This window comes from Luteococcus sp. H91 (assembly GCF_038433135.1).
Classification (GTDB): Bacteria; Actinomycetota; Actinomycetes; order Propionibacteriales; family Propionibacteriaceae; genus Luteococcus.
Genome location: NZ_JBCDMV010000002.1, coordinates 169,627 through 225,674 on the forward strand (window position 1 = coordinate 169,627; position 56,048 = coordinate 225,674).

49 protein-coding genes, 1 tRNA gene and 1 other RNA gene (2 of these 51 only partly in view) are annotated in these 56,048 nt (G+C 68.6%); 34 read left to right on the forward strand and 17 right to left on the reverse strand.

Going from position 1 to position 56,048, the window contains the following annotated elements:
* Positions 1-795, reverse strand: the 5' portion of a protein-coding gene (locus tag AAEX57_RS01505; RefSeq protein ID WP_342090466.1) for an amino acid permease. It extends 639 nt beyond the left edge of the window; the window shows 795 of its 1,434 coding nt (coding positions 1-795); its start codon is at positions 793-795; its stop codon lies off the left edge, out of view.
* Between the two features lie 158 nt (positions 796-953).
* Between AAEX57_RS01505 and ffs the strand changes: the two genes are divergently transcribed.
* Positions 954-1,050, forward strand: an RNA gene (gene ffs / locus AAEX57_RS01510) — signal recognition particle sRNA small type.
* Positions 1,051-1,116: 66 nt separating this feature from the next.
* On the opposite strand, the gene AAEX57_RS01515 is transcribed toward ffs, so the two are convergent.
* The gene (locus tag AAEX57_RS01515; RefSeq protein WP_342090467.1) at positions 1,117-2,694 is read right to left on the reverse strand and encodes an ABC transporter permease; all 1,578 of its coding nucleotides are present in this window, start codon (positions 2,692-2,694) and stop codon (positions 1,117-1,119) included.
* Positions 2,691-3,611, reverse strand: a complete 921-nt coding sequence (locus AAEX57_RS01520) for an ABC transporter ATP-binding protein (RefSeq protein ID WP_342090468.1) — start codon at positions 3,609-3,611, stop codon at positions 2,691-2,693. Before AAEX57_RS01520 ends, AAEX57_RS01515 begins: the two co-directional genes overlap by 4 nt.
* Before the next feature lie 79 nt (positions 3,612-3,690).
* On the opposite strand from AAEX57_RS01520, the gene AAEX57_RS01525 reads away from it, so the two are divergent.
* Complete coding sequence (locus AAEX57_RS01525; protein WP_342090469.1) at positions 3,691-4,272, forward strand: TetR/AcrR family transcriptional regulator; 582 nt, start codon at positions 3,691-3,693, stop codon at positions 4,270-4,272.
* A 98-nt stretch (positions 4,273-4,370) separates the two neighbouring features.
* On the opposite strand, the gene AAEX57_RS01530 is transcribed toward AAEX57_RS01525, so the two are convergent.
* Complete coding sequence (locus AAEX57_RS01530) at positions 4,371-4,946, reverse strand: DUF5655 domain-containing protein (protein WP_342090470.1); 576 nt, start codon at positions 4,944-4,946, stop codon at positions 4,371-4,373.
* On the opposite strand from AAEX57_RS01530, the gene AAEX57_RS01535 reads away from it, so the two are divergent.
* The 5 genes from AAEX57_RS01535 to AAEX57_RS01555 all read left to right on the forward strand — a co-directional run bounded on the left by AAEX57_RS01535 (position 4,945) and on the right by AAEX57_RS01555 (position 11,158).
* Positions 4,945-7,779: a DNA polymerase III subunit gamma and tau gene (locus AAEX57_RS01535; RefSeq protein ID WP_342090471.1), complete on the forward strand. Its 2,835-nt coding sequence runs from the start codon at positions 4,945-4,947 to the stop codon at positions 7,777-7,779. The two genes, AAEX57_RS01530 and AAEX57_RS01535, sit on opposite strands and share 2 nt — an antisense overlap.
* 69 nt (positions 7,780-7,848) lie before the next feature.
* Entirely contained in the window at positions 7,849-9,015 is a 1,167-nt protein-coding gene (locus AAEX57_RS01540) for a glycerate kinase family protein (RefSeq protein ID WP_342090472.1), read from the forward strand.
* 95 nt (positions 9,016-9,110) lie between these two features.
* A complete protein-coding gene (locus AAEX57_RS01545) occupies positions 9,111-9,428 on the forward strand; it encodes a YbaB/EbfC family nucleoid-associated protein (protein ID WP_342090473.1) in 318 nt (105 codons plus the stop codon).
* Between the two features lie 133 nt (positions 9,429-9,561).
* Positions 9,562-10,185 (forward strand): recombination mediator RecR, encoded by a 624-nt coding sequence (gene recR / locus AAEX57_RS01550; protein WP_342090474.1) that lies wholly within the window; start codon positions 9,562-9,564, stop codon positions 10,183-10,185.
* Between the two features lie 154 nt (positions 10,186-10,339).
* The gene (locus AAEX57_RS01555) at positions 10,340-11,158 is read left to right on the forward strand and encodes an HAD family hydrolase (RefSeq protein ID WP_342090475.1); all 819 of its coding nucleotides are present in this window, start codon (positions 10,340-10,342) and stop codon (positions 11,156-11,158) included.
* Between the two features lie 33 nt (positions 11,159-11,191).
* Here the strand turns inward: AAEX57_RS01555 and coaE are convergent, their stop codons facing one another.
* Together coaE and aztD are read right to left on the reverse strand one after the other, a co-directional pair.
* On the reverse strand, positions 11,192-13,555 hold the full coding sequence (gene coaE, locus AAEX57_RS01560; RefSeq protein ID WP_342090476.1) for a dephospho-CoA kinase: 2,364 nt from the start codon (positions 13,553-13,555) through the stop codon (positions 11,192-11,194).
* 215 nt (positions 13,556-13,770) lie between these two features.
* Positions 13,771-14,877, reverse strand: coding sequence for a zinc metallochaperone AztD (gene aztD, locus AAEX57_RS01565; RefSeq protein ID WP_342090477.1), 1,107 nt, complete (start codon positions 14,875-14,877; stop codon positions 13,771-13,773).
* Between the two features lie 240 nt (positions 14,878-15,117).
* On the opposite strand from aztD, the gene AAEX57_RS01570 reads away from it, so the two are divergent.
* The 11 genes from AAEX57_RS01570 (at position 15,118) to AAEX57_RS01620 (ending at position 28,211) form a co-directional block, all read left to right on the forward strand.
* Positions 15,118-15,693: a PadR family transcriptional regulator gene (locus tag AAEX57_RS01570; protein ID WP_342090478.1), complete on the forward strand. Its 576-nt coding sequence runs from the start codon at positions 15,118-15,120 to the stop codon at positions 15,691-15,693.
* Position 15,694: 1 nt separating this feature from the next.
* Positions 15,695-16,435, forward strand: coding sequence for an ABC transporter ATP-binding protein (locus AAEX57_RS01575; protein ID WP_342090479.1), 741 nt, complete (start codon positions 15,695-15,697; stop codon positions 16,433-16,435).
* A complete protein-coding gene (locus AAEX57_RS01580; RefSeq protein WP_342090480.1) occupies positions 16,435-18,873 on the forward strand; it encodes an FtsX-like permease family protein in 2,439 nt (812 codons plus the stop codon). The genes AAEX57_RS01575 and AAEX57_RS01580 overlap by 1 nt, the downstream gene beginning before the upstream one ends.
* A 14-nt stretch (positions 18,874-18,887) precedes the next feature.
* Positions 18,888-19,538 carry a CDP-alcohol phosphatidyltransferase family protein gene (locus AAEX57_RS01585; protein ID WP_342090481.1) on the forward strand — a complete coding sequence of 217 codons (651 nt, stop codon included), beginning with the start codon at positions 18,888-18,890 and terminating at the stop codon, positions 19,536-19,538.
* Positions 19,535-19,999, forward strand: coding sequence for a hypothetical protein (locus AAEX57_RS01590; RefSeq protein ID WP_342090482.1), 465 nt, complete (start codon positions 19,535-19,537; stop codon positions 19,997-19,999). The genes AAEX57_RS01585 and AAEX57_RS01590 overlap by 4 nt, the downstream gene beginning before the upstream one ends.
* Before the next feature lie 118 nt (positions 20,000-20,117).
* Positions 20,118-21,317 carry an MFS transporter gene (locus AAEX57_RS01595; RefSeq protein WP_342090483.1) on the forward strand — a complete coding sequence of 400 codons (1,200 nt, stop codon included), beginning with the start codon at positions 20,118-20,120 and terminating at the stop codon, positions 21,315-21,317.
* A 396-nt stretch (positions 21,318-21,713) separates the two neighbouring features.
* Entirely contained in the window at positions 21,714-24,896 is a 3,183-nt protein-coding gene (ileS, locus tag AAEX57_RS01600) for an isoleucine--tRNA ligase (protein WP_342090484.1), read from the forward strand.
* Between the two features lie 186 nt (positions 24,897-25,082).
* Entirely contained in the window at positions 25,083-26,366 is a 1,284-nt protein-coding gene (locus tag AAEX57_RS01605; protein ID WP_342090485.1) for an FG-GAP repeat domain-containing protein, read from the forward strand.
* 154 nt (positions 26,367-26,520) lie between these two features.
* Positions 26,521-27,552, forward strand: a complete 1,032-nt coding sequence (locus AAEX57_RS01610) for a Gfo/Idh/MocA family protein (protein WP_342090486.1) — start codon at positions 26,521-26,523, stop codon at positions 27,550-27,552.
* Between the two features lie 2 nt (positions 27,553-27,554).
* Positions 27,555-27,860, forward strand: coding sequence for a GNAT family N-acetyltransferase (locus AAEX57_RS01615; protein WP_342090487.1), 306 nt, complete (start codon positions 27,555-27,557; stop codon positions 27,858-27,860).
* A gap of 72 nt (positions 27,861-27,932) precedes the next feature.
* On the forward strand, positions 27,933-28,211 hold the full coding sequence (locus tag AAEX57_RS01620; RefSeq protein WP_342090488.1) for a GNAT family N-acetyltransferase: 279 nt from the start codon (positions 27,933-27,935) through the stop codon (positions 28,209-28,211).
* Between the two features lie 103 nt (positions 28,212-28,314).
* Here AAEX57_RS01620 and AAEX57_RS01625 read toward each other — a convergent pair whose 3' ends face one another.
* Positions 28,315-28,770: a DUF1707 SHOCT-like domain-containing protein gene (locus AAEX57_RS01625; protein WP_342090489.1), complete on the reverse strand. Its 456-nt coding sequence runs from the start codon at positions 28,768-28,770 to the stop codon at positions 28,315-28,317.
* 152 nt (positions 28,771-28,922) lie between these two features.
* Between AAEX57_RS01625 and AAEX57_RS01630 the strand changes: the two genes are divergently transcribed.
* Positions 28,923-30,188 (forward strand): aspartate kinase, encoded by a 1,266-nt coding sequence (locus tag AAEX57_RS01630; RefSeq protein WP_342090490.1) that lies wholly within the window; start codon positions 28,923-28,925, stop codon positions 30,186-30,188.
* Between the two features lie 29 nt (positions 30,189-30,217).
* Positions 30,218-31,888, forward strand: a complete 1,671-nt coding sequence (gene murJ / locus AAEX57_RS01635; protein WP_342090491.1) for a murein biosynthesis integral membrane protein MurJ — start codon at positions 30,218-30,220, stop codon at positions 31,886-31,888.
* Between the two features lie 461 nt (positions 31,889-32,349).
* On the opposite strand, the gene AAEX57_RS01640 is transcribed toward murJ, so the two are convergent.
* From AAEX57_RS01640 to AAEX57_RS01650, 3 genes are all read right to left on the reverse strand, one after another.
* Positions 32,350-32,426, reverse strand: a tRNA-Pro gene (locus AAEX57_RS01640).
* Between the two features lie 78 nt (positions 32,427-32,504).
* Positions 32,505-33,425, reverse strand: a complete 921-nt coding sequence (locus AAEX57_RS01645; RefSeq protein ID WP_342090492.1) for a metallophosphoesterase — start codon at positions 33,423-33,425, stop codon at positions 32,505-32,507.
* Positions 33,422-36,208 (reverse strand): transglycosylase domain-containing protein, encoded by a 2,787-nt coding sequence (locus tag AAEX57_RS01650; RefSeq protein WP_342090493.1) that lies wholly within the window; start codon positions 36,206-36,208, stop codon positions 33,422-33,424. Before AAEX57_RS01650 ends, AAEX57_RS01645 begins: the two co-directional genes overlap by 4 nt.
* Before the next feature lie 202 nt (positions 36,209-36,410).
* On the opposite strand from AAEX57_RS01650, the gene AAEX57_RS01655 reads away from it, so the two are divergent.
* Positions 36,411-36,755: a WhiB family transcriptional regulator gene (locus tag AAEX57_RS01655; RefSeq protein ID WP_342090494.1), complete on the forward strand. Its 345-nt coding sequence runs from the start codon at positions 36,411-36,413 to the stop codon at positions 36,753-36,755.
* 80 nt (positions 36,756-36,835) lie between these two features.
* Here the strand turns inward: AAEX57_RS01655 and AAEX57_RS01660 are convergent, their stop codons facing one another.
* The 3 genes from AAEX57_RS01660 to AAEX57_RS01670 all read right to left on the reverse strand — a co-directional run bounded on the left by AAEX57_RS01660 (position 36,836) and on the right by AAEX57_RS01670 (position 38,384).
* Positions 36,836-37,294 carry a RidA family protein gene (locus AAEX57_RS01660; RefSeq protein ID WP_342090495.1) on the reverse strand — a complete coding sequence of 153 codons (459 nt, stop codon included), beginning with the start codon at positions 37,292-37,294 and terminating at the stop codon, positions 36,836-36,838.
* A complete protein-coding gene (locus AAEX57_RS01665; RefSeq protein WP_342090496.1) occupies positions 37,294-37,458 on the reverse strand; it encodes a DUF4177 domain-containing protein in 165 nt (54 codons plus the stop codon). Before AAEX57_RS01665 ends, AAEX57_RS01660 begins: the two co-directional genes overlap by 1 nt.
* A gap of 197 nt (positions 37,459-37,655) precedes the next feature.
* A complete protein-coding gene (locus tag AAEX57_RS01670) occupies positions 37,656-38,384 on the reverse strand; it encodes a Crp/Fnr family transcriptional regulator (protein WP_342090497.1) in 729 nt (242 codons plus the stop codon).
* A gap of 125 nt (positions 38,385-38,509) precedes the next feature.
* Here AAEX57_RS01670 and nth point away from each other — a divergent pair, with 125 nt between their 5' ends.
* Genes nth through AAEX57_RS01690 form a run of 4 tightly spaced genes read left to right on the forward strand, consistent with a single transcriptional unit; the run spans position 38,510 to position 42,334 of the window.
* Positions 38,510-39,211: an endonuclease III gene (nth, locus tag AAEX57_RS01675; protein ID WP_342090498.1), complete on the forward strand. Its 702-nt coding sequence runs from the start codon at positions 38,510-38,512 to the stop codon at positions 39,209-39,211.
* Positions 39,208-39,837: a TlpA family protein disulfide reductase gene (locus tag AAEX57_RS01680; protein ID WP_342090499.1), complete on the forward strand. Its 630-nt coding sequence runs from the start codon at positions 39,208-39,210 to the stop codon at positions 39,835-39,837. Before nth ends, AAEX57_RS01680 begins: the two co-directional genes overlap by 4 nt.
* On the forward strand, positions 39,834-40,571 hold the full coding sequence (locus AAEX57_RS01685; RefSeq protein ID WP_342090500.1) for an NUDIX hydrolase: 738 nt from the start codon (positions 39,834-39,836) through the stop codon (positions 40,569-40,571). Before AAEX57_RS01680 ends, AAEX57_RS01685 begins: the two co-directional genes overlap by 4 nt.
* A gap of 50 nt (positions 40,572-40,621) precedes the next feature.
* Complete coding sequence (locus tag AAEX57_RS01690) at positions 40,622-42,334, forward strand: glycoside hydrolase family 13 protein (RefSeq protein ID WP_342090501.1); 1,713 nt, start codon at positions 40,622-40,624, stop codon at positions 42,332-42,334.
* Positions 42,335-42,477: 143 nt separating this feature from the next.
* Here AAEX57_RS01690 and AAEX57_RS01695 read toward each other — a convergent pair whose 3' ends face one another.
* The 3 genes from AAEX57_RS01695 to AAEX57_RS01705 all read right to left on the reverse strand — a co-directional run bounded on the left by AAEX57_RS01695 (position 42,478) and on the right by AAEX57_RS01705 (position 45,173).
* Positions 42,478-43,017 carry a phage holin family protein gene (locus tag AAEX57_RS01695; protein WP_342090502.1) on the reverse strand — a complete coding sequence of 180 codons (540 nt, stop codon included), beginning with the start codon at positions 43,015-43,017 and terminating at the stop codon, positions 42,478-42,480.
* A gap of 75 nt (positions 43,018-43,092) precedes the next feature.
* Complete coding sequence (gene nhaA / locus AAEX57_RS01700; RefSeq protein WP_342090503.1) at positions 43,093-44,304, reverse strand: Na+/H+ antiporter NhaA; 1,212 nt, start codon at positions 44,302-44,304, stop codon at positions 43,093-43,095.
* Between the two features lie 116 nt (positions 44,305-44,420).
* A complete protein-coding gene (locus AAEX57_RS01705) occupies positions 44,421-45,173 on the reverse strand; it encodes a class I SAM-dependent methyltransferase (protein ID WP_342090504.1) in 753 nt (250 codons plus the stop codon).
* A 135-nt stretch (positions 45,174-45,308) separates the two neighbouring features.
* Here AAEX57_RS01705 and ssd point away from each other — a divergent pair, with 135 nt between their 5' ends.
* From ssd to AAEX57_RS01745, 8 genes are all read left to right on the forward strand, one after another.
* Complete coding sequence (ssd, locus tag AAEX57_RS01710) at positions 45,309-46,439, forward strand: septum site-determining protein Ssd (RefSeq protein WP_342090505.1); 1,131 nt, start codon at positions 45,309-45,311, stop codon at positions 46,437-46,439.
* A gap of 86 nt (positions 46,440-46,525) precedes the next feature.
* Positions 46,526-47,638, forward strand: coding sequence for a TadA family conjugal transfer-associated ATPase (locus tag AAEX57_RS01715; protein ID WP_342090547.1), 1,113 nt, complete (start codon positions 46,526-46,528; stop codon positions 47,636-47,638).
* Entirely contained in the window at positions 47,635-48,459 is an 825-nt protein-coding gene (locus AAEX57_RS01720) for a type II secretion system F family protein (protein ID WP_342090506.1), read from the forward strand. The genes AAEX57_RS01715 and AAEX57_RS01720 overlap by 4 nt, the downstream gene beginning before the upstream one ends.
* 1 nt (position 48,460) lies before the next feature.
* Complete coding sequence (locus tag AAEX57_RS01725) at positions 48,461-49,201, forward strand: type II secretion system F family protein (protein ID WP_342090507.1); 741 nt, start codon at positions 48,461-48,463, stop codon at positions 49,199-49,201.
* A 338-nt stretch (positions 49,202-49,539) separates the two neighbouring features.
* The gene (locus AAEX57_RS01730) at positions 49,540-49,824 is read left to right on the forward strand and encodes a DUF4244 domain-containing protein (protein ID WP_342097735.1); all 285 of its coding nucleotides are present in this window, start codon (positions 49,540-49,542) and stop codon (positions 49,822-49,824) included.
* Positions 49,825-49,892: 68 nt separating this feature from the next.
* Positions 49,893-50,258: a TadE family type IV pilus minor pilin gene (locus AAEX57_RS01735; protein WP_342090536.1), complete on the forward strand. Its 366-nt coding sequence runs from the start codon at positions 49,893-49,895 to the stop codon at positions 50,256-50,258.
* A 62-nt stretch (positions 50,259-50,320) separates the two neighbouring features.
* The gene (locus AAEX57_RS01740) at positions 50,321-50,731 is read left to right on the forward strand and encodes an Rv3654c family TadE-like protein (RefSeq protein WP_342090537.1); all 411 of its coding nucleotides are present in this window, start codon (positions 50,321-50,323) and stop codon (positions 50,729-50,731) included.
* A 78-nt stretch (positions 50,732-50,809) separates the two neighbouring features.
* A complete protein-coding gene (locus AAEX57_RS01745; protein ID WP_342090538.1) occupies positions 50,810-51,976 on the forward strand; it encodes an AAA family ATPase in 1,167 nt (388 codons plus the stop codon).
* Positions 51,977-52,136: 160 nt separating this feature from the next.
* On the opposite strand, the gene AAEX57_RS01750 is transcribed toward AAEX57_RS01745, so the two are convergent.
* The gene (locus AAEX57_RS01750; protein ID WP_342090539.1) at positions 52,137-54,410 is read right to left on the reverse strand and encodes a DEAD/DEAH box helicase; all 2,274 of its coding nucleotides are present in this window, start codon (positions 54,408-54,410) and stop codon (positions 52,137-52,139) included.
* 253 nt (positions 54,411-54,663) lie between these two features.
* On the opposite strand from AAEX57_RS01750, the gene AAEX57_RS01755 reads away from it, so the two are divergent.
* Positions 54,664-56,048: the 5' portion of a DUF7059 domain-containing protein gene (locus AAEX57_RS01755; RefSeq protein WP_342090540.1), read on the forward strand. It continues 118 nt past the right edge of the window; the window shows 1,385 of its 1,503 coding nt (coding positions 1-1,385); it begins with the start codon at positions 54,664-54,666; its stop codon lies beyond the right edge, outside the window.

Sequence of the window (56,048 nt, forward strand, 5' to 3'; positions counted from 1 at the left end):
CGGGGTCACCATCATGATGGCCAGCAGCGCGAAGACGTAGAAGAAGATCACCCGCACCGGGATGGAGTTGATCGCCTTGGGCAGGGTCTTCTCCGGGTCCTTGGCCTCGGCCGACGTCGTGCCCACCAGCTCGATCCCGACGAAGGCGAACACGGCAATCTGGAAGGCCGCGAAGAAGCCCTTGACGCCGGTGGGGAAGAAGCCGCCATGGCTCCACAGGTTGCTGACGGCGGCGGTCTGGCCATTGGGCGCCTCGAAGTGGGTCACCACCATGAACAGCGCGGCGACGATGAGGACCACGATCGCGATGATCTTGATCAAGGCGAACCAGAACTCCAGCTCGCCGAAGAGCTTCACGGTGAGCAGGTTGAGCCCCAGCAGGCCGATCATCACGGCGGCTGCCAGGGCGACGGACAGTGGCTTGTTGTGCACCCAGTAGTCCCAGTAGCCGCTGATCGCCACCAGGTCTGCCATGCCGGTGACCACCCAGCACAGCCAGTAGGTCCAACCGGAGAAGAAGCCGGCCCAGGGCCCGAGCATGTCGGCGCTGAAATCCTGGAAGCTCTTGTACTCCAGGTTGAACAGCAGCAGTTCGCCCATGGCGCGCATCACGAAGAAGAGCATCACGCCGATGATCAGGTAGACCAGTACCAGCGACGGCCCGGCGGCGTGCACGGTCTTGCCAGAACCCATGAACAGGCCGGTTCCGATGGCGCCACCGATCGCGATCAGCTGGATGTGGCGGTTGCTGAGGCTGCGTTGCAGGTGACCTTCTTGCGGTGCGGGCTCGCTCATCGGCGGCTCCCTTCCAGGAATGCGGAGCCGGGCCCGTCGGCCCAGCGGTCAAACGCTAGTGGGCGTTTGCCGCAGCGGGAGGGTGATTCCAGCCAGCGACCCTCCACCCGTCGCGCATCGACGATTGGTCCCGGCGTGAGGCTGGCGCTAAAGTAGACCCAAGGTCCCCGCGCGGTGGTACCTCGCCCAACTCCCCCAGGGTCGAAAGACAGCAAGGGTAAGTGAGCTCTTCCAGGTGCGCGGGGGCCCCTTTACGTTTCCGGCGGGCGTGAGCAGCCCCCGAGAGGCTCGGGGATCGTCTTTGGATTGGCTGCTCAGAGGTCAGCCGCGGAGCAGATCGCGTCGCTGGTAGCCGGCCAGGCCCACGCCAAGCCCCAACACGCAACCCACTGCCAGAATCCAGATGGCCGTCGCATTGGCTGACTCAACGGGTAGCTGCCCCACCCAGTGCAGGGGCGAGAGGTCCCGGGCCCACTCCGGCAGGCGCAGCGGCTCGCCGAGCAGGCCCACCACCAAGGCCCACGCGACGGGTAGCCAGACCGCTGCCCGCCATCGCGGTACGGCGGCCACCAACAGCGCACCCAGGGCCACCAGCGCCAGGCAGGGCGCGAGCAGCTCCACGCCGGCCCGGGTCGCATCGTCCAGAGAGGCGCGGGAATCCATCACCTGCCACTGGGTCAACCCCAGCGCCGCGGAGGATCCGAGCAGGGTGACGGCCGTAGCTGCCAGTCCCAGACCGGTGAAGGCCAGCCACCACCGGCTTCGGGGCGGGCGGCCGGCGGCCAGCAGCCCCGTCCGGGCCGAGGCCTCCTCCGTGCCCAAGCGCAGGACCACATTCAGCCCGGCCGAGGTTGCCATCAGGGAGCAGCACAGCAGGCCCATCACGGTGGACAGGTGGCGGGCATCGCCGCCGAAGGCCTGGGCCAGGCTGGGATTGGCCTGGACGGCATCGACGAATTCCTGGGACATGGCACCGATCGCGCCCGACCAGACCAGCGTCCCCAGCAGCCAGCCCAGCAGGCCGCCCCCGCACAATCGCCAGGCCAGACCCCACGGGCTGGCCAGCGCAGCCCTGGCCGTCGCGCTCCCCAGGCGCTGCGGGAACATGCCCGAACCCAGATCCCGTCGGGCACAGACCAGCGCGGCCAATCCCACCCCGGCAAGTGACTTCACCACGAAGGCGATCACGGGCCACCACTGCCACCGTCCCCACGGATGGGCCTCCGCCACCCAGCCCAGCGGGCTCAGCCAGGTCAGCCGGAGATCGAGCCCGTCCACCACGGCCCGGCCCAGGAAGAAGACCAGGATCGCGACCAGCCCGGCCGAGGTGGCGGTCCGGGAACTGGAGGCTACTTGGGCCAGCACCAGCCCGAGGGTGCTGAAGCCGATCCCGGACAGGCCCAGAATCAGCAGGTAGCGCGCGCTCCCGCTCAGCGGGAAGTCCTGCGCAGCCAGTCCCGCGACTCCCAGACCGCCGAAGAGCAGCCAGGCCAGCGCGCAGGAGAGGGCCGCCGCCAGGGGAACCGCGGTTCGGGCGATCCGGCCGGAGGTGACCAGCTCCAGAATCCCCGAATCCTCCAGCCGTCGGGTCAGCCGGACGGCCATCAGCAGCCCGATCAGCGGGATGGCCAACTGCCCCATGAAACCCACCTCATAGGCGGCGATGCCGCCCAGCGTGTCCAGGTCATGGCCGCGCCCGTTAAAGGCGGCCGCGGCGGGGGATGCGCCCATCGTCTCTCGGTAGACGGCCCGCTGCTCCGCCGCCGGATAGAGTTTCGCGATGCCGCCAGCGACCGCGCAGACCAGCCCGGCGAGCAGCACCGGCGCCACCAGCAGCAGGCCGCGGGTGGTTCGCCACTGCAGCCGCACCAGCTGCCAGATCCCCGTCGCGCTGGTCATTGCTGCTCCTTGCCATAGTGCTGCCAGAACAGCTCGTCCAGGCTGGCGGGTGTGACGGTCAGGGTGGTCGGCCGTTCGCTCGTCAGGGTCTCCACCACGTCGACGACGGATTCCGGGCGGACGCTCAGGCTGAGGTGCAGCCCGTCGCGGCTGGTCTCACGGTGCGTGACCCCAGCCAGCGCGGCGCGGGCGGGCAGCGGGGAGCTCAGTCCGGCCTCGATCCGGACCAGGGCTCCGGCGCGAAGGGCGTCCAGCGTGTCGGTGACCACGGTCTGGCCAGCGCGGATGATGGTCACCCGGTCGCACAGCTTCTCCACCTCGGCCATGATGTGGCTGCTCAACAGCACGGTGCGGCCCTCGTCGGCGATCTCCCCGATGGTCTGGATGAAGCGCTCCTCCATCACCGGATCCAGCCCGGAGGTCGGCTCATCCAGCAGGAGCAGCTCCGCCCGGGTGGCCAGGGCGGCGATCAACGCGACCTTCTGCCGGTTCCCCTTGGAGTAGGTGGCGGCCTTGCGTCGCGGATCCAGCTCGAACCGATCGATCAGTTCCGCGCGTCGGGTGGGATCGAGGCTGCCCTGCAGCCGGCCGATCAGGTCGATGCACTCGCCGCCGCTCAGGCTGGGCCACAGCGCGGTGTCGCCCGGCACGTAGGCGAGCCTGCCGTGCAGGTCGGACGCCTCGCGCCACGGGTCCCGACCGAAGAGGGTGAGGTTGCCGCCGTCCAGTCTCAGCTGGCCCAGGATCGCGCGGATGGTGGTGGACTTCCCGGCGCCATTCGGGCCGAGGAATCCGTGCACTTGGCCCCGGGAGACCGTCAGGTCCAAACCGTCGAGGGCGCGGACCCGGCCGAAGGACTTCGTGATCCCCCGGGCATCGATTAGCAAGTGGCTGTCATGTGAGAGTGACTTTCTCATGGCTCAAGGGTAGACCAAGGTGGGAGTCACTGTCAGGATTTGATGTGGACGGATCAGGTGAGCGACGAGAGGAAGCTGGATGCCGGGGCTGCGGGAACGCAAGAAGGCCGCGACCATGCGGGCGGTGCAGCAGCAGGCCGTGGCGCTCTTTCGGGAGCGTGGCTTCGACGCGGTCACTGTCGAGCAGGTGGCCGAGGCCGCGGAGGTGTCGCCGTCGACGATCTACCGCTACTTCGGCACCAAGGAGGGCCTGGTTCTGCACGACCAGTACGACGACGTCATCCTTGAGGTTCTGGAGCAGCGGCTGGCCGCGGGAGTGCCCTTCTTGCGGGCAGTGTCCGACGCGCTTGCCGCCATCGGTGAGGGGCACTTTGCCGATGACCTCGAGGAAACCGTCTTCCGGATGGACCTGTGGCTGCAGCACCGCGGCGTTCAGGCTGCGGCTGGGGTCTACCTGGTCGAGGTGACGGAACGCGTGGCCGAACTGCTGGACGGGGCCGGGATCGGAACCAGGGCAGAGGCGCGCTTCGTGGCAGCCGCCACCATCAACGGGTTCATCGCGGCCATCCGTAGTTGGTACGAGGACGGTGCGGTGCGCCCGGCCGAGGAGTATGTCCGCGAGGGGTTGGCTGCCTTGGGGCGGTTGCTCGTCGAGTCGTGACCGGAACAATGCCCCTCGACAGGCTCAAGGATCGTGGTCGGTTCCCTGCCCGGAGCAACGTCACCACGGTGGCCGAGCCTGTCGAGGTCCCTGGCGGCTCAGCCGTTCTGCTCGTAGGCGGTTGCCAGAAACTCTCTAGCCCGGACGACGGCCGCCTGCGGCTCGGTTTCCGCATCGAAGCGCAGCCAGTGGGTGGCCTGGGCGAACCCCTTCGCGGGCTCGAGGCCGTCTGGGGCCTCGGTGAAACGGAGGCCCAGCCGCACGGTCAGCCGCGGGCCCGGCCCCACGGCGGCAAACTGTCGCCTCCGCACGATCGGCGTGTAGGTGGCACGACCCTCGACATGTGCCTCCGGCCCACAATCCTGGGCGGCGGCCACCAGGGCGTCGTGGATGGGGCGCAGCGGCGCATTCTTCCCGGCATACATCTGGTTCGCGAACTGCTCCGGCGTGGGCATCGTCCAGCCCGCGCGACCGGCCACCTCGAAGGCGATCGCCCACTGGCTGTTCTGCGCAATCCCGTGCACATCCCGTAGCCACCGGCGCACGGCCAGCTGGTCGATTGGGTCCAGCCCGGAGCTCTGCTCCACGATGTCGACCCACTCGTCGAGGCTGTGTCCGGTGCGCTCTCGCATGGACTCGGCCACCGCGGCGGCCATGGTTTCGGGGGATGCCATGGCGCAATTCTGCTGCAGCGGGCTGGTGGCGCGAAAACTGTCGGAGGCGTCAACTAGGGTTCAGGACGTGGACGACGACTACGAGAACGAGCTGGGTCTCGAAAGCGACGACGGCTTCTTCGAGCAGGGCGGCCCCGGGCTGTTCGGCGAGGAGCCGCCGGTGGCTGACGCCCGCCCCGCGGTCACCCAGGAGCCCGACGACGGGCTGGCGGATGACCCGGAGGACGAACTCCTGCTGGGCGGCGCCGATGGCCTGAACGCCGAGTCGACACCGATGGCCGAGCCTGTCGAGGCCCAGAGCAGCAACGCAACCACGCCGGTGGAACCAGTCGAGGCCCCCACCGAACTTGCCGCGCCCGCCTCGAAGCACCAGCCTCGCGCCGTCGACAATGCCCCCGCGGCGCCGCTGGCCCTCTACCGCCGCTACCGGCCGGAGAACTTCGCCGAGGTGATCGGGCAGGAGCATGTCACCGATCCGCTGCAGCGTGCGTTGACCAACAACAAGGTCAACCACGCCTACCTGTTCAGCGGCCCGCGCGGCTGCGGCAAGACCACCAGCGCCCGCATCCTGGCGCGTTGCCTGAACTGTGAGCAGGGGCCGACGCCCGCCCCCTGCGGCGAATGCCAGAGCTGCCGGGATCTGGCCCGTGGTGGCAATGGTTCGATCGACGTGATCGAGATCGACGCGGCCAGCCATGGCGGTGTCGAGGATGCCCGTGACCTGCGGGAACGCGCCTTCTTTGCGCCAGTGCACTCGCGCTACAAGATCTACATCATCGACGAGGCGCACATGGTGACGGCGCAGGGCTTCAACGCCATGCTGAAGCTGGTGGAGGAGCCGCCGCCGCACGTGAAGTTCATCTTTGCGACGACGGAGCCGGAGAAGGTGATCGGCACCATTCGTTCCCGTACCCATCACTACCCCTTCCGGTTGGTTCCGCCGAAGGTGCTGCAGAACTACCTGGCGACGCTGTGCGAGGCGGAGGGGGTCAGCGTGGATCACACGGTGCTGCCGCTGGTGGTGCGCGCCGGCGCCGGATCGGTACGTGACTCGCTCAGTGTGCTGGACCAACTGCTCGGCGGCGCCGCGGCCGAGGGGGTCAGCTACGAGCAGGCGTCCGCGCTGCTCGGCTACACGCCCGACGCCCTGCTGGACGAGATCATGGATGCCTTTGCCGCGGGGGATTCCGCGGGTGTCTTCGCAACGATCGACAAGGTGATCGAGGTGGGGCAGGATCCGCGGCGTTTCGCGGAAGACCTGCTGCGTCGCCTGCGTGACCTGGTGATCGTCGCCGCGGTGCCCGACGCGGTGGCCACCGGCCTGATCGACGTCTCCGGTGATCAGGCGGAACGGCTCGAAATCCAGGCCAACGGGATGGGTGCGGGCGAGTTGACCCGTGCCGCCGAGGTGATTGCCACCGGCCTGACCGAGATGCGCGGCACCACCGCGCCCCGGCTGCACCTGGAACTGATGTGCTCCCGGGTGCTGCTGCCCGGCGCCGACGTGGACGGCCGCGGCATCCACGCCCGGTTGGACCGTCTGGAGCGTCGGATCGGGATGCCCGGGGCCCCGGCTCCGGCCGATCCCGGTGCCGTCAGCTGGAGCCCCGACGACCTGGGCGGCGTCGCCCCGCACGCCTCGGCCCCGCAGATCTCCGCACCGGATTCCCGGGAGTCGGCGGCACCGCAGGCGTCCCGGCCACATTCGCAGGCCGCTCAGCGTCCGGCCCAGCCCGAGGACGGGCGGGAACCGACCGTCTCGCACGACTCCCGGCCGCTGCGCACCGCACCGCAGCATTTCGAGGACGCACCGCCGCCCGAGCCCGCACAACAGCGGCCGGCTCCGGAGCAGGGCCAGCGCCCGGCGGCTGCCCAGCAGGGCCAGCGCCCCGCTGATCCTGCTTCCCACCAGGGGCAGCGAACGGCCTCGCCGACGATGGGACAGCGCCCGGCCCAGGGCGATCCCGCCCAGCGCGCCGCCGGGCAGCCGTCGGCAGCGCAGGTGCTGGCCCAGCAGCCCGCGGCTGGTCGGCCCGGCTCCACCATCGGCGCCACCATCGGCGTCGGCGATGTCCGACGGCTGTGGCCGCAGGTGCTGGAGGAGGTCAAGTCTCGGCGTCGTTTCGCCTGGATCCTGCTCAGCCAGAATGCGCAGGTGGTGGATGTCCGCGACGGTGTGCTGGTGCTCGGCTTCAGCAATGCCGGTGCCCGGGACCGGTTTGCGTCGGGCGGCAGCCAGGACGTGTTGCGCGACTGCATGGTGGAGGTGATGGGCGCAGACCTGCGGGTGGACGCCATCATTGACGGCGGCGGCCACCCTGGTGGCGGTCCCTCGGGTGGTTCGGGCGGTGGACAACCCGGTGGCGGTTCCGGTCGTGGGCCCCAAGACGGTGGCAGCCAGGGCGGTGGAACGCCCGGAGGCGGTGAACCAGCCCGGACCGATTGGCAGCACCAGCCCGCTCCCGACCAGTCGGCCGGACCCGGATCTGAATATCCGGCGCCGCAACAGGCCCCGTCGGATGCGACACCCGGCCCCGCAGCGAGCCCGCCCGGGCCAGTGTCGCCCTACCACGACGACCCAGGGCCGCGCACGCCGCCGAGCGCGCCGGAGCCGCCGCCCGAGCAGGTCGACTCGTCGCGGTGGACCGAGCAGGCCCGGCAGAACATCCGCCCGACCGCATCAGGGCCCAGCGCACCCGAGGTGGAGGTGGACGAATCCCAGCTGGTCAGCGAGGACGACGAGTCGCTCGACGAGTCGGGGGAGTCCGCCCACGAGCTGATCACCCGTGCTCTGGGTGGGGTTGTGATCGCCGAGGAGGAAGCCGGCGTCTGACCCGCGCAGAGAACTCAACCCCGTTCCCCGAGCCTGTCGAGGGGCCATCAGCATCCAGAGAGGTCAAAGATGATCCGCACCATCGTTCTGGCGCCCGACTCCTTCAAGGAGTCGCTCACCGCCAAGCAGGTCTGTGAGGCGCTCGAGGCGGGCTTCCGGCAGACCCTGCCGGAGGCGACATTCCTGCACGTCCCGATGGCCGACGGCGGTGAGGGCACGGTGCAGTCGCTGGTGGATGCCACCGGCGGTGAATTGCGCACCACTACGGTCGACGGCCCGTTGGGGGATCCCGTCGACGCCACCTGGGGTGTGCTGGGTGACGGCAGCACGGCGGTGATCGAGATGGCCGAGGCGAGCGGGCTGGGTCTCGTTGCGCGTGACCGACGCGATCCGCGCCGGGCCTCCACCCGCGGCACGGGCCAATTGCTGCTGGCCGCGCTGGATGCCGGGATGCGCCACATCGTGCTGGGCATCGGGGGCAGTGCCACCAATGACGGCGGTGCGGGGCTGGCCCAGGCTCTGGGCGCCCGGCTGCTGGACGAGGCTGGTCAAGAGCTGGCCCCCGGCGGTGCGGCACTCGCCGCGCTGGCCGGCATCGAGGCTTCCGGGCTGGATCCGCGGTTGGCCGAGACCGTGGTCGAGGTGGCCTGCGATGTCAACAATCCCCTGTTCGGCACGGAAGGAGCCAGTGCGGTCTACGGTCCGCAGAAGGGTGCCGACCCTGAGTGCGTCGCCGAGCTGGATGCCGCGCTGGCCCACTACGCCCAGCTGGTCGAGCGAGATCTGGGGCAGCGGGTTGCCGACGTCGCCGGGGCCGGTGCCGCGGGCGGGCTGGGCGCCGGTCTGCTGGCCTTCACCCCGCACTGTCGGCTGCGGCCCGGGATCGACATCGTCGTGGAACAGTCCCGGCTGGCGGACACGGTGCAGGGCGCGGATCTGGTGGTCACCGGCGAGGGGCGGATGGATTCGCAGACCCGCTTCGGGAAGACCCCGAAGGGTGTCGCCGACGTCGCCGCCGCCGCTGGCGTGCCGGTGGTTGCGGTCGCCGGCTGCCTGGGGGAGGGCGCGGAGGTGCTCTACGACGAGGGTTTCGCCGCGATCGTCCCGATCCTTGGTGGTCTGGCGCCGCTCGACGAGGTGCTGGCCGACGGCGCGGCCAACCTCACCCGCACCGCACGCAACATCGGCGCGCTGCTGACGCTCGATGGCGCAAGAACTGTCGGAGCGACCACGTAGGCTGGCACCGATCTGCCGTAGGCGTGGCGGTCACCCAGATTTCTCAGTACAGATGACGTCAACCCCCGGGATGATCCCGCAACGAGAGGAATGCCATGTTCGGTGAAGGTATGGACATGAATGGTCTGCTGGCCCAAGCCCAGGCGATGCAGGCCCAGCTGCAGCAGGCCCAGGACGAACTGGCCAATTCCACCTTCACCGGCACCGCCGGTGGAGACCTGGTGGAGGCCACCATGACCGGCGCCGGTGAGCTGACCGGCCTGGTGATCAAGCCCGAGGCAATCGATCCCGAGGATGCCGAGGGCCTGGCCGATCTGGTGCTGGCCGCCGTCCGCGACGCCTCCGCTCAGGTGCAGGCCAAAGCTGCGGCTGTCATGCCCGCCATGCCGGACATGGGCAGCCTCGGCTTCTGAGCGTCCCCGCTTCGCGAGGCCTCGACAGGCTCGGCCATCGTGGTTGGGTTGGCTGCCAACCTCGCCACGACTCCGAGGCAGAAACCTCACCACGGTCCCCGAGCTCGTCGAGGGGCACTTCTGAAAGGCAATGATGTACGAAGGTCCGGTTCAGGACTTGATCGACGAATTGGGGCGGCTGCCCGGCGTCGGTCCCAAGAGCGCCCAGCGGATCGCCTTCTGGATGCTCGACCAGCCGACCGAGGACATTCAGCGCTTTGCCCAGGTGGTCAGTGAGGTCAAGGCCCGGGCGCGCTTCTGCCAGGTCTGCTTCAACGTCTCGCAAGAAGAGACCTGCCGGATCTGCCGCGACGGCCGTCGTGACCAGACGGTGATCTGCGTCGTCGAGGAGAGCAAGGACGTCGTCGCCATCGAGCGCACCCGGGAATTCCGGGGGCTCTACCACGTGCTCGGCGGCGCGATCAGCCCGATCGACGGCAAGGGCCCGGCCGACCTGCACATCCGCGAACTGCTCAGTCGGCTGGCCGACGGCACGGTGACCGAGATCATCCTGGCCACCGACCCGAATACCGAGGGCGAGGCCACCGCCACGTACCTCTCGCGCCTGCTGAAGGACATGGGGCTGCGGATCAGCCGGCTGGCCTCCGGGTTGCCGGTGGGCGGTGACCTGGAGTACGCCGACGAGGTGACCCTGGGCCGCGCCTTCGAGGGGCGCCGTTATGTCGACGGGTCTGCCCGGCTGGCCCCGCTCGCCTGAGTGCTCGATGGGTTCGGAAACGTGGTGAGGGCCTCGACAGGCTCGGCCATCGGGGTTGAGCAAGCGCCTGACGTCGCTCCCGATCCCCCGAGCACCCAGCCCAACCACGATCCCCGAGCCTGTCCAGGGGTCCCACCACACCGCAGGAGCAGACATGATCAAGCTGGTCGCCACCGACCTGGACGGCACCCTGCTGCGGACGGACAAGTCCGTCAACGCGTGGACCCGCAGTGTGCTCGACGCCGTGCAGGAGCGCGGGGTTCCCGTCGTCCCGGTGACCGCGCGCCAGCCCCGCGGTCTGACCCCGATTGCTGAGGGCTGCGGCCTGACCGGCTGGGCGATCTGCGTCAACGGTGCGCTGGCGATGCACCTGACCACCGATGAGGTGGCTTTCGAGCACCTGATCGACGTCGACTCCCTGGGCAGCCTCACCGCGGCGGCCCGGGAGCGCTTCCCCGGAACCGTCTTCGCGACGGTGCGCGACCGCGGCGCCACCTTCGGTCTGGAACCCGCCTACCGTGCCCTGACCGGGCCGAACGACCATCAGCCGGCCATGCTGGAGTCGCTGGACATGGAGCTTGCCGAGGTGATCGCCGAGCCCGCGCTCAAGCTGTTGGCCCGTCATCCGGAGATTCCCGCACTGGAACTCGCCGCGCACCTCGCGTCGCTGGGGCTGGACGGTGTGCACGCCACCACCTCCGGCGCGGACTTCGTCGAGATGGCCGCCGGAGGAGTGACCAAGGCCACCGCCCTCGCCGAGCTCGCCGGGATGCTGGGCGCAGAACAGGACGAGGTGGTCGCCTTTGGCGATGCCCCCAATGACGTCGAGATGCTGGCGTGGGCCGGCCGCTCCTACGCGATGGACGGCGCGGCCGACGAGGTGCTGGCCGTTGCCACCGGCCGAGCCGGAAGCAACGACGATGACGGCGTCGCCCGCACCCTGATGGCGCTGATCCGCGAAGGCATCATCTGAGTCTGTGGCAGCCGGCCCTTGGGTCTGGGCGGCTCAACCGGCCTCGGCTGCGTGCTCGTCCAGTACCGGCGCGACCGTGGTCTTCCAGAAGTCGCGTGCCTGGCCGCGCAGCGCCTCGACGTCCGTGTCGTTGGTGAGCACGTGCGTGGCGATCTCGGCTCGTTCCTCGTCGGTGACCCTGGCCTCCAGGCGTTCCCAGGCGGCTTCGCGGGTGATGTCCTTCTCCTCCATCAGCCGCTCGACGCGATGTTCGACCTGGCTGGAGACGGCCAGCACCTCGTCGAAGCGCGCGCTCTGGCCCGCTTCGGCCAGCAGGGGAGTGTCCACCACCACGACCGCGTTCGGGCCGGCGTCGCGGGCCAGTTGCTCGATCCGGTGGATGATCCGGGGGTGCATGATCGCCTCCAGCCGCAGCCGGGCATCGCGGGAGGAAAAGGCCAACCGTCCCAGGGCCCGCCGGTCGACGATGCCATCGGCGACGATGTCGTCCCCGAAGACCGACCGGATCTCCTCCTGCACCTCGGGGTCGGTGTCCAGCAGGGTGCTGTTGATCAGGTCGGCGTCGATCACGACGGCGCCCAGACGGCCCAGTTCCTTGGCGACGATCGACGTCCCCGAGGCGGCCCCACCCGTGATCGCAACGGTCAGCAGCGGCCGGCCGGTCTGCTCCATCCGAACGGCGAAGGTGTTTGGGACGTGTGTCTCGAAGTCGGGCTCAGTGCCGGGTTCGAACTCGGGGCGGATCACGTATTCGTCGACGGCGACGCCCTCCTCCTGGGCACGTCGCACGTACTCCTCGGCGGGTAGCACCGGCTTCCACTGCCGGGTGCGGATGGGCTGCGCGGCCCCGGCATCCTCCCGGAGGGCCTGGATCACCATCAGCATCTGGAGGAAGTTGATGATCATCATCGGGAAGCCGATCACGATGATCACCTCCTGCAGGGCCGTCAAGCCGTTCTCGCCGGAGGTCAGGATGATGGAGGCGCAGACGGCCCCGATGGAGAGGGCCCAGAACACGGCCTGGCGTCGCGGCGCGGGATCCTCGTGGCCATTGGCCATGGCGTCCATCACCAGCGCACCCGAATCGATGGAGGTGATGAAGAACAGGACGATGGCCACCAGCGCCACCACGGCGGTGAGCTGGTACAGGGGCAGCGCGCCGAGGAACTGGAACAGGGCGGCCTGCACATCGCCTTCTCCGACGATCGTCTGGGTCAGCTCACCACCACGTCCGGGGGCTGCAGCGGTGGCCCGATCCTGCTGGATGCCGTTGTAGCCGTAGATGGCCATCCAGATGATCACGAACAGCGACGGTGCGCCGAGAGTGCCCAGCACGAACTCCCGGATGGTGCGGCCACGGGAGATCTTGGCCACGAACATACCGACGAAGGGCGCCCAGGTCACGGTCCAGGCCCAGTAGAAGACGGTCCAATCGCCGGACCACTGGCCATCGTGGTGCACGTCGTTGAAGAAGGACAGCACGGGCAGGTTGGCGGCGTAGCCACCGAAGGATTCGACGATCGCTCGCAGTGTTCCCGTGGTGGCTCCGGTGACCAGGATGAAGACCAACAGCGCGCTGACCACCACGATGTTGCCGTAGGACAGGCGCTTGACTCCCTTGTCCATGCCGGCCAGCACCGACGCGAGGGCGATGCCGGTGATGATGACCAGGATTGCGGCCTGAGCCCACGGCGAGATCGCCAGTCCGAAGACGTAGTTGGCACCAGAGTTGATCTGCATCGCGCCCAGCCCGGTGGAGATGGACAGCCCGAAGACGGTGGAGACGATGGCCACCACGTCGATCGCCTTGCCAACGGGGCCGTGGATTCCGTCGCCCAGGAGTGGTTGGAAGGCCGAGGACACGCGTGGCGGCAGCTTGCGCTTGTACGTGAAGTAGCCGAAGCCCAGGCCGGGCACCACCAGGATGGCCCACATGTGCAGGGCGAAGTGGAAATTGGCGATGGCCAGGGCCTGGTCTGCGGCCCGGTCGCTGAAGGGAGCCGTGCCGTCCAGGGGCGGTTTGGCATAGTGGTTCATGGGTTCGGCGATGCCCCAGAACATCAGCACGGCCCCCACCCCGGCGGCGAAGAGCATGCCGAACCAGGCGATGCCCGAATAGTCGGGGGTGGCGTCGTCGTCACCAATCTTGATCTGCCCGTACCGGGACAGCGCCAGGGTGACGGCGAAGACCACCAGCAGGGTCACGGACAGGGTGAAGAACCACCCCATCTGGTATCTGAGGAAGCTGGCGGCCCCACCGAACAGTCCCTTGACCGTGGTGGGGAAGACGCTCATCGTCACGGTGAACAGCACCACCAGCAGGGCCGATCCGAAGAAGATTGACGGCGAGGTGCGCAGTCCGAGGGCGGTATGGAGACGGCGGGCAATGGTGCTCATGAGGCCTTGTCCGGATAGACGTCAATGGTCGCCCTGCCCGGCCAAGAGTGCTGCCCAGCAGTGCGCGAGGTCCGTCGAGCCTACTGGCGCACGGCCGGCGACCGTCGTGAATCGGTCGGCGCGTCGAGGGGTGGGTGATGAAATTCATGGGCTGGGCGCGGCCCCGCAGACTCTCTGGGGCCCGCCTGCGGGGCCGGCCCGGACTACCCAGGGGCTCAGCCCCTGACACCGATCAGTTCATTGGGTACACGGTCCAGCGTGATGGTGCGCGACACCGTCCCGGCCGCGAGGTCCACCCGGTGGAGCCGCTTGTGGGCGGGCTCGCTGACCCAGACCTGGTCTTCCTGCACGAACAGCGTGGGGCGTGGCTGCTGCCACTGCGTGGGCTCGGTCCACGGCCTTGTGACCGGGATCTGCGCCGTGATCTTGCCGGATTTCGGGTTGATCACCCGCAGTCTGCCGTCGGTGCCCAGCACCAGCGCCTCGCCCTCGACGCCTCGGCCCAGCGAGCGGAAGGAGTAGGAGGCCTTCACGTCGACGAGCTTCAGGGTGCCCGTGGCGGTGTCGGTGAGGGTGATCCGGGTGGGGCGTTCCAGCTCGGCCTTCTTGTCCACCTTGTAGTCACCGAGTACGACGGTGGACTTCTCGCTACCGGCCTGGTTGCCGATCCGGCCGTAGGCGTCGGGGGCCTTGACCTTGTTGATCCTGTTGCCCTTGATGATCAGGATTCCGTCCTCGCAGCCGATGCTGATCACGCCGTCCTTGGCGGTTGCTTCGCCGTGCACGCCGGGGCACTTGGTGAATTCGGTGACCTTCTTGCCGTTCGCGTCCTGGATGGCGACGGTGCTGCGCGCTTTCTCATCACCCAGGGTGTGGACCAGCGAATCGTCGTCGCGGAATACGGCGACACCATGGTGGGCCTGCGGCAGCTTCACTTCATGCGTCTGGGGTTTCTCGACGCTCAGACCGGAGGGCTCAAACCATTCGACGCGGCCCTCACCGTCGTAGAACAGCGCGGTCCGGCCACCGTGGTGGACGGCGTGGCCGGGGTGGGAGCCTTGGAAGGTCATGTCGGTGAGCAGCGGTTCGGTCTTGCGCGAGTGGTAGTGGTCGCCGTGGGCGTGACTCCAGACACCCATGTCGAGCACCTTGAAGTGGTCACCCTCGGTCACCAGCAGGTGGCGCCCGTTGCCGGCCTCATTGAGGCGGGTGAAGCCCTCCAGAGGGAAGTCGGCCACCTTCTCGCCCTTCTCCGCGTCGATCACCTGCACACCGCCGTCGTAGGTGACGGCCAGGCGCGGGGTTCGCCCGGCAGCGTCCACGGTCCGACGGCTGGTAGGGCTGTGGGTTGGGGTGGGGCGTTGTGCGGCGGGGGCGTTGGCCGAGCCGCAAGCGCTCAGGGTGGCGAGGCCGACGAGGGCTGCGCAGAAACGAAGAGATCTGGTATCCATAGTGAGAATCATTATCAAAAGAAGTGAGTAGGTCAACTCGGTCTTGGCGACGCATACCGAGTATGCAATCATTGACACATACTTGGTATGCATTGATCCATTGGAGTCCAGATGTCCGTCAGGCAGTCGCTGTTGGCCCTACTCGGTGAGCAGCCCCGGCACGGCTACGAGCTGAAGAGCGAGTTCGACCGGCGCACCGGCAACTCGTGGCCGCTGAACATCGGGCAGGTCTACACCACTCTGGAGCGCCTTGAGCGCGACGGCATGGTGTTACGCGGCGACGAGGATGCCGACGGCCGGGTGGTCTACCGCCTCACCCAGGCGGGGCGCGAGGCGGTGGACGAATGGTTCGCCAATCCCGTCGCCATGAACAACCCGCCGCGCAACGAGCTGGCGATCAAGATCGCGCTGGCGGTCACCCTGCCCGACCTCGACGTCACCCGGCTGATCCAGACCCAGCGTCGCGCCTCGATCGAGAACCTGCAGAACCTCACCCGTGCCCGGCGCGAGGCTGACCCCGACGACCTGGCCTGGCAACTGGTGATCGAGTCGCTGATCCACACCACCGACGCCGAGATCCGCTGGTTGGACCACTGCGAATCCGCGGCCCTGCGCGCCGCCAAGAGGCATCGGGAGGGCAACGCCGCCCCCGCCACCCAGACTTCCCCAACCCAGGACAGGAACTGACATGACGCACGTCCTCGAACTGAAGAAGGTCACGCGCAGTTATGGCGCGAACGAGACGCTCGTCGTCGCACTGGCCGATCTCAACCTCACCCTGGACGTCGGCGAGTTCGTCGCCGTGATGGGCCCCTCCGGCTCCGGTAAGTCAACCCTGCTCGGATTGGCCGGTGGCCTGGACAGCCCCACCTCGGGCGAGGTCACGGTGGGTGGCACCTCGCTGGCGGGCAAGTCGCGCGACGAACTGGCGCGGCTGCGGCGGCGCAGCATCGGCTTCGTCTTCCAGGAGTTCAACATGGTGCCCAGCCTCACGGCGGTGGAGAACATCATGCTGCCGCTGGAACTCGACGGGGTCTCGGCCAAGGATGCCCGCGCCATCGCCGAGGTGGCGCTGCGGCGGGTCGGGCTGGAGGAACTCGCGGATCGCTTCATCGACCAGATGTCCGGCGGTCAGCGGCAGCGGATTGCCATTGCCCGCGCCATCTGCGGCGACCGACGGCTGATCCTGGCTGACGAGCCCACCGGCGCCCTGGATTCCACCACCGGCGACGAGATCATGTCGCTGCTGCGCGATCTGGCCGACGAGGGGGTCGCCATCGTGCTGGTCACCCATGACGCCCGGCACGCCAGCTGGGCAGATCGCGTCGTCTTCCTGCGCGACGGCCGCCAGGTGGACGCCGCCCGCCACGACCCGAACGCGCCGCTGCCCACCAAGTCCACCGCCCAGCCGGAAGATGGGGACGCGTGATGTTCAACTCCCTCGCGCTTCGGTTGGCCCGCCGGGATCTGGCCACCCACAAGGGTCGCAGCCTACTGATCTGTCTGCTGATCGCCCTGCCGATGGCGGTGATGGGATTCGTCTCCGTGCTGGCCGCCAGCTCTGACGCCACCGGGGCCGAGCAGGAAGCCCAACAGTTTGGCCAAGCCGTCGCTGAGGTCACCTCGGCAGACGGGGTGCAGCCAGTGATGAAGGAACAGCCCAAGCTCACCGCGGAGCAGCGAGGCATTCCCAGCACCGTGCGGCAGGTGAAGCTCGTGGTGGATGGTGTCCCGCATGTCGAGCAGATCGTTGCCACGGATCTGGCGGATCCCGCCCAGCGCGGGCGGGTGGTGGGGGACCTCTCCGGTGACCGGGCCGGCATCTGGGTTTCCTCCCTACTGGCCAAGCGGTACCAACTGCACTCGGGTGGTCGTGTGGCCGTCAACGGCAAGGAGTACCAGATCAGTGGCGTGCTGAGGCGCCCCTATGGCGGAGTCTTCGTCTTCCCCGGCCATCCACTGGCCGGACGGGATCTGCAGTCGGTGCTGGTGGTTGGCAAGGCTCCCACCACGGACCAGCAGCGCGACTGGCTGGCCCAAGGTCTCGGCTACAGCCTTCCCGGCGAGAATTCGGCTGCAGCCGATTCGGCCCTCGTCGGCCTTGCCGGAGCCTGGGCCCCCATTCTGCTGACCGGAGCGCTGATCATCAGTGTGATCGCGTCGACGATGGCGGCCGCGGCCTTCTCCATCGGCGTCGCCCAGCAGCGCCGAAGCCTGTCGTTGATCTCCATCACCGGTGCCCCCGGTGCGGTGCTGCAACGGATCGTCGCCGCCCAGGGACTGGTGCTCGGCGTCCCGTCCGCCCTGCTCGGTGTCGGGCTCGGTGCCGGTGTCGGCGCCCTGCTGGTGCGGCAATGGCTCGCCCGAGGCGTCGACTACTTCGCCGGGGTGCACATTCCGTGGGTGCTGCTGCCGCTGATTGCCCTGATCGGGGCGACGGCTGCGGTGCTGGCCGCTTGGCTGCCCGCCTGCAAACTGGCCCATCAGGACGTTCTGGCCGGGGTGCGGTCGGAATCCGAGTCCGCCGTCCCGGCCCGCTTCTCCCGCGCGGGTGCCGCGCTGGTGCTGGCCGCACTGCTTGCCGTGGTGCTGGGCAGCCGCTTCGCGAACCTGAGCGCCGAGCCCTATGCCCGTGGCCTGCACGTGGAGAACTACGTGATCGCCGGCATGATCGCCTGCGCACTGGTCTTCTTCGGGCTGCTGCTGAATGCCGGCTGGCTGTTGTCCCTGCTGGGGAAGCTCTCCAAGCACGGTCCGCTGCCGTGGCGGCTGGCGCTGCGCGATGGGTCACGTCACCGGGCGCGCGCGGTGTCCACCGTCGCGGCGGCCATGGCAGCCGCCACCCTGTTGTCCGCTGCCATGGCCGCCTTCAGCTCGTTGGGCGCCGAGCGGCTGGCCAATGTTCAGCCCGAACGCCCCGGCTGGGGGATGCTCAGTCTCGTCGACGTGGACAGCAAGCCAGTCTCCCCACAGACCGTCTCGGCCGCCGTCGCCGTCATCGGCAAACACCTTGGGCCGGTGGCGCAGCAGGTGACGTTGGGCAAGCCGGATGCATCGAACATCAGCCTGGACTTCGAGTGCACCTCGGGTTCCTGCAGCTATCCGAGCATTCTGGTGGCCACGGCACCACAGGCCGTCGCGCTGCTGGGGGAGGTCGTGGATGACGCGGCGTTGAAGACCCTGGCGTCGGGTGGCGCCATCGCGACCCGACCGGAGGCAGTGCGCGGCGGGAGAGCCAGCTTCTCCCTGATCAAGGGCGACGATCTGCAACCCGTCGCCATCCCCGCTGTCGTCGTCGATGGTTCGGCCGACGTTGTCCTGGTCTCTGAAGCCACCGGCAAGAAGCTGCAGCTGGGGGATCCGACTCCGACGCTGCTCTTCAGGGTGGGGGCAGCCCCCAGCGTCGATCAGGTGTCCGCGGCGTCGACGGACCTGGCGTCGCTCGGGCTGTCGAGCGATCCGCAGATCGAGACCGTGCCCACCGATGGTTACTCCCTCGTGAACCACTACCTGCTGCCGGTGGGGCTGGGGCTGCTGCTGGTGATTGCGCTCATCACCACGGCACTGGGCCTGAAGGATGTCCGCGCCAGTCACGAGACGATGGCGGCGGTCGGGGCCAGCTCGGTCACGATCCGCACCATGGCCGCGGCCCAGGCGTGGGTGGCCAATGGGCTGGGCATCCTGCTGGGCATGGTGACTGGCCTCCTGCCGATGGCGGCGGTGATCGGCGCCTCGGGTGGCCGCTTCCCCTTTGCCGCACCGTGGGGTTATCTGGCCGTCGTGCTGCTGCTGGCGCCCTTGCTGGCGACGGGGCTGGCCTGGTTGCTGACCCGTCCACCGGCGCCGCGCGCCGTCCGGATCGACTGAGAGTGCGCAGACCGATGGCCCTCACCCTGGCCCAACCCGTCTGGCGAACGGGCAGCCCGCACCACAGCACCCCCGCGCGCGAGCGGATGGCCACCGGGGCCACCCTGATCACGCTGATCCGGACCGCCGCCTCCGGCGTGCTCGCCTTCCATGCGGCACGTGTCGACAGCCTGCCGTGGCTGCTCTGGGCGCTGGCGGTCTACTGGATCGGGGACATGGCCGACGGCGCCTGCGCCCGGTACTTCGACCACGAGACCCGCTTCGGGGCGGTGCTGGACATTGTCTGCGACCGGTTCAACGCGGGCGCCTTCTACCTGGGGCTGGGCTGGCTGCGGCCGGAGCTGGCCTGGCCGATTGCGCTCTACGTCGCCGAGTTCATGACCGTCGACACGGTCAACTCTCTGGCCTTCCTGGCCTGGCCGACGCGCTCACCCAACTACTTCTACGAGGTGGATCGCCCCGTCTGGTTGCTGAACTGGTCCAAGCCCGCCAAGGCGGCCAATTCCGCCATCTTCGCGATCCTGCTGATCCTCACCGGCTGGGTCTGGCTGGGCTTCCTGATCGCCGGGGTGATGTGGCTGGTGAAGCTGTGGACGCTGCGACGGATCATGGCCATCGGGCTGCCCCTGCCGACGCCAGGGCCCAGGACCGGAGCCGACGCATGACCACGCTGCTCCTGCTGCTGGGGGTGTCCTTCGTCTCGGCCTTCGTCCCGGTGGTCAACCTGGAGGCCTACCTGGTGGGGCAGTCCGCTCTGGCACCCGGTGGGGTGCTGGCGAGTGCGCTGGTGGCCGCGCTGGGGCAGATGCTCGGCAAGGCGATCTGGTACGAGCTGGGCGCCAACATCGCCCGGATTCCGTGGTTGGCCGCCAAGGTGCAGTCGCCCAAGTGGCAGGTCAGGCACGACGAGTTGGAGGCCCAGCTGCAGGGGCGGCCCTGGTTCACCGCGGGGACGCTGTTGCTGTCGGCCGCGGTGGGCTTTCCGCCCTTCGCCATCATGTCCGTGCTGGCCGGGGACCTGAAGGTGCCGCGGCCAGTCTTCTGGGCCACCGGCTATGCCGGGCGCTTCATCCGCTTCTGGGCGACGCTCGGTGCCGCCGACCAGCTGATCGCCTGGCTCTCCTGAGCTTCTGTGGCCATCGCCTCGGCATGGCGGTTTCGGCTGCCCAGCCCATCAGTCGGCGTCCCGCTGAGGGGGACGGGCCAATTACTTCACTTCTCAATCACGGGTTAGCATCGCCCCCGTGTCCACCACCCCCATGCCGACCCCCGACGCTCGTCCCCGCCTGTGGACCCGACTGTTCACGGCCCTGACCGTCGCCAACTTCTGCGTCGCGGTGATCTTCTACATCCTCACCTCCACGGTGAGCGGCTGGGCCATGACCACCCTGGGGGCCAGTCAGACGCAGGCCGGGCTGGTGGGCACCGCCTGGTTCATCGGCGCCATGGTGGCCCGGCTGTTCAGCGGCCGCACCCTCACCCTGCTGGGCGAGCGCACCACGGTGCTGGTCAGCCTGGCTCTGATGCTGGCCGGCGGTCTGCTCTACTTCACCTGCGATTCGGTGCCCGCGCTGCTGGCCCTGCGCTTCGTGCACGGCATCGGTTTCGGGCTGGCGGCGACGGCGGTGGGCGCCGCTGCCCTCTCCCGGTTGCCGATCACCCGTCGCGGCGAGGGCTCGGGCTGGTTCACCTTCGGGATGGCGATCGCCGCCGGGCTGGGCCCGATGTTCGGCAGCATCCTGCAGCGCAGCCCGCTGGGACAGTTCGCGGTCTTCGTCGCCGCCGTCGCCTGCGGCGTCGTGTCGCTCACCCTGACCCTGCTGGTGGCGCCCCGGCTGCACCCGCGCGACCGCAAGCCCCGCACGTCGGGCTTCCGGCTGGCCGACTACCTGGATCTCACCGTGCTGCCGATCGCCCTGGTGGTGGGGCTGTGCGCGATGCCCTTCGGCGCCATCCTCACCCTGCTCGGTCCCTTCGCCAGCTCGCTCGGGCTGGACGGCGCCGCCGGTCACTACTTCCTGGCCTATGCCGTGGTGATCTCGGTCTCCCGACCCGTCGCGGGCATCCTGCAGGACCGGCACGGTGACACCTCGATCATGCTGCCGATCATGGTGGCGATGGTCGGCGGCATCGTGCTCACCGCCATGGCCAGCACTTACTGGGGACTGGTGGCCGCCGGGGCGCTGCTCGGGCTGGGCCACGGCACCCTGGTGCCCGCCGGGCAGACCGTCGCGCTCAATCTGGTCGGCTCGGCCCGCGCCGGAATCGGGGTGGGCAGCTACTTCCTCTTCGTCGACGCCGGGACGGGGATCGGCCCCTTCCTGCTGGGTGCCCTGGTGGGGCCGATCGGCTACCGGGGGGCCTTCCTGGTGGGAGCCGGCTGTGGCTTCGCCGGTCTGCTGGCGATGCTGGTGCTCCGACGCCGGCTGGCCGCCGCACGCTGATCTGGCCCGGATGGCCCGCTGAACCGGCGCCGGCAGATCCACCCGGTACCACGGTGCACGTCGGACCGCCCCGGGCACGTGGTGCAGCGCGTGCCCGGGGAACTTGGAATGTGCACCGTCGGATCTGGACGGCGGGGGTGGCCTTCTTGGCCTGGCGTGAAATGCGTTTGGGGCTCCCGTCGCATCCGCCTAGAATGAGCCCGTCGCAAGGCACTGATGGGGCCATCACCCCGGAGCTGCCGGAAGAACGGCCGGGCAACCGGCTCACTAGACCCGGCCGCGACGAGCAAGAGTGGGGGAGGCAACACTCCCCAAGGAGGGTGGTACCGCGGGCCGCCCGGACACGCGTCCGGCAGTCTCGTCCCTTCGTCTGAAGACCCGACGAAGAGGACAGCGATGAGCACCGACGCACAGACCCCCCAGAACCGGTACAAGTCCGTCCCGGCCCAGATCGACCTGCCGGCCATGGAGCACGAGATCCTGGACTTCTGGGCCCAGAACAAGACCTTTGACCAGACCCTGGCCAAGACCGCCGACGGCGAGCCGTGGACCTTCTACGAGGGCCCGCCCACCGCCAACGGCCAGCCCGGCACCCACCACATTGAGGCCCGCGTCTTCAAGGACGTCTTCCCGCGCTTCAAGACCATGCAGGGCCGACGGGTGGACCGCAAGGCCGGCTGGGACTGCCACGGCCTGCCCGTGGAACTGGCGGTGGAGAAGGAGGTCGGCATCGACTCCAAGGACCAGATCGAGGAGTACGGCGTTGAGGCCTTCAACGCGAAGTGCCGCGAATCGGTCAGCCGTCACGTCGGCCAGTTCGCCGAGCTCACCAACCGGATGGGCTACTGGGTGAACATGGACGAGGCCTACTGGACGATGGCCCCGGAGTACGTCGACTCCGAGTGGTGGGCGCTGAAGACCATCTTCGACAAGGGCCTGCTGGTGGAGGACTTCCGTGTCGCCCCCTACTGCCCGCACGACCAGACCGCCCTCTCGGACCACGAGCTGGCGCAGGGCTACGAGGACACCGTCGACACCACCGTCTTCGCCCGCTTCCCGCTGACCAGCGGCCCGCTGGCCGGCAAGGCGGACCTGGCCATCTGGACCACCACCCCGTGGACCCTGATCGCCAATGTCACCGTCGCCGCGGGTGGGGACATCGACTACTGCGTCGCCCACAAGGACGGCGAGACCCCCGTCGTGCTGGCCGTGGAGAACGTTGCCACCGCCCTCGACGAGAGCTGGACCATCGGCGAGACCTTCAAGGGTGCGCAGATGGAGGGCTGGACCTACCAGCGTCCCTTCGACTGCATGGAGCAGCCGGGCAAGAGCTGGTTCGTGGTGCTGGAGGACTATGTCGCCGTGGGTGAGGGCACTGGCCTGGTGCATCAGGCGATGGCCTTCGGCCAGGACGATTACGAGTCCAACAAGCGCAACGGCGTGGAATTCGTCAACCCAATCGGCGTCGACGGCTGCTTCAAGGACGGCCAGGGATTTGTCTCTGGCCTCTTCTTCAAGGCCGCGGACCCGGTGATCATCGACCAGCTGCGCGAGGCCGGGCTGCTGCTGAGCACCCTGGACCACGAACACCCCTACCCGCACTGTTGGCGCTGCCACACGCCGCTGATGTACTACGCCATGCCCAGCTGGTACATCCGCACCACGCAGCGCAAGGAGCAGCTGCTGGCCGAGAACGAGAAGACCAACTGGTACCCCGAATCGATCAAGCACGGCCGCTTCGGTGACTGGCTGAACAACAACATCGACTGGGCGCTGAGCCGCAGCCGCTACTGGGGCACGCCGCTGCCCGTCTGGCGCAATGACGAGGACCCGGCCAAGGTGATCTGCGTCGGATCCCGGGCGGAGCTGGCCGAACTCAGTGGTCAGCCCGAGGTGGCGACGATGGACCCGCACCGGCCCTTCGTCGACGACGTCACCTTCACCGTCCAGGGCACCAGCGGCACCTACCGTCGCGTGCCCGAGGTGATCGACGCCTGGTTCGACTCCGGATCGATGCCCTTCGCACAGTGGGGCTTCCCGTGGGTGGAGGGCAGCAAGGAGAAGTTCGAGGCCAACTACCCGGCCGACTTCATCTGCGAGGCCACGGACCAGACCCGCGGTTGGTTCTACACGCTGATGGCGGTGAACACGCTGGTCTTCGACCAGAGCTCCTACAAGAACGTGCTCTGCCTGGGCCACATTCTGGCCGAGGACGGCCGCAAGATGAGCAAGCACCTGGGCAACATCCTGCTGCCCATCCCGCTGATGGACAAGCACGGTGCCGATGCCGTGCGGTGGTTCATGGCCGCCTCCGGTTCGCCGTGGGCAGCCCGACGAGTGGGCGACGGCACCATCACCGAAACGGTCCGCAAGGTGCTGCTGACCTACTGGAATACCGTCGCCTTCCACGCGCTGTACGCAAATGCCAATGGGTGGGTTCCCGGGGCCTCGACAGGCTCGGCCGCCCTGGGTACGTCCCCCGAGCCTGTCGAGGGGCGTCACGTCCTGGATCGCTGGCTGGTCTCTGCCACCAACCAGCTCGTCGTGGACGTGACCGAGGCCCTGGAGAACTTCGACACCCAGCACGCGGGCAGTCGGATCGCCGACTTCGTCGACGAGCTGAGCAACTGGTACGTGCGGCGCAGCCGTCGTCGCTTCTGGGACGGCGACCAGTCCGCGCTGACCACGCTGCACGAGACCCTCGAGGTGCTCACCCGGTTGATGGCGCCACTGGTGCCCTTCATCACCGAACGGGTCTGGCAGGACCTCTTCGTCACCACCAACCCCGACGCCCCGAAGTCCGTGCACCTGGCCGACTGGCCGGTGGCCGACACCGCGGCGATCAACCCGGAGCTGGGCAAGGCGATGGAGATGACCAAGCGTCTGGTGGAGCTGGGCCGCAGTGCCCGCGCCGAGGCCAAGGTGAAGACCCGTCAGCCGTTGGCGCGGATGCTGGTGCCCAGCTATGCGCACGCCCAGCTGGACGACAGCCTGGTGGCGGAGATCGCCGCCGAGTTGAACATCGCCCGGATCGAGTCCTTCAGCTCGGCCGGGGACGTCGTCGACTACTCCGCCAAGGGCAACTTCCGCGCCCTGGGCAAGCGCTTCGGCAAGCAGACCCCGCTGGTGGCCAAGGCCATTGCACAGGCCGATGCCGCGAAGTTGGCCGCCGACCTGACCTCGAACGGCACCGCGACGGTGGACTTCGAGGGCGGCACCCAGGTGAGCGCCGACGAGGTGATCATCTCCGAGCGCCCCCGCGAGGGCTGGAGCGTGGTCAACGAGCAGGGCGAGACGGTTGCCCTGGATCTGCAGCTCACCCCGGAGCTGGTGCAGGCCGGCCTGGCCCGCGACGTGATCCGCTTCGTCCAGGAGACCCGCAAGGCCACCGGCCTGGAGGTCAGCGACCGGATCAGCCTGCAGTGGGCCGCCGCCGGAGACCTGGCCCAGGCCGTCAGCACGCACAAGCAGCTGATTGCCGACGAGGTGCTCGCCACCTCGATGGCGCAGGGAATCCAGGCCGACGACTGGGTCGTGGAGAAGGACCTGGGTCTGGCGGTGCAGGTCACCAAGGCCTGACTCCAGCCCGGTCGCGCTGAATGCGCTGTTGACCAGCGCGGACACTACCCGTCGTCCTTCCTGGGGACGGCGGGTAGTTTCACTCAGTCAATCTTTGGGCAAAGGATGCAACGCGTCGGTGCAGGTGGGGCGTAGTGAAGGAAGGAGGCCGCACAGGAGCCGGCCCCGGAATTCACAGGAGAGATCATGAACGGCACTCACCCGCGCCACACCCGTCGGCTCGCCACCCTGACGCTCAGCCTCGGGCTGGTCTCCAGCCTCGGGCTGTCCCTCACCCCCGCCCGGGCCGCGGACCCGGTGCAACCCGGCAAGACGTCCTACATCAACTTCGGCGAGACCCGCCGGGTGGGCAATGTCGAGTTGCGCGTCGGCTACGGCGACAGGCTGGGCGAATCGGATGTCTTCGAGCACCTGGTGAAGGTCTGCAACCGGGGCTCGGAGCCCCAGCCCGTCGGCCCGGACACCTTCAGCTACACCACCACGGACCGCAACACCCGGATCTACCAGCCGCACGACGGCTACCTGTACTACGGCCTGAAGAACCAGCTGCTGGCTCCCGGCCGCTGCGTCACCGGCTCCCTGGTCTCCATGGGTCAGGAGCCGAACCAGCTCAGTTTCCATGATCTGCGCACCAACCAGCGCGTCGACGTGCTGCCCGCCACCGAGTGGGAGGCAATCGCGAAGGTCGGCTGGCCGCGTGCCGCCGGCACCAGCGGCTACCACGGTGACTTCACCAACGACACGGTGGCCGACGTGGTTGCCCTGTCCAAGGGGGAGATCGTGACCTACCGCACCGTCAATGGCCCGTCGCTGAAGACGGCCGGCGGAACCGGTGCCCGCGGCCTGAACTCGGCCTACACCTGGATCGGCAAGGCCAATGACATGGACCACAACGGCGCCACCGACCTGCTGGCCCGCGACGCCTCCGGAACCATGTGGCAGCAGCGGATGCAGGGCAACAATCGGGCCGGCTTCGCCACGATCATCGGGTACGGGTTCAACGACGCCAAGGACATGACGGTGCTGAACGACGTCACCGGCGACGGGCATCCGGAGCTGCTCGCGATCCGCAAGGACAACACCCTCACCCGGCAGGCGGTTCGGCAGGGCCGGATGCCCAGCCCGGTGAAGATCGGCAAGAACTGGGGTGATGTGCGCGAGATCCTGTCCGTCGGCGACTTCTCCGGCGACGGCAAGGCAGATCTGCTGGCCATCACCAAGGACGGCAAGCTCTACCGTTACACGCTGAACTCGCGGGGCACGGTGACCTCCAAGAAGGAGGTGGGCCATGGCTGGGGCGGCTTCAGCCAGGTGTTCAGCCCCGGCGACCTGAACCGGGACGGTCGACGAGACATGGTGGGCGTGCGCAGCGACGGCAACTTGTACTTCTACGCCAACCTGGGTGTCGGCCGGTGGAGCGGCAAGAAGCAGATCGGCAAGAACTGGCAGGCGATCCGCTCGATGGCCTGACCCATTCGCTGCCGCGAGCGTGGCCCGTGCCTCTGGATCGGGGCACGGGCCGCGCCCGTGCTGCCCGATGGTGAGGGCGCACTGATCCTGATGGCTTGCCTCGGCGTGCATGCGGCCTTTTCTCCTGACGCCGCAGCGTGCAAGGCTTGGGGGCATGGAGACCTTGGCAGATCAGGCAGTGCAGAACCCCGCGTCGGTGAAGAGCCCCGTCAGGTGGGGCATCGCCGGGCCTGGACGGATGGCTCAGTCCTTCGTGAAGGATTTTGAGCACGTCCCCGACGCCGTGCCCTTCGCCGTCGGATCTCGTGATCTGGACCGCGCGCAGGCCTTTGCCAGCCAGTACGGCCTGGAGCGGGGCTTCGGCAGCTACCAGGAGCTGTGCGCCTGCCCGGAGGTGGACGTGGTCTACATCTCCACCCCGCACCCGCAGCACAAGGCGATCGCGTTGGAGGCCATCCGCAACGGCAAGGGCGTGCTGGTGGAGAAGGCCTTTGCGACGACGCTGGCCGGTGCCCAGGAGATCGTCGACGCTGCCCGCGAGGCCAAGGTCTTTGCGATGGAGGCACTGTGGACCCGCTTCCAGCCCGTCGTCCGGGCCCTGCACGAGGTGGTCGACGAGGGGCAGCTCGGCACCATCCTGGGGGTGCAGGGTGACCTCTTTGCCCAGCGTGACTTCAACCCAGACGACCGGCTCTTCGCCAAGGAGCTCGGCGGTGGCGCGGTGCTGGACCTGGGCGTCTACGTGCTGCACTTTGCGCAGGACTTCCTCGGCAGCCCCAAGGCCATGACCGTCAGCGGCAGCATGTACCCCAATGGCGTCGATGCCCAGGCCGGAATGGTGCTCACCTACGATTCGGGAGCGCTCGCGACGCTGGCGGTCTCGCTGCAGTCCGCCGGGCCCGGCCGGATGGTCGTGATGGGTGACCAGGGCTGGGCCGAGGTCAAGCCCCGCTTCCACCACCCCGACCGCGTCGTGCTGCACCGCAAGGGCGTCACCCCGCGCACCCTGGCGACGGCGCCGCTGGGGGCGGGCTACAGTCACGAGATCGAGGAGGTGACCCGCTGCATCCTCGCCGGGAAGACCGAGAGCGAGATCATGCCGCTGGACGACACCCTGGCGGTGATGGCGCAGCTTGAGCAGGCCCTGCGGGATCTGGGTATCGAGCACACCGACCAGCCGCTGTGACGATGACTGATCCCGTGGACGTGAGCGTCGAACTCAATCTGGCCAAGACTCGTTTTGAGGCGTGGGTGGGCGACGAGTTGGCCGGGTTCATGGATTATCACCCTTTGCCGGACGGTGTTCTGGAGGTGGTCTGCACCGAGGTGGACGAACGTTTCCTGGGGCGCGGTGTCGCCACCAAGCTGGTCGGTGAGGCGTTGATGAGGATCATGACCGACGGCGACCGGATCGTGGCCAGCTGCCCCTTCGTTGCGCACTACATCACCGAGCACCCGGAGTTCGCCCCCCTGCGTCGCCGTGTCGCGGAGTGATCCCGTGCCGTGGCAGGCTCGCCCTTGGCGTAACCCCTGTCCTTCCGCTCGGGGATCGGGCAGGATCAAGGCATGAACATCACTGTTGTGCTGAAGAACGAGAAGAAGCGTTATGAGGCCGCTGCCGATGGCCAGCTGGCCGGCTTCATCACCTACGAACCCGAAGGGAATGTGCTGGATCTGCAGCACACCGAGGTCCTGCCCGAGTACGAGGGTCAGGGCGTCGGCACCGAACTGGTGAAGCAGACCCTTGACCTGGTGCGCACCATCGGCAAGAAGGTGAAGCCGAGCTGCTCCTTCGTGAAGTCCTACATCGACGAGAACCCCGAGTACCAGGATCTGCTGGCCTGATCCCGACTGTGGCCCCTCGACGAGCTCGGGGATCGTGGTTGCGTGAGTGCGGTGTGGTGACCGCGATGGCCGAGCCTGTCGAGGCCCCTTGTCGGGAGCAGCTTCACGAGCCCTTGGGCAACGATTTGTGTTCGTCGTGCCCAAGGGCTTCGTCGTCCTCATCGTCGTCGCTGCCCAGCAGTGCCGCGGAGACCATCATCGGCACCAGCATGATCCACCAGTACTGCCAGCCGGTCACAAAGCAGATGATCAACGCCAACGGGAAGGCAGCGCCGGAGATGCTCTGGCGCCAGTTCCAACCGCCGTTCCTGGCGCTGGTCACCTGCCCGGAGGTCGTGGCCGACGGTTGGAGCAGCGGCGGCTGACCCTGCAAGGGCGGCAGGTCCTCGAACAGCGGCGTCAACTGGGTGTTGGTCTTCGCGGCCAGCGCGACGCTCATCCGCTCCTCGAACTCGGCGACGTCCAGTCGACCCGCGGCATGGTGCTCCCTCAACTGTCCGACGGCGCGGTCGCGTTCCTCGTCGCCGATCCGGTAGGGCCTGGGCATCAATTCGTCCACATTCCAAGGCTAGGGTCTGGCCGGTTCGTCCCGGCCCCGCCGCAAGTACAGGCAGTGTCTTCCCATCCGTCGGATCTCCGCGGATCGGGGGAGTCTGCTGGGTACAGTGGTCCGCGGCGCCCACGACGGGTTGCCGGCAACCGGGAGGTGTGATGGGACGGATCGTCCAGAAGTTCGGTGGGTCGTCGGTGGCGGATGCTGCCTCGATCAAGCGCGTGGCGCGCCGAATTCTCAATGCCAAGCTGGCCGGTAATGACGTCGTCGTGGTGATCTCCGCGATGGGTGACACTACCGACGAGCTGATGGACCTGGCCATGCAGGTCAGCCCGCAGCCCAAGGCGCGCGAGCTGGACATGCTGTTGACCACGGGTGAGCGCCAGTCCGCCGCGCTGCTGGCGATGGCGCTGAGCGACCTGGGCGCCGAGGCGCGCAGCTACACCGGCTCCCAGGCCGGTGTGATCACCACCGGCACCCACGGCAATGCCCGGATCATCGACATCACCCCCGGCCGGGTCGAGGCCGCCCTGAACGAGGGGGCCGTGGTGATCGTCGCCGGCTTCCAGGGCGTCTCCCAGACCACCAAGGACGTCACGACGCTGGGCCGCGGCGCCTCGGACACCACCGCCGTCGCCCTGGCCGCCGCGCTGGGCGCCGACTACTGCGAGATCTACTCCGACGTCGACGGCGTCTTCACCGCGGATCCGCGGATCGTGCCCGGTGCCCGTCGGATCCCCGAGATCAGCTACGAGGAGATGCTGGAGATGGCCGCCAATGGCGCCAAGATCCTGCACCTGCGCTGCGTCGAGTACGCGCGGCGCGAGAACGTCCCCGTCCATGTCCGTTCGTCCTTCTCCGACAAGCCCGGCACCTGGGTCAAGGACCTCAGCAAAGGAAATCCGATGGAACAAGCACTGATCACCGGCGTCGCGCAGGACACCAAGGAAGCCAAGATCACCGTCGTCGGCGTGCCCGACCGTCCCGGTGAGGCTGCCGAGATCTTCGACACCATCGCCCGGGCCGAGATCAACATCGACATGATCGTGCAGAACGTCTCCGAGGTGGCCAGCGGCCGCACGGACATCTCCTTCACCCTGCCCAGCAGCGACGGTCGCAAGGCGATCGAGGTGCTGAACATGATGAAGGACAAGATCGGTTTCCAGGAACTGCTCTACGACGACCAGATCGGCAAGGTCTCGGTGATCGGCGTCGGGATGCGCTCGCACCCCGGTGTCACCGCCAAGTTCTTCCGCGCGCTGGCCGACGCCGAGGTCAACATCGACATGATCAGCACCTCGGAGATCCGGATCTCCGTCGTGGTGGACGCGGATCACGTGAATGACGCCGTGCGCGCGGCCCACACCGCCTTTGGTCTGGACGCCGACGGGGAGGCCGTGGTCTACGCCGGCACTGGCCGGTGACCCACGCCCCGGGGGAGGAGCGTCGGGCCATGGAGCTCGACGCAGCCACGGCGGACGTGGAGCCCACGGTGGGCACCGATCCCGCCGCGGCTCCTCGCCATGCCCAGAAGACCGACTCGGTGGCGCGCAACAGCGCCCTGATGGCGATGGGATCGCTGGCGAGCCGGATCTTGGGTTTCGGCCGACAGTACTTGTTTGCGCAGGTGGTGGCTGCCTCGGCCGTGGCGACGGCCTTCAACGTCGCCAATTCACTTCCCAACTACCTGCTCACCGTGCTCAACGCTGGCGTGCTCAATGCGGTGCTGATCCCGCAAATCACCGCCGCGATGAAACACAAGGACGGTGGGCAGGAATTCGTCGACAAGCTACTGACAGCCGCCATCAGTGCCATTGCCCTGTTGGCCCTGGCCGGAACGCTGCTGAGTCCGTGGCTGGTGGACCTCACCAACAGCCAGCAGGGAGCCGCGCTGCGGCTGTCCATACTGTTCGGGCTCATCTGCGTGCCGCAGGTGCTCTTCTACGGCCTCTATTCCGTGCTGGGCAATGTGCTCAATGCCCGCGACCAGTTTGCCGCCTTCATGTGGGCCCCGGCCCTGGCCAATGTGGTGCAGATCGCTGGGCTGGGCTTCTTCTTGTGGAAGTGGGGGTTGCAGATCAACCCCGCCACCTGGACGATGCCCATGGTGTGGACCTTGGCAGGTTCCACCACGCTGGGCATCGCCACTCAGGCCTTCATCCTGATCCCGCCGCTGGTCAAGGGCGGTTTCCGTTACCGGCCGCGCTGGGGTCTGCGGGGCTCGGGTCTCGGCTCGGCCTCCAGGATGGTCGGTTGGACCCTGACCGCCCTGCTCGTTTCGCTGGCCGGTGGACTGCTCGTGCAGATCGTGCTCACCTCGCTTCCGGATGCGCCCGGCATCGGCGGTTTCGCCTCCTACAACTTCGCTTTCCTGATCTTTGCCCTGCCGCACGGTCTGATCACCGTCAGCGTGATCACCGCGCTCTTCCCCCAGATGAGCCGGGCGTGGCAGGGCGGGGATGTGCGTGAGCTTCGGCGCCTGCTGATCCGTGCGTTGAAGACCCCGGCCGTTGCGGTGATCCCCGCAAGCGCTGCCATGATCGCGATGGCTGATCCGATCGTGGACGTCATGCTGCGGCTTCCGGATTCGCAGTCGGGACCCGTCGTCCTGGCGCTTCGGATCATGTCCTTCGGCATCCTCGGATATGGCATCAGCGTGCTGCAGCAACGCTACTGCTATGTCCGTGAGGAGGGCCGGGACAACTTCTACTACCAGGGCTTCCTCACCCTGATCCAGGTACTGTCCGCCGTGCTCGCCCTGTGGTTCCTCCCGGACCGATGGGTTCTTCCAGCCGTGGCACTTGGCCTGGTGGTGGGAAATTGGGGCCAGTCTCTGGTCTGGATGTTGGTTGCCCGACGCCAGCTGGGCGGTCTTGGCCTGAATGGTGTCTTCCGGCTGTGGACCCGGCTGGCGATCGCCTCCGTCGCGGCCGGCGGCACCGCCTGGCTGGCGGTCTATGGCATGAGCGGTCTGGGCCGTTCCTGGCTGCTCTCCCTGGCCAGCTGCGCCGTCGCGGGGCTGTGCTTCGGCCTGGTCTTCGTGGCGGGTGCCAAGTTGCTGCGGATCCGCGAGGTGGACGAACTGCTGGCCCCGGTGCTGCGTCGCCTGCCGATCGGACGCTGAGCACCGGTCCGCTCCCGGACCCCGGAGCCACAGGGGCGTTTGACCCAGGAGGTCACCGCGCGTTCAGGGGCGAGGCGACACCGGGCCGCGACGGCACACATGCAGGAAGGCCCCGGCGAATACCGGGGCCTTCCAAGGTGCGAGTCTCGCTCGGGGGTTCGAGACTCACGATTCAGGAGCAACACTCGGGGGATTGTTGCTCCAGTTGTGTTGATGACGCTCGGGGGTTCGTCATCTGCCAACAACTGTATGGGGGGCATCAGAATAAGTGCAATGCGAGAAGCCCGTTTTCAGTTGTTCAGTGTTAAGTGCTGTGACTTGACCGCAATACCAGGTGAACCCCCTTGCCAGCGAGGTAAACGTGGGGCAAACGCAAGATGTTGGTCGGGTGTCCACATGTTTGGCCCCGAACGCCAAGAAGCCGTTTGTGGGGAGATTCCACCACAAACGGCTTCCGGCAATGGTCGGGGTGACAGGATTTGAACCTGCGACCTCGTCGTCCCGAACGACGCGCGCTACCAAGCTGCGCCACACCCCGGTACTGCTTCTTGGCCCGAAGGCCGTGGACAACTGTAGCCCACATCGAGCCGGAGAACCAATCGAAGCCGCGGTGACCTCAGGCGTCGTCGCGGGCGACCAACGTGAGCAGCGTCGCCTCCGGTCGGCAGGCGATCCGATACGGGGCGAAGGGGGAGGAGCCCAGGCCGGCCGAGACGTGCAGCCAGCTGGTGTGATCCATGCCATCCTGGCCCGTCACGGTGTGGGTGCTGACGCCCTTGACCCGCTCGACGTCGAGATCGCAGTTGGTCACCAGAGCGCCCTTGAAGGGCACACACACTTGGCCGCCGTGGGTGTGGCCAGCGAAGATCATGTCCATCCCGTCGGCCGTCATGGGGTCGAGCAGCCGCAGGTAGGGGGCGTGGGTGACGGCGACGTTGAGGTCGTAGCCCTCCAGCGCCGGCCCGGCCACCTGGGAGTAGTCATCCTTGTCCAGGTGCGCATCGTCGGTACCGCGGAAGGCGATTCGTCGTCCGGCCACCGTGAGCTCAGCACGACGTTGGTTCAGATCGGCCCAGCCGCGCGACGTCATGGCCGCGCGCAGGTCGTCGAAGGGCAGGGCGGGCTTGTCGTGCTCGTGCGCCTTGGAGGGCCCGGCCAGGTACTTCGCCGGATTCTTGAAGCCGGGCATTGTGTAGTCGTTCGAGCCGAAGACGAAGACGCCGGGAATGTCCAGCAGGCGACCCCACGCCTCCAGCAGGGGCTGGATCGCGTCGGGGGCGCAGAAGTTGTCACCGGTGTTCACCACCAGATCCGGCTCCAGACCGGCCAACCGGCTGATCCACTCCAGTTTGGCCCGTTGCCCCGGCAGCAGGTGGATGTCGCTGATGTGCAACACCCGGATCGGCTCCTGGCCGGTCGGGAGCACCGGCACCGCCACCCGTTGCAGCGTGAACTGTCGGGCCTCCCACAGGCCATAGCCCAGCGCCGCGCTCCCGGCCGTCAGCGTTGCCGCCGCAAGCCGCCCGAGCCCGCTCACGGAGTCTTCTTCGCGACGGGCTGCTTGGCCTTGGCCTGGGCCGCCTTGGCAGCGGCCGCGCGTTGCGCGGCGGCCCTGGCGGCTGCGGCGCGTTGTGCTGAGGCTTGCGCGGCCTTGGCCTGCGCTGCCCTGGCGGCTGCGGCGCGTTGGGCTGCGGCCTGTGCGGCTCTGGCCTGCGCTGCCCTGGCGGCTGCGGCTTGCGCGGCTCTGGCCTGGGCGGCGCGTTGCGCGGCAGCCTGGGCCGTCTTGGTCTGGGCGGCGCGCTGGGCCGCCTGCTGGGCCGCGAGCTGCGCGGCCCTCGCCTGGGCTGCCTTCTGCTGCGCCGCCTTGCGCTGGGCGGCCTGCACGGCTGCTCGCTTCCGGGTCTCGCGCAGCGTCGCCTCCTGGGAGGTGCGCGACGACTTCTTGCTGGGCGACGGGCTGTTGGGCTTGGCCGGCGTTGACTTGGGCTTGGGGCCCTTCGAGATGACGAACTGGACGTTGCGGCTCAGCGGGTGGGTGCCACTGCTCGGGTAGGCGTACAGGTAGGTTCCCTTGGGGCGCGAGCTGTACTGGTAGACCATCTCGGTGCCGAAGCCGACGGCCTCGACGGCGGCCATCGCGTCGCGGCGGCTCATCCCTTCGATGTTCGGCAGCGCAACGCGCTTGCCCTCGATCACCGAGGCGCCGGGTTCGACGAACTTGCCGGGGGTGTCCACATTCTCCAGCGCGGCGCTCATGGCGGTACGCCAGATCCGGCCCGCGTCGCCACCACCGGAACCGTTGATGTAGTAACCGTTGGGGTAGTCGGTGCCGTGGGCGTACTTGCCGGTCAGCGAGCGGCGGCTCTTGCCCTTGTAGACCGGGGCCTGCTTGTCGGCGGCGATCATGGCGACGCCCGCCATGTCCGGGGTGTAGCCGGCCAGCCAGACGGCCTCGGCGGAGTTGGTGGTACCGGTCTTGGCGGCCTGGTCACGGCTGTCGTTCAGGTGCGCCGGGCGGGCGGTACCGCTCTCGATCACCTGCTGCAGGATCTTGTTCACGCCGTCGGCGATCTGCGGCTCCATCACCTTCTGGCAGTCGCCGCCGGGGACCTCGACATTCTTGCCGGCCTTGGTGGTGACCGACGCGATGATGTTCGGGTTGCAGTGCACGCCGCGGTTGGCGAAGGTGGCGTAGCCCTCGGCCATGGACAGCGGTGTCACCTCGACCGGGCCCAGCGTGAAGGACGGAATGTTGTCGTAGCCGCCATTGGCGCCCGGGGCATTGTCCTTGATCATGTCCTTGCCATCGGCGCGCTTCACGCCAGCGGCCTGGGTCATCTTGACCACATTGCACAGGCCGACATCGCGCGACAGCGGCACGAAGTAGGTGTTGGTGGACTGCTTGGCGGCCCGGTACATGTCCATCGAGCCCTGACCGGGGGTGGAATTCTTCACCGGGAAGTCGCCCTGCACGAAGGGCCCATTGCAGGCCTGGAAGGTCTGCCCCTTGAAGTTCATCTTTGGCTGGGCGTCATAGCGACGGCTGGGCGTGATGCCCTTCTGAAGGGCCGCGGCCATCGTGAAGGTCTTGAAGGTGGAGCCGGCCTGGTAGCCCTCCGCGCCGCCGTGTTCGGCGTCGACCGAATAGTTGTACCAGGTCTGGCCGGGTCCGTCGCCGATCTTGGTGCGGTTCTGCGCCATGGCGACGATCAGTCCGCTCTTGGGCTGGATCAGCACCGCGGTGGAGATGAACGGGTCGGTGGGGGCGATCAGCCGGTTCACGGCCTTCTCCGCGGACGCCTGCGCCTTCGGATCGATCAAGGTCTTGATGGTCAGGCCGCCGCGCTGCAGGGTGCTCAGCCGGTCAGTCCGGGACTTGCCCAGCACCTTGAAGTCCTCGCTGAGCAGCGTGTTCTTCACGTACAGGCACAGCGTCTGGAAGGGGGAGGAGATGCAGTCCTGCGGCGTGGGCTGCACCTTGGACTTGTCAAAGCCCTCCTTCTTGGCCTTGGCGGCCTCCGCCGGGGTGATCTTCTTCAGCTCCACCATCCGGTTCAGCACGATGTTGCGCCGGTTGATCGCACCCTGGGGGTTGTTGATCGGGTCCGTCGCGGCCGGATTCTGCACCAGGCCGGCGAGCATGGCCGCCTGCCCGAGCGTCAGCTGGGACGCCGAGGTGTTGAAGTAGCGTCGCGACGCAGCCTCGACGCCGTAGGCATTGGCGCCGTAGAAGGCAATGTTCATGTAGCGCTCAAGAATCTGCTTCTTGGTGAGCTTCTTCTCCACCGCCACCGCATAGCGCAGCTCGCGCACCTTGCGGGTCAGGGTCTGCTCCTGGGCACGCTCCCGGGCCGCCGGGTCGTTGGCCACGGTGGCGGCCTCGATCTGCACCTGCTTCACGTACTGCTGGGTCAGCGTCGACCCGCCCTGGGTGGTGCCCGACGCGCTGCGCACCGCAGCGCGGGCGGTGCCCTTGAAGTCGATGGCGCCGTGCTCGTAGAAGCGGTAGTCCTCGATCGCAAGCTGCGCGGTCTGCATGATGGGCGCGATCTTGTTCAGCGGAACGTAGACCCGGTTCTCGGCGTAGAACTCGGCCAGCGTCGAACCGTCGGCCATCAGCACCTTGGAGCGCTCGGACTGCTGACCGATCGTCAGATCGGCGGGCAGCGACTCGAGCGAGTCGGCGCCAGCCTTGACCACAGTTCCGGTCAGGAAGGCTGCGGGTAGCGCGAGCCCAGCGACCAACAGTCCGCTGAGTACGCTCAACACACCGAACCAGGCCAAGTGGTAGGCATTGCTGCCCAGCTTGCGAGAAGTCATGAGACCAAGAATACGTGAGGGATCTGACAGTCTCGGCCCCGTGCCGGGTTGGTGACGCGCATTCTTGCACGACCCGCACATGTTTGGGCACCGCATCCACAGGGGATTGTCAACCGGTGTACTACCCGCTACATTCGGCCCAAAGACGCGCTGACTATGCCCAATGAGGGGTAAGTAGGCCCCAGGCGGAAGGAGAGCTGTGATGACTCTCACCGAGCCCGATGACTGGACCTTGATGGCCCGCTGTCGCGGTATGGAGGATGCCCTGTTCCCGGAGGGCAAGGACCAAAAGCGAGCCCGTGCCGTCTGCCTCGGCTGCCCGGTCCGTGTCACCTGCCTCGCGGAAGCACTGGACAACCGGATCGAGTGGGGCGTCTGGGGTGGCCTCACCGAGCGTGAACGTCGCCAGATCCTGCGCCAGCGCCCCGAGGTGAAGTCCTGGGCCGCTGTGCTGTTGAACCAGGGAATCGGCGACGAGCCGATGATGCAATTGGCCGCCAGCCCGGTCGTCGTCGACAGTCATCCCGGCACCGCTGCTCGACGCTGAGCACTTGCTGAACCGATACGAGGGTGTCGCCGCAGAGCGGTGACACCCTCGTTCGTCTGGGCTGCCTGAACGGTGCAACGTCAGGCCAGCTCGCAGACCAGTTCAATCTCCACGGGAGCATCCATCGGCAAGACGCTGACACCGACCGCGCTGCGGACGTGGGCGCCGGCCTCACCGAAGACCTCACCCAGCAACTCGGAGGCACCATTGCCAACCGCCGGTTGGCCGGTGAAGCCGGGATCGCTGGCCACGAAGACCACGATCTTGCAGATCCGGGCGATGTTGTCGATCCCGCCCGCGACGTCGGCCGCCGCGGCCAGGGCGTTCAGGACGGCGAGCCGTGCCTGGCCCTTGGCGATATCGGCGCCGACCTCACCGCCGACCTTGCCGGTGACCGTGAGCTTGCCGTCGACGACGGGCAACTGCCCGCTGGTCCACACCTGGTTCCCGGTCCTGGCGGCGGGGACATAGGCAGCCAGCGGCTTGGCCACCGACGGCAGCTCGATCCCCAGCTCGGCCAGCTTCTCGCTGGGCCGCATCACTTGTCCTCGGGCAGCGGGCGCTTGAAGTAACCCACCAGGGTGTCCGGGTTCGGGCCGGGGACGAGTTGCACGAGCTCCCACCCCTCGGAGCCGAAGTTGTTCAGGATCTGCTGGCTCACGTGGCTCAGCACGGGCGCGGTGAAGTATTCCCACTTGGTCATGCCGCCAGCCTAGTAGGAAGGGGAGCCTGCCGGACGCGGCCTCGACCAGCTCGGCCATCGTGGTCGCGTCCATGCCCACGGTCCCCGAGCTTGTCGAGGGGCACCCCAGAGCGCCGCACCCAAGAAGGAATGCGCGAGCGGAACGAGCTCAATGCACCGGCAAGGAGTGGAGGCGGAGCCGTAGCGAGTCGGTGTGGTCAGTCAATCCGGGCACGCAGGCGCGGGGCGTCGCGGATCACGACGGTCTTGCCGCTCATGGAGATCCACTTCCGGGCGGCGAAGTCGGTCAGCACCTTGTTGACGGTCTCCCGGCTGGCGCCGACCATCTGGGCCAGCTCGGCCTGGGTCAGGTCATGGTTCACCTCGACGCCCCGCTCGCTGGCGGTGCCGAACCGCTCCGCCAGGGTGAGCAGCAGGAAGGCCATCCTGCCGGGGACGTCGCTCAACACCAGACCGGAGATGGTCTCGTTGGAGACCCGCACCCGGTGCGCCATCTGGTGCAGCATGGCCTGGGCGATGTCATGGTTCTGCTCCACCAGCGCCAACATCGGCTCGCGCTGCACGTGGTAGAGCTTGCAGTCGAGCATCGCGGTGGCGGTGGTGCTGCGCTGCCCACCGTCGAGGACGGACAGTTCACCGAACATCTCGCCGGGCCCGATCAGCGCCAGCAGGGACTCCCGCGGCGTCGGCACGATCGGGCGACCCTTGCGGTTGGTGGTCACCGCCGGCTGGGGCTGGCGCGACGGCTTGGTGAGCTTCACCTTGCCCGACGCCAGGACGTAGAGGCCCGTGGCCGTGTCCCCACTGCGGAAGAGCATCTCGCCCCGGGCGAGCGTCAGGGGCTGGATCTGTTCGTCCAGTGCCTGACGGGAGGCTGGTGTCAGGTTCTGGAAGAGTGGCAGACGCGCCAGGAGCTCTTCGTGCATGATCCCCCTTTGGGTCTGTGTCGGCACGGAGCCTCCAGTCTAGTGGCATTTGCCACACCAAGCGGCGGGCGGGGGGAATGAAGCGTCGTCGCTGGATGCCGGCCCGCGGAACGTAGGGTGGGAGCGTGTCCACCGCCAGCCCCTCGCCCGATCTGCGGGAACGCGCCCACCGGGCGAATCGGTTGCTGGCCCAGACCTACCCCGAGGCGCGCTGCGAACTGGACTCCACCAGCCCCTTCGAACTGCTGGTCGCCACCGTGCTGTCCGCCCAGAGCACCGACAAGCGGGTCAACCTGGTGACCCCGGAGCTCTTCCGCCGCTTCCCGGATGCCGCGGCGATGGCCCTGGCGGAGGAGGCGGAACTGGAGGAGCTGATTCGGCCCACCGGCTTCTTCCGCGCCAAGACCCAGAGCCTGCTGGGGCTCAGCCGCACCATCGTCGACGGCTTCGACGGCGCGGTGCCGAGCACCCTGGCGGAGCTGGTGACGCTGCCCGGGGTGGGCCGCAAGACCGCCAATGTGGTGCTTGGCAATGCCTTCGGGGTGCCCGGGATCACGCCCGACACCCACTTCATGCGGGTCACCCGACGGCTGGGCTGGACGACGGCGACCAAGCCGGGTCCGGTGGAGCGTGAGGTGGGCGCGCTCTTCGACCCCGAAGACTGGGTGCAGCTGTGTCACAACGTGATCTGGCACGGGCGTCGCCGCTGCCACGCCCGACACCCCGCCTGCGGTGCCTGCCCCGTCGCCACGCTCTGCCCCGCCTATGGTGAGGGTGAAACTGACCCGGCCAAGGCCGCCAAGCTCGTGAGGGAGCCCCGAGGATGAAGCCCACCCGTCTTGCCACCGCCGTCGCGGCTCTGCTGCTGGTGGGCTGCGCGCCCAGCCAGCCGTCGGTGCCGCAGGTGACCGTCGGGGGAGAACCGGACAGCCAACGCTCCCTGGCGCCCGACCAGGTGCGGGAGGCCCGCAAGGCCGCCGGGATCGACGCCTGCCCCACCAGCAACCTGGCTGCGAAACAGCGCGACGGGGGACTGCCGGCCCTCACCCTGGACTGCCTGGGCGGCGACAGCAAGGTCAACCTGGCCGGGCTGCCCACCGGCAAGCCGTACGTGATCAACCTGTGGGCGCAGTGGTGCCAGCCCTGCGCCGACGAGGCGCCCTACCTGGCCGACGTCGCCCGGCAGACCAGGGGCAAGGTCACCTTCCTGGGGATCGACTATGGCGACCCCTTCCCCGGCAAGGCGATCGACTTCGCGATCAAGCACCAGACCCTCTACCCGCAACTGGTGGATCCCAAGCAGCAGAGCCGGATTCCCCTCAGGGTGCCCGGCCCGGGACAGGTCTACTTCATTGACGCCTCCGGGAAGCTGGTGCACCACGAGACCAAGGTCTACGGTTCCGCCGAGGAGCTGCGCGCCGCCATCAAGGAGCACCTGGGGGTGCAGGCGTGAGCGGGGAGGCGCTGGGGCCCATCGAGCCCGTACTGGCCGATCCGCGGGAACTGCCCGACGAGCTGGTGGGTCTGGCCGGAGCGCTGGAGGACGTGCAGGCGCTGCACGGCCGGGTCAGCCGCCCCCGCCCGCCGCGGGAGGGATCGCGTCGGGCCGCGGTGTTGATCATGATCGGTGAGGATGAGCTGGATCTCACCTTCACCGAACGCTCCGAGACGATGCGCAAGCACCCCGGCCAGATCTCCTTTCCCGGTGGTGCGCTGGATGCCGGCGAGAGTGCCGTCCAGGCCGCGCTGCGGGAGGCACACGAGGAGATCGGGCTGGCACCGTCGCGTGCCAAGGTGCTGGGCCAGCTGCCGCCCGCCCACGTCGCGGCCAGCGCCTTTGACGTGAAGGGGATCGTGGCCACCTGGGACGGGCAGGCCCAGGATGCGATCACGCCGATCAACCCGGCGGAGGTGGCCGCCATCCACCGCTACCCGATCCGCGATCTGGCCGACCCGGCCCATCGGCTGACCGCCGAGATCCCGTCGGGCTATCGCGGGCCGGCCTTCGTGATGGACGAGATCTTCATCTGGGGCTTCACCGCGCACCTGGTGGACTGTGTGCTGGATCTGGGCGGCTGGCAGCGCCCGTGGGACCACGATCGGGTGGCGCCGGTGCCGCGCCGTTTCCTGCGGGACCGGGCCGGCGGGCCGAAACGGGACTGGAAGGGCCCGACGGTGGGCCGTTGAGCCCTCGACCGCCCTCGCCACCCATTTGACCGCATGGAATGATCGTGGTCATGGCTGACAACGACGCACCCCGCACCGTAGAACGCACCCCCGACTGGTGGAAGTCCGCGGTGGTCTACCAGATCTACCCCCGCAGCTTTTGTGACTCCACCGGCAGCGGCATGGGCGACATCCGCGGCATCATCTCCAAGCTCGACTACCTGCAGCAGCTGGGCGTCGACGTGGTCTGGATGAGCCCCGCCTACACCTCCCCACAGGACGACAATGGCTATGACATCAGCGACTACCAGGACATTGATCCGCTTTTCGGGTCGCTGGCCGACGTCGACGAGCTGATCGCCGGGCTGCACAGCCGTGGGATGAAGCTGGTGATGGACCTGGTGGTCAACCACACCTCCGATGAGCACCCGTGGTTCGTCGAATCCCGCGACCCCGCCTCCGAGAAGGCCGACTGGTACTGGTGGCGCGATCCCCGCGAGGGCTTCGAGGCCGGCCAGCCCGGCGCCGAACCGACCAACTGGGCCAGCGCCTTCAGCGGGCCGTCGTGGCACTACGACGAGCAGCGCGGCCAGTACTACCTGCACATCTTCAGCCGCAAGCAGCCCGACCTGAATTGGGAGAATCCCGAGGTCCGTCGGGCCGTGTACGACATGATGCAGTGGTGGATCGACCGCGGCGTCGATGGCTTCCGGATGGACGTCATCAACCTGATCAGCAAGTCGCTGCCGCTGTCCGACGGCGTCGTGGTGCCCGGGCAGGCGCTGAGCTGGGACAACGGCTACGTCGACGGCCCCCGGATGGACGAATTCCTGCACGAGATGAATCATGCGGTGCTGGACGGCAAACACCTGCTGACCGTCGGCGAGGCGCCGGGGGTGAGCGTGGAGCAGGCCAGCAAGTACACCGATCCGGAGCGCAAGGAGCTGGGGATGGTCTTCCAGTTCGAACACGTCGGGCTGGACGAGCATGCCGGCAAGGGCAAATGGGCGCTCAAGCCGCTGCACCTGCCGGATCTGAAGGCCAACTTCGCCAAGTGGCAGCACGGGCTGGAGGGGCGGGGCTGGAACTCGCTCTACTGGAACAACCACGACCAGCCACGGATCGTCAGCCGCTGGGGTGATGATTCCCCCGAACATCGGGTGAACTCCGCCAAGACCCTGGGCACCGTGCTGCACCTGCAGAAGGGCACGCCGTATGTATACCAGGGAGAGGAGATCGGCATGACCAATGCCGGTTTCACCTCCATTGAGCAGTACGAGGATCTGGAGACCCTGAACCATTACGCGGAGGCCACCGCGTTGGGTGCCGATCCGGCCGAGCTGTTGCGCAGCTATGCCGCCAAGGGCCGGGACAATGCCCGCACCCCGATGCTCTGGGACGACACGGAGAAGGCCGGTTTCACCACCGGCGATCCGTGGCTGGAGATCAACCCCAACCACACCCAGATCAATGCCGCCGCGGCGCTCGCCGATCCGGATTCGGTCTTCCACCACTACCGCAAGCTGATTGCCTTGCGGCACGAGAACCCGGTGGTTCGCGAGGGCGTCTTCGCGCTGCTGGAGCCGGAGCACGAGCAACTCTTCGCCTACACCCGGACCCTGGAGGGGGAGCCGACGCTGCTGGTGCTGGCCAACATGTCCAGCCAGCCGTGTGTGCTGCCCCAAAGCTGCCGTCGTGACGGGGAACTGTTGCTGGGCACGCATTCCGAGACGGTTGGCGATCAATTGGCGCCCTGGGAGTCCCGGGTTCTCCAGGTGCGCTGACCACCTCTCGACAGGCTCGGGGATCGGGGCGAGCCTGTCGAGGCCACCACGGCGGCCGAGCCTGTCGAGGCCCAGAGGTCTGCGGGCATGCGAAAGGGGCCGCCACCCACATCTGGGTGGCGGCCCCTTCGTCGTGCTGGGGATCAGAGGCGGGTGGCGCCCGTCGAGCTGGAGGCCTGGTAGGCGGTGGTCCCGTCCAGATCCTTGGCGGCGCGCTTGGCCACCACCAGACCGTGCCGGTCCCGCACATTGGCGTTGACCTCGTTGACGCCGCTGGCCAGGGACTGCTTGACCGTCTCGGCGGTGACCTTGGCCTCCTTGATGGCCTGCTCCGGGGGCTTGACCTGCTTCATCTTGGACTTGCCGATCATCGCCAGGATGCCAGCCAGGAGCAGCAGGACCAGGGCCATGGCAACGAAGCCCAGGGCGATCGACGGCAGCGGGCCCCAGTTGAGCAGCCCGGAGAAGAGCTTGGCGAAGCCGAAGCCACCGGCCAGGAAGAGCAGGGAGGCTGCATTGGCGGCCAGGTAGCCAGCCGCGCCGAACATGCCGCCGCCGACGCCCGCGGCCTTGGCGGACGGGGTCACCTCCGCCTTTGCCAACGCGAGGTTGTCCAACACCACTGCCTTGGTGTCGGTCACCAGATTGTTGACGACGGTCATCGGATTCTGCCGCTCGGCCATGTGCTCAGCTCCTCGAAGTGTGCTGTGTTCCACTGAAAGACTAGACGTTTCATCCCACCACTGGCACCAGCGAGCTCACTCAGCGGGCTGTGCCGCGTGGCTTTTACTCCGTCGGCGTAACATCAGCCCACCCACGACGCCAGCCAGCAGCGACGCCACGAGCACCGCCGCCTTGGCGCTCTGGGCCGCCGCGATGTCATCGGGGAAGGCCAGATCGGCGATCAGCAGGGAGACGGTGAAGCCGATGCCGGTGAGCACGGCCATCCCCGCCACATCCGCCCAGCGGATTCCCGGAGCCAACTCCGCGGAGGTGAAACGGGCGGTCAGCCGTGCCACGGCATAGACGCCGACGAACTTGCCCAGGACAAGGCCCAGGACCACACCGAGCGCCTCCGGCTGGCTGACCAGCGAGCGCATCATCTCGGCGTTGACCGGCACCCCCGCCGCGAAGAAGGCGAAAATCGGCACCACCAGACCGGCCGACCACGGCTCGACGGCATGCTTCCATCGGTCCACCGGGTCATGCTCCTCGTACTCGTCGGTGCGCGTGACCAGGCCCAGCGCCACGCCGGCGATGGTGGCGTGCACGCCCGACTGCAGCATCAGCCACCAGGCACCGACACCCAGCAGCAGGTAGAGCCAGATGCCGTGGAACCTACGCTGCTGCGCCAGCGCAAAGGCGGCGACGCAGGCCAGCGCGCCCAGCAGCGGCAGCACGGAGATGCCGCTGGCGAAGAAGACGGCGATCACCAGGATGGCGCCCAGGTCGTCGACGATCGCCAGGGTGAGCAGGAAGGCGCGCAGCCCCGACGGCAGGCTGGAGCCCACGATGGCGAGCACTGCCAGGGCAAAGGCGATGTCGGTGGCCATCGGGATGGCCCAGCCGTTGAGCTGGCCGCCGCCGGCCAGGTTGATCCCGACGTAGATCAGTGCGGGCACCACCATGCCGCCCAGCGCGGCCAGGATCGGCAGCAGGGCGTCGGCGGGGCGGCTCAGGGAACCCTCGACGAGTTCTCGTTTGAGTTCCAGCCCGGCGACGAAGAAGAAGATGGTCAGCAGGCCGTCCGCCGCCCAGTGATGCAGGTCCAACGGGCCCAGCTGGGTGTGGGAGAGGTGCTCGTAGAAGCTCGGCGCCAGGTTGGCCACCAGCAGCGCCAGCGCGGTGGCGGCCAGCATCAGCAGGCCACCGGTGGTCTCACTGCGCAGGATGTCGGCCAGATGACGACGATCCGCGTCACGGCCGGGGCCGAAGATGATCCGGCGACGGGGAGGGGCGGGAAGGCTCATCACGAGCTCCATTCGGGGTCGGTGACAGAAATCGCCGACCAGACTTCCCGGCACACCAGTGAGAAACCTTACACGGCCGGGCGACGCCGCCCCGAATCCAGCCGGGCTCGGCCCGCTCAGAGTGGGATGACCAGCCCGGTGTCGTCGATCTCGATCGGCGCGGTGAGCTCCTCATGATCCACCCAGCCCCGCCAGACCCGCAGCTCATAGGGCAGCCGCAGCTCGTCGGCGCCCGGCGTGGCGGAGTCATACAGGTGCGCGGCATCGTTGAGCACCAGCTGACGCAGATCCTCGTCCAGGGCCGCGACGGCGGGTTGGTTGGCCACCATCGCCAGCAGGGTGGGGCGATTCACCTGCTGCCAGATCCGGAAACGCTGCATCTCCAGCTCCGGGAAGTACTTGCTGGTGGCCAGCGCCTCCACCGAGTCGTCGCCGTAGTCGCCCCGCATCGCGTTCTCGTCCACCTGGCGCAGCAGCCTGACCAGCCGCTTCACCCACGGAACACTGTCGTCGCGCACCAGATAGCTGACGCTGACATGGCCGCCGGGGCGGAGCACCCGGGCCATCTCGCTCAGCACCAGGCCGGGCGCGAAGCGGTGGAAGACCTGGTGGGCGGTGATCACGTCAAACTGGCAGGGGTCAAAAGGCAGGGCCTCCGCCTCAGCGCCGATCGCCACCATCCGGCCATCGGCGGCCAGTCGGGAGACCTGGTCCAGGTCCTTGTCGACGGCCATCACCTGGTGCCCCTGACCGGCCAGCAGCTTCGGCAGCGCGGCGCTGCCGCCCAGATTCAGCACGCGGGCAGGCTGGGTGCCCACCATCCAGTCGATGGCCGGGGCCGGGAACTGGCTGCGTCGGGGGGAAGGCATGGCCGCGATTCTAAGGGGTGCCGACGGGGCGGTGGGACATCGGAGCCGCGACGGACGAGTTGTCCACAGGCTGAGTTGTCCACAGGCGCCGGATGGCCGTGACAATTTCCGGGGCCTTTTGCACACCCTATGGACATGTTGAGCCGAACCCGCGCCGCCGTGGCGCCCGCGCCCCGTCCGGAACCGCCCACGCCGGCCCGGCTGCCACCGCTGCTGGTGGCCCGCGACGCCCGAACCATCGAGGCCACCCTGGCCGCCGCTGCCGCCGCCGGGGTGGAGCCGACGGTGGTGCGGGAGACCAGCCAGATTCGGGCCGCGTGGCGCTCGGCCCCGTGCGTGCTGGTGGGGGTGGAGATGGCGCCCCTGGTCTGTGGCATCGCGCTGGAAGCCCGTACCGGCATCCACCTTTTGGGGTCGAACCTGCATGAGCTGGCCGACTGGTCGGCGCTGCTGCAGGCCTCGGTGCTGGTGCTGCCGGAACAGAGCTCCCTGCTCACCTCGGTGCTGGACCGGGGCGAGCTCGGGGTGGGCGAAGCCCTGATGGTGCGGGTGGTGGGTGGCTCGGGAGGGCTGGGGGTGAGCACGCTGTGCTGTGCGCTGGGGCAACAGGCGTCGGAACGTGGGCTGCGGGCCGCCGTGGTGGAGCTGGACCCCACCGGGGGCGGTCTGGACCTGATCTTTGGTGCGGAGACCGCACCAGGTTGGCGATGGCATGATCTGCGCTCGGCTGCGGGGCACATCGACTCGCTGGTGGGCCAGTTGCCCAATGTCTCCGGGGTTGACGTGGTAGCGCACACCCGGCCGGACTTCGCGCACCTGGCGCGCGCCGACGAGCCGGCCGGGCAGCACGGGCTGCCGGGGCCGGAGGCGGTGCGGGCGGTGCTGGAATGCCTCAGCCGCACCCACGACCTGGTGGTGCTGGACGGCGGCTCCGGCAATGACAGTGCGGCGGAGGGCTGGCCGGGCCAGCGCCAGCTGCTGGTGTGCGGCGCGGATGTGCGCGGGGTGGTGGCCGCGCAGAGCCGGGCCTGGAGACTGGGCCTGCACGACATCGAGCTGGTGGTGCGCACCGGCGCGGCCCGCCGGATTGCCCCGACGATGGTGGCCGAGACCTTGGGAGTCCGCTTGCTGGGGGCCTTCTCCGACGATCGGGCAGTCACCCGCGCGGCGGAGCAGGCGGTGCCGGTGGGCCGCGGCAAGCGGGGCCATGCCGGCCAGATCGGCCGCTTGCTGGATTCGCTCCTCGAAGGGCAGGCGCCGCGATGACCCGGCGAGGAATCCCTGACGCGCACACCGACGCCCGATCGGCCGGGGCCGCGGTGCTGGACCCGGAAGACCTGGAGCTGCTGCGGATGCGGCTGGCTGCCCTCGGGCGGGCCTACCATCCGGCGGATGTGGCGCAGGCCTTGCGCAGTCTGGGCCTGGTGGTCTCCGACGCCCTGGTGCTCCGGGCGCTGGAAGACCTGCGGCGCACCAGCATTGGTGCGGGCCCGTTGGAGGCGCTGCTGCAGCTGGATGGGGTCACCGATGTGCTGGTCAATGGCCCCGACCAGGTCTTCATCGATCGCGGCCGGGGGCTGGAGCGCAGCGATGTGCATTTTGCCCACGACGACGAGGTGCGCCGGCTGGCGGTCCGGCTCGCGGCCTCGGTGGGGCGACGGTTGGACGAGGCCAGCCCCTGTGTCGATGCCCGGCTGGCCGATGGCACCCGGGTGCACGCCGTGCTGGGAGGGATTGCCGATCCGGGTACCTGTCTGTCGTTGCGGGTGCCGTCGCGGCAGTCCTTTCCCCTGTCCCGCTGGGTGGAGTCCGGATCGATGAGCCCCGAGTGTGCCGATCTGCTGGCGGCGGTGATCTCCAGCAGGGTTGCCTTCTTGATCTCGGGAGGAACAGGATCCGGCAAGACCACCCTGCTCGCCTCGCTGCTGGCGCTGGTGCCCGCCCAGGAAAGGTTGTTGATCGTGGAGGACTCCCGGGAGCTGGCACCGGAGCATCCGCACTGCGTCCGGCTGGAGGCGCGGCAACCCAATGCCGAGGGGGTGGGTGCCGTCGGCCTGACCCATCTGGTGCGCCAGGCGCTGCGGATGCGGCCCGACCGGCTGGTGCTGGGTGAGGTGCGGGGCGCCGAGCTGTGTGACCTGCTGACCGCCCTGAACACCGGCCACGAGGGCGGCTGCGGCACGGTGCACGCCAATTCCGCCACTGACGTCCCGGCCCGGCTGGAGGCCCTGGCGGCGCTGGGCGGGATGAATCGGGAGGCCTGCCACGCGCAGGTCGCCTCCGCGCTGCGGCTGGTGGTGCACGTGCGCCGCGGCAGCGACGGGCGAAGAGGGGTTGCCCAGCTGGGCGTGGTGCGCCGCCGGGCGGATCACCAGATCGAGGTGGTGGACGCCGTCCGCTTCGGCGTCGATGGGGTGGCCCAGCGGGGCGAGGCATGGGACGAACTACAGGGGATGCTGCGATGACCGGCCCGGGGACGGGGTCGGGGATTGCCGGGCTGGCCGCGACGGCACTGGCGGTGCTGTGCGTGGCCCTGGCGGTCTGGGTGCTGGTGCCGCCGGGTGGTAGCCCGATGGGTGGGCGAAGGGCACGACGTCGGGTTCCGCCCCAGGTGCTGGTGCCGGCAGCCGGTGGGGTGGTGCTGGTCGTGGGGGCATCGATGGGCGGGGCGTCGGGGCTGCTCTGGGCGGTGATCGCGGACGCCCTGGCCCTGACCGGCGGCTGGCTCGGATGGCAGGCACATCAGCAGCGTCGACGGCGGCTGGCCGCGGCCGACGTCGCGCACGCCACCCAGACCGTCGCCGGGCAATTGCGGATTGGCGCGGTGCCGAGTGTGGCACTGGTCTCCGCGGCCGTCGACAGCCCGTGCATGGAGCGGGCGGCCGCCACCCAGGCAATCGGCGGCGACGTGGGGCAGGCTCTGCGGGGTGCCGGCGCGGAACCCGGCCGGGAGGGCTTGGTCAGCCTGGCCCGGGCCTGGGAGCTGGGCGAACGCACCGGAGCCCCGATCGCCAGCCTCGCCCTGCAGGTCAGCGACCAGGTGCGCCGTGACGTGGCCGCCAAGCGGTTGATCGACTCGGAGCTGGCCGGGCCACGGGCCACCGCCCGACTGCTGGCCTGCCTGCCCTTGATCGGGATTCTGATGGGCAAGATCTCCGGTGGCGATCCAGTCGGCTTCCTCACCGGGACGTTGCTGGGGCAGGGCTGTCTGGCTGCGGGCGTGGTGCTGGCCTGCACCGGGGTGCTGTGGACCGAGCAGATGGCTCGTCGCGTGGAGGAGCGCTGAGATGACGACGTCGAACCTGGTGGCGGCCGGCTGCGTCGGCCTGGTCTGCTGGTTGTTGCTGGATGCCCCGGTCAAGAGACTGGGGCGGCGCCGGGGCTCCCGGGCACTGCCCGGTTGGCTGCAGGGAAGATCCGACGGGCTGCCGTTGCGGCTGCGCGGTCTGGTCGGCATCCTGCTGGGCTGTGTGGCCATGCTTGGCGTGCCGGGCCTGTTGGGGATTGCCCTGGCTCCCGTGGTGGCGCTGGCCGGGGTGGCCGCGCTCGGGCGCCTGGAGCCCGGCGAGCAGCGCCGACGACGCACCGCAGTGGGGGCAGAGCTGCCGGAAACCCTGGATCTGCTGGCGGCGACATTGGAGGCTGGGGCCCCACTGCGAACCGCCGTCGCGGAGGTGGCCGACATCGGGCCGCCCACCGCGGCCGACACGCTGGCGGCGATCCGCTCCCGGGTCTCCATTGGGCTGTCCGACGGGGACGCCTGGCGCTCCCTGATCGACGATCCGGCCTGGAGTGCGGTGGCCAAGGATCTGGCCCGCAGCAGCGACACGGGCAGCGCGGCGGCGGCCGTGCTGCGCCAGCACGCCACCGACGCGCGCACGGCCCGGCAGGATGCCCAACTGGCCCAGGCACGGGCGGTGGGCGTCCGTTCCGTGCTGCCCCTGATGGCCTGCTTCCTGCCCGCCTTCCTGCTCACCGGCGTGGTGCCGATCGTCGCCGGTCTGGTGGGCAGCCTCACCCTGCGCTGACCTCTGCGCGGCACACCGCCGTAGCACCCGACCGACTCACCCACGATGGCCGAGTCTGTCGAGGCCTCGTGATGAACCTGCCCCCGAGACCACTCGGGGGCTGGTTTGCGCCGATCTCGATCACCTCGGACAACACTCTGGGCCCCGCTTTCGGGGCAAGGCTCGTCTCCCACTACTGCTTGCGGGCGACTGACAAGCGCAAACGTGAGTTGTCCACAGGTTTCCGCGATCGAGGAATTGTCCACAGGCGTCCCACGGCGTGACGCAAATCCGGCTCCGATTTCGAAACTCTCTGGTGAACCCGGAGCTTGCCGGGGACATCGACGAAAGGAGCGGACATGTCCGCCACCAGCACCACCATCAGCACCACCACCCAGGCCGAGATCGCCGAGCAGTCCGTCTGGGCCGAGCCCGAAGTCGCCTTCCGCGAGCGCCCGATGAGCCACACCCGCCGTGTCTGTCAGAGGGGCATGGTCACCGCTGAGTACGCGGTCGGCATCCTCGCCGCGATCGCCCTGGCGCTGGTGCTGCTCAAGGTCTTCCGGGACAACAAGGTCTTCACGGTCCTGCTCCAGCAGGTGACCCAGCTGATCGGTCAGATCGGCAAGTCCATCAAGGCCTAGCCACGGGCAGCCTGACGAGCCGTGTCGACGCGAGTGGGGGGGGGCGTCGGCACGGCTCGCCTCACACCATGACATTGAAGAGAGGGAAGGCCATGCGACGAACGGATCGCGGGATGGTGACCATCGAGCTTGCCGTCGGGCTGCTCACCGCCGGGCTGGCGGTGGTCCTTGCCTGCTGGGTGGTGAATCTGGTGATCCTGCAGACCCGGTGCGCCGACACCGCAGCCCAGGTGGCCCGGCAACTGGCCCGGGACGACCAGCCGGCCGCCCAGCAGGCCCAACAGCGGGCACCCAAGGGGGCCACCACCCGGATCAGTCACGCGGAGCGGACCGTGACCGTGCGGGTTGATCTGGATGCCCGGTTGGGCAAGCTCGGGCCGGTTCACCTCGTCGGCGGCGCGACGGCGGATCTGGAGCCCGGGGTGACGAGGTGATCGCCCGCTGGAGCGCCGGCCGAACCTTCCGGCGTGCTGGGTCTTCCCGGGGGCAGTGCGGCGTGGGTGAGCGTGGGGCGGGCACCGCCCTCACCGCGACGCTGCTTCTCTGCCTGTGCGCCGCGATGGTCGTGGGGGTGTGGATCGCCGGATGGGTCGATTCGATCCACCGGGCCCGCTCCGCGGCGGATCTGGCGGCACTGGCCGGTGCGCAGGCCCATGCAAAGGACGGCGAGGCCTGCGCCACGGCCCGGTCAGCTGCCAGCCGCAACGGCGCCGCCCTGGAGAGCTGCAACGTCCAGGGCGGTCGGCGGGACTTCCTGGTGACGGTGGAGGTCAGGCTGGAGTTGCGTCCGGTGGTCGGCGGTGTGCGGCGTCAGGCGGTGGAGAAGGCCGTCGCGGGCAGCCTGCAGCGCGATTCTTCCGCGTCACCGCAGGCTGCCACACCGAAAACTGTCACAGGCAGGTCCTAGGGTCGTTACCAGAAGAACGGGAGGCCTTGCCCAGTAGGGGCCGCGAGCGCTTCCCGGCCACGGTGACGAGGGGGCTGGATGATCACGACGGTGGCGGTGCGCGGGTTCCGCAGCCTGCGGGAGGTGGTCCTGCCGTTGGGCAAGGTGACGTTGGTCACCGGCGCCAATGGGGTCGGCAAGTCCAGCCTGTATCGCTCGCTCGGTCTGCTCGGCCAGGCGGCCGAGGGCAGCCTGGTGGCCTCGCTCGCCCGTCAGGGCGGCTTGGGGGCCGTGCTCTGGGCCGGGCCGGAGGTGATCAGCACGGCGATGCGATCCGGCGAGCAGCCCGTGCAGGGCAAGGGAAAACGGATCAACCCGGTCAGCCTCGGCCTGGGCTTCTGCACCGAGGATCTTGGCTACCTGATCGACGTTGGGCTGCCCAGCCCGCGCCCGACGATGTTCGTGCACGACCCGGAGATCAAGCGCGAGTTGATCTTCGGCGCCCCGGTGATGCGGCCCGCCAGCACCTTGGTGCGGCGCAAGCACTCCCGGGTGGAGGCGCGGCAGGATCGCTGGGAGCTGGTGATGGAGAACCTGCCAGAGCAGCTCAGCATCCTCTCCGAACTGTCCGAGCCCAACCTGTACCCAGAACTGGTGGCCATCCGACAGGAGGTGCGCAACTGGCGCTTCTACGACTCCTTCCGCACCGACGCGGCCGCCCCGGCCCGGGGGCTGCACATCAACACCTGGACCCCGGTGATGGCGGCCGACGGGTCGGATCTGGTGCCGGCGCTGCAGACCATCCGCGAATCCGCCTTCTGCGAGCCGCTGGAGCAGGCGGTGGCCCGCGCCTTCCCCGGCGGGCGGATCGCGGTGGCCGACAGCGGCACCCGGATGGAGCTGCAGTTCAGCCAGCACGGAATCCTGCGGCCGCTCACCGCCGAGGATCTCTCCGATGGAACCCTACGCTTCCTCCTGCTGGCCGCGGCCCTGCTCAGCCCCCGGCCGCCCCGGCTGCTGGTGCTCAACGAACCCGAGACCAGCCTGCACCCGCAGATGCTGCCAGCCCTGGCGGAGCTGATCATCGCCGCCAGCAAACGGACCCAGATCGTCGTGGTCTCACACGCCAGCGGGCTGGTCGACGGGCTGCGGGAGGGGCTGGGAGACGATCTTGAACACCACGAGTTGATCAAGGACACCGGGGAGACCATGGTGGCCGGCCGCGGCATCTTCGACCGCCCGGTGTGGGACTGGGGGAGCCGCTGACAGGTGGAGAGCGGGCGGCTGAACACGGCCCCGCGCGGTACGAGGCAGGGTCTGAACCACGGTTCCCGAGCTTGTCGAGGGTGTTCGAAAGGGGCCTCGACGGGCTCGGCCATCGTGGTTGCGACACCACGGTCCCCGAGCTCGTCGAGGGGGTGGGCGGTCACGCCGTGAACTCGTCGATCCCCAACAGGGCAGAAAGCAGGCGTCGGGCGGCATCCTTGTCCAGCACCTGGTTGGCATTGCCGCACTTGGGGCTGACCACGCAGCGGGGGCAGCCTGCGTCACACTCGCACTGCTCCAGCCGCTCCAGCGTCGCCAGGGCCCACACCTCGGCGCGCTCGTAGCCGCGGTCGGCAAAACCGGCGCCGCCCGGGTGCCCGTCGTGCACGACGATGGTGCACCGCCCCGTGTCGGGGTGCACGATCGTCGAGACCCCGCCGATGTCCCACCGGTCGCAGGGCGCGAACATCGGCAGCAGCCCGATCGCGCAGTGCTCTGCGGCGTGCACCGCACCGGCCAGTTGCACGGCATTCATCCGCAGCTCGGCCACCAGGTCGTCGGGCACCTCCCACCACATCGCCCGGGTGCGCAGCGTGTGCTCGTCCATCTCCAGCGGGGTGGTGTCCCACACCTCGCCGGTGATCTCGTCGCGTCGCAGGTAGCCAATCACCTGTTCGGTGATCTCCACGTCGCCGCAGGAGACCACGCCACGGCCGAAGTCCCTGGTCTGGGAGGTCCCAAGGATCCGCACCTCGGAGAGGCTCTTAGGCTGGGTGAAGTAGCCGGGGCGCTCGGTGTGCACCAGCGCCTGCAATTCGTCGGGCAGGTACTCGTCCACCAGCCACTGCTCGCCAAGGTGCAGGTAGACCGCCCCGGGATGCACCGTCCGGTCCGCGGCACCGCGTTCGATCTGGCCCACCACCCGGCCGGTCGCGGATTCCACGATGTCCAGCGGCCGCCCGCCCAGGGAGCGCAGGTCGATCGAGTCCACCGCCCGCTCCGGCCGGGTCCAGAACCAGCCCGTCGGGCGCTCCCGCAGCAGCCCCTGACGCGCCAACTGGCTGCACAGCCGGGTCATCTGGTCACCAAACCAGCGGGCATCGTCGCTGGTCAGTGCCGCTTCCTGGGCGGCGGCCGCCAGGTGCGGGCCAAGGATGTACGGGTTCTCGGGGTGCAGCACCGTGGATTCCACCGGGGCGTCGAAGATCAGCTCCGGGTGGCTGAACAGGTAGACGTCCAGCGGATCCTCCCGGGCCATCAGCACCACCAGCGCGTCGCGTTCCCCGCGGCCGGCCCGCCCGGCCTGCTGCCACAGCGCGGCCAGCGTCCCCGGGAAGCCGCAGATCAGCACCGCATCCATCCCTGCCACGTCGATGCCCAGCTCCAGCGCATTGGTGGCCGCCACGCCCCGCAACTTGCCGGAGCTCAGCGCCCGTTCGATGCCGCGACGATCCTGCGCCAGGTACCCGGAACGGTAGGACGCAATCGCCCCGCCCGTGGTCACCCGCTCCTGCGCCCGCACCGCGATCAGTTCCGCCAAGGTGCGGCTGGCGACGAAGGTGATCACCTGTTTTCCTTGGTCAACCAGTCTTGCCATCACCCGGGCCGCGTCGCCATGGGGCGTGTCCGACGGCTGCCAGAGCAGCACATCGCGAGCCGCATGCGGGGAGGCGTCATCGTCCACCACCTCGATCTCGCCCTCACCGATCAGCCGACCACCGGCCTCCCCGGCATTGGTCGCGGTGGCAGAGGCCAGGATGAAGGTCGGGTTGGCGCCGTACATTGCGCACAGCCGGCGCAGCCGTCGGATCACGGCGGCGACGTGGGCACCGAAGACGCCGCGGTAGCGGTGCGCCTCGTCGATCACCACATAGCGCAGCGATCCCAGGAAACCGGCCCAGCGGGAGTGGTTGGGCAACACCGAACGGTGAAGCATGTCCGGATTGGTCAGTACGAAACTGGCGAAGTCCCGGGCGAAGCGGCGTTCCTGCTGGTCAGAGTCACCGTCGAGGCAGGTGATCTTCCAACCATCGGGGCCCAACTCGGTGGCGCTGCGCAGCTGGTCGTGCGCCAGGGCCTTGGTGGGCGCCAGGTAGAGCGCGGTGTGCTTGCGGGTCACCAGCCGGGCCCGCGGTGATTCGACCGGCACGCCCAGCGCCCCCTCAGCCACGGCGGTGGCGGCCATCACCGGCAGCAGGTAGGCCAGGGTCTTGCCCGACGCGGTGGAGGTGCAGATCGCGGCGTGCCGGCCGGCGAAGGCGTGCTCGGCCAGCTGGGTCTGGTGCCGCCACGGCCGCGCGATTCCCTTGTCCTGCACGGATTCCAGCACCGGGGCGGGCAGCCAGACTGGCCAGTCGGTGGTGGTGCCGGGGCTGGCATCGCGATGGTGCGCGTGGGTCACCTCGTCGCCCATCAACCACTCCGGAACAGCCATGGGGTTCAGGATGCCACGCGAAACACCCGCCACCCGCCGCGGTCCGGTGGCCTCCCGACGGACCAACCCTGCGAGAGTTGCGCAGACACCGCTGCCGCCGATCATCCGTACCCGGCTGACAAGGGTTTTCCCCGCCAGTCGGCTCGGGGCGCAGTGCTCGGGGAGCCGGATGCGCAACCCTCGCAGGGTTGGGTTGCCAAGCCAGCAGTCGGGGCGTGTTGCGTGCCGGGCTCCGGACCGTGAGCATTGACCCATGCTCACTCCCAGCCAGGTTGACCAACTGCGCGATCGCCTCGAAGCCGCCAGCTACACCATCGACGCGGTGATCGACCGGATCGGTGAGGCCGGTCAGGAGGGGCTAGGCCGCAACTCCACCATCCCGGCGCTCGACGTGCTGGGGGAGGCCACCGACCCGCAGGCCGCGCTGATCAAGCTGTGGCCGCTGCAACAGCCGGTTCCCCTCGCCGCCGTCCGCGCAGCGCTGGTCGAGGGGGATCTCCTGGACACCCTAGTCGCCGCCGGGATCCTGGCCGTCGACGGCGACGTCGTCCGTGCCCTGGTGGACATCCGGCCCTACGGCTCTGTAGACGACGGTGCGTCGGGCTGGATCGTCAGCGATCTCACCCCGGGGTTGGACCAGATCACCACCCGAACCCGGCCCGACTACGTGTTGGGCGTCTCGCCCGCCTCCACCTCGCTGGCCCAGATGACCATGCGCACCAAGATCACCAGCGCCCTTGATCTTGGAACCGGGTGCGGGGTGCAGAGCCTGCACCTGGCCCGGCATGCGGATCACGTCGTCGCCACCGACATCAACCCGCGGGCGCTGGAGCTGGCCCGGCTGACCGCAGGGCTGAACCGCGTCGAGGTGGACATCCGAGACGGCAGCCTCTATGAACCCGTCGCGGGGGAGAAGTTTGACCTGATCGTCACCAACCCGCCCTATGTGATGAGCCCGCCGACCACCGATGGCGAGCGGCTGGTCTATCGCGAGGGCAGCTTCGCCGGCGACGGCCTGGTCGAGGCCGTGGTCAAGGGCGCGCCCGCCCACCTCAACCCCGGCGGATCCCTGCAGGTGCTGTGCAACTGGGCGATCCTGGACGGCCAACCGTGGGAGCAGCGGCTGGCCGGTTGGGCCGAGGGCTCCGGTTGCGACGTCTGGGTGGTGGAGCGCGAACGGCTGGACATCTACAACTACATCGAGGTCTGGCTGACCGACGCCGGTCTGGCCGGCAGCCCGGAATGGGCCTCCCGCTACCGGGAATGGATCGACTATTTCAAGGGTCTGGGGATCGTCGGCGTCGGGATGGGCTGGATCACCCTGACCCGCGCCGAGCGCACCACCCCCGACGTGCAGGTGGAGAGCTGGCCGCACGCCATCGCCCAGCCGGTCGGCGCGGCGCTGGCGGAGCATCAGGCCTGCGTCACCAATGCCCTGATGAGCGACGACGAACTGCTGGCCCACCGCTGGAAGCTCGCGGATCACGTCAGTCAGGAAACCCTCGGTCAGCCGGGCGCGGCGGACCCGCAACACATCGTGCTGCGCAGCGCCACCGGTCTGCGTCGGGCGATGGAGGTGGACACCGCACTGGGCGGCGTGCTCGGCGCCTGCGACGGCGACCTCACCCTGGGGCAGCT

What these genes read in the sequence shown, in the direction of transcription:
- AAEX57_RS01515 (WP_342090467.1), bottom strand. Translation starts at nt 2,694, where the DNA reads ATGACCAGCGCGACGGGGATCTGGCAGCTGGTGCGGCTGCAGTGGCGA.
- AAEX57_RS01520 (WP_342090468.1), bottom strand. Translation starts at nt 3,611, where the DNA reads ATGAGAAAGTCACTCTCACATGACAGCCACTTGCTAATCGATGCCCGG.
- AAEX57_RS01525 (WP_342090469.1), top strand. Translation starts at nt 3,691, where the DNA reads ATGCCGGGGCTGCGGGAACGCAAGAAGGCCGCGACCATGCGGGCGGTG.
- AAEX57_RS01535 (WP_342090471.1), top strand. Translation starts at nt 4,945, where the DNA reads ATGGCGCAATTCTGCTGCAGCGGGCTGGTGGCGCGAAAACTGTCGGAG.
- AAEX57_RS01530 (WP_342090470.1), bottom strand. Translation starts at nt 4,946, where the DNA reads ATGGCATCCCCCGAAACCATGGCCGCCGCGGTGGCCGAGTCCATGCGA.
- AAEX57_RS01540 (WP_342090472.1), top strand. Translation starts at nt 7,849, where the DNA reads ATGATCCGCACCATCGTTCTGGCGCCCGACTCCTTCAAGGAGTCGCTC.
- AAEX57_RS01545 (WP_342090473.1), top strand. Translation starts at nt 9,111, where the DNA reads ATGTTCGGTGAAGGTATGGACATGAATGGTCTGCTGGCCCAAGCCCAG.
- recR (WP_342090474.1), top strand. Translation starts at nt 9,562, where the DNA reads ATGTACGAAGGTCCGGTTCAGGACTTGATCGACGAATTGGGGCGGCTG.
- AAEX57_RS01555 (WP_342090475.1), top strand. Translation starts at nt 10,340, where the DNA reads ATGATCAAGCTGGTCGCCACCGACCTGGACGGCACCCTGCTGCGGACG.
- coaE (WP_342090476.1), bottom strand. Translation starts at nt 13,555, where the DNA reads ATGAGCACCATTGCCCGCCGTCTCCATACCGCCCTCGGACTGCGCACC.
- AAEX57_RS01570 (WP_342090478.1), top strand. Translation starts at nt 15,118, where the DNA reads ATGTCCGTCAGGCAGTCGCTGTTGGCCCTACTCGGTGAGCAGCCCCGG.
- AAEX57_RS01575 (WP_342090479.1), top strand. Translation starts at nt 15,695, where the DNA reads ATGACGCACGTCCTCGAACTGAAGAAGGTCACGCGCAGTTATGGCGCG.
- AAEX57_RS01580 (WP_342090480.1), top strand. Translation starts at nt 16,435, where the DNA reads ATGTTCAACTCCCTCGCGCTTCGGTTGGCCCGCCGGGATCTGGCCACC.
- AAEX57_RS01585 (WP_342090481.1), top strand. Translation starts at nt 18,888, where the DNA reads ATGGCCCTCACCCTGGCCCAACCCGTCTGGCGAACGGGCAGCCCGCAC.
- AAEX57_RS01590 (WP_342090482.1), top strand. Translation starts at nt 19,535, where the DNA reads ATGACCACGCTGCTCCTGCTGCTGGGGGTGTCCTTCGTCTCGGCCTTC.
- ileS (WP_342090484.1), top strand. Translation starts at nt 21,714, where the DNA reads ATGAGCACCGACGCACAGACCCCCCAGAACCGGTACAAGTCCGTCCCG.
- AAEX57_RS01605 (WP_342090485.1), top strand. Translation starts at nt 25,083, where the DNA reads ATGAACGGCACTCACCCGCGCCACACCCGTCGGCTCGCCACCCTGACG.
- AAEX57_RS01610 (WP_342090486.1), top strand. Translation starts at nt 26,521, where the DNA reads ATGGAGACCTTGGCAGATCAGGCAGTGCAGAACCCCGCGTCGGTGAAG.
- AAEX57_RS01615 (WP_342090487.1), top strand. Translation starts at nt 27,555, where the DNA reads ATGACTGATCCCGTGGACGTGAGCGTCGAACTCAATCTGGCCAAGACT.
- AAEX57_RS01620 (WP_342090488.1), top strand. Translation starts at nt 27,933, where the DNA reads ATGAACATCACTGTTGTGCTGAAGAACGAGAAGAAGCGTTATGAGGCC.
- AAEX57_RS01630 (WP_342090490.1), top strand. Translation starts at nt 28,923, where the DNA reads ATGGGACGGATCGTCCAGAAGTTCGGTGGGTCGTCGGTGGCGGATGCT.
- murJ (WP_342090491.1), top strand. Translation starts at nt 30,218, where the DNA reads ATGGAGCTCGACGCAGCCACGGCGGACGTGGAGCCCACGGTGGGCACC.
- AAEX57_RS01650 (WP_342090493.1), bottom strand. Translation starts at nt 36,208, where the DNA reads ATGACTTCTCGCAAGCTGGGCAGCAATGCCTACCACTTGGCCTGGTTC.
- AAEX57_RS01655 (WP_342090494.1), top strand. Translation starts at nt 36,411, where the DNA reads ATGACTCTCACCGAGCCCGATGACTGGACCTTGATGGCCCGCTGTCGC.
- AAEX57_RS01660 (WP_342090495.1), bottom strand. Translation starts at nt 37,294, where the DNA reads ATGCGGCCCAGCGAGAAGCTGGCCGAGCTGGGGATCGAGCTGCCGTCG.
- AAEX57_RS01665 (WP_342090496.1), bottom strand. Translation starts at nt 37,458, where the DNA reads ATGACCAAGTGGGAATACTTCACCGCGCCCGTGCTGAGCCACGTGAGC.
- AAEX57_RS01670 (WP_342090497.1), bottom strand. Translation starts at nt 38,384, where the DNA reads ATGCACGAAGAGCTCCTGGCGCGTCTGCCACTCTTCCAGAACCTGACA.
- AAEX57_RS01680 (WP_342090499.1), top strand. Translation starts at nt 39,208, where the DNA reads ATGAAGCCCACCCGTCTTGCCACCGCCGTCGCGGCTCTGCTGCTGGTG.
- AAEX57_RS01690 (WP_342090501.1), top strand. Translation starts at nt 40,622, where the DNA reads ATGGCTGACAACGACGCACCCCGCACCGTAGAACGCACCCCCGACTGG.
- AAEX57_RS01695 (WP_342090502.1), bottom strand. Translation starts at nt 43,017, where the DNA reads ATGGCCGAGCGGCAGAATCCGATGACCGTCGTCAACAATCTGGTGACC.
- nhaA (WP_342090503.1), bottom strand. Translation starts at nt 44,304, where the DNA reads ATGAGCCTTCCCGCCCCTCCCCGTCGCCGGATCATCTTCGGCCCCGGC.
- AAEX57_RS01705 (WP_342090504.1), bottom strand. Translation starts at nt 45,173, where the DNA reads ATGCCTTCCCCCCGACGCAGCCAGTTCCCGGCCCCGGCCATCGACTGG.
- ssd (WP_342090505.1), top strand. Translation starts at nt 45,309, where the DNA reads ATGTTGAGCCGAACCCGCGCCGCCGTGGCGCCCGCGCCCCGTCCGGAA.
- AAEX57_RS01715 (WP_342090547.1), top strand. Translation starts at nt 46,526, where the DNA reads ATGCGGCTGGCTGCCCTCGGGCGGGCCTACCATCCGGCGGATGTGGCG.
- AAEX57_RS01720 (WP_342090506.1), top strand. Translation starts at nt 47,635, where the DNA reads ATGACCGGCCCGGGGACGGGGTCGGGGATTGCCGGGCTGGCCGCGACG.
- AAEX57_RS01725 (WP_342090507.1), top strand. Translation starts at nt 48,461, where the DNA reads ATGACGACGTCGAACCTGGTGGCGGCCGGCTGCGTCGGCCTGGTCTGC.
- AAEX57_RS01730 (WP_342097735.1), top strand. Translation starts at nt 49,540, where the DNA reads ATGTCCGCCACCAGCACCACCATCAGCACCACCACCCAGGCCGAGATC.
- AAEX57_RS01735 (WP_342090536.1), top strand. Translation starts at nt 49,893, where the DNA reads ATGACATTGAAGAGAGGGAAGGCCATGCGACGAACGGATCGCGGGATG.
- AAEX57_RS01745 (WP_342090538.1), top strand. Translation starts at nt 50,810, where the DNA reads ATGATCACGACGGTGGCGGTGCGCGGGTTCCGCAGCCTGCGGGAGGTG.
- AAEX57_RS01750 (WP_342090539.1), bottom strand. Translation starts at nt 54,410, where the DNA reads ATGGCTGTTCCGGAGTGGTTGATGGGCGACGAGGTGACCCACGCGCAC.